This window comes from Reyranella sp. (assembly GCF_965279465.1).
Classification (GTDB): Bacteria; Pseudomonadota; Alphaproteobacteria; order Reyranellales; family Reyranellaceae; genus Reyranella.
The window spans coordinates 3,796,902-3,852,181 of record NZ_OZ257242.1 but is presented as its reverse complement, the minus strand read 5'-3'; the positions used below and the strand labels follow the sequence as shown (position 1 = coordinate 3,852,181).

Genomic DNA, 55,280 nt, shown 5'->3' with positions numbered 1-55,280 from the left:
CCGAGAAGCTGCCGCCCGACACGCTCGTGGTCTCGGTGCTGAAGGGCAGCTTCGTGTTCGCCGCCGACCTGATCCGGGCACTGAGCCATGCCGGCGCCAATTGGTCGATGGATTTCCTGACGCTGTCCAGTTACGGCACTGGCACTCAGACGACCGGCTCGGTCCGCATCGTGCGCGACATCGTCGACGACGTGCGCGGGCGCGACGTGCTGCTGGTCGATGACATCCTGGAATCGGGCTATACGCTCAGCTTCGCCAAGAACCTGCTGTCGGAGCGCGGCGCCAATCGCGTGTGGATCTGCACCCTGCTCGACAAGCCGGAAAAGCGGCGTGTCCCGCTGCAGGCCGATTTCGTCGGCTTCCGGGCCGGCGACGAGTTCCTGGTCGGCTACGGCCTCGACTGGGCCCACCGCTTCCGCGGCCTGCCCTACATCGGCGTGGTGGAGAAGCCGGCGGCGTGACCACGTCCGTCATTGACATGCCTCCCCCGATCATTAGATCATTACGTATATCATTATAATGGAGATGGCATGGCCAGCGTGGTGACCATCAATCGTCCCGACGTCGTGGCACTCATAGAAAAGGCCGCCGAAGCGATGACGGGCGGCAACAAGACCGAGCTGGTGGCCACTGCCGTACGCCGTCTGCTCGATGAGGCGGCACGTACGAAGCCTCTGTTTGGAGCACACCCGGGATCGGTGAAAATTCGAAGCGACATCGACCTCACCCAACCGGTGATCGATCCGCAGACGGACGCGGAGAGTGGGCGGGAAATTCGTCGGTGACCGATCTGCTGCTCGACACGCATATCGCCCTATGGCTCGACAGCGGCGACGAGAAGCTCGGCACGACGTCGCGGCGAACCATCGAATCGGCTTGGAATGGGGGAGGCCGCCTGTTCTTCAGTGCCGTCAGCGCATGGGAAATCGCGGTCCTCGTGGACAAGGAACTCATCGAACTCGATCTGCCGGTGGCAGCGTGGGTCGATCGGTTCGTCGGCAGACCGGGGCTTGAGGCGCTACCGCTCGATCACAGAGCCGCCACCCTCGCCTATAATCTGGGGAATCTCGACCATCGAGATCCTGCCGACCGCCTGTTGATTGCCAGCGCCATTGGCCTGGATTGCCCACTCGTCACACATGACGACCGCATCCGCCGGTTTGCGAAGGGCCACGGAAAACAATTGGGCTTCGCGGTCGCCTGATAGGTAGATTCGGCACAAGGGGGGGGGCCGAGCCACCGCCCAAGTTAGTAGTCATAAGGCGCCGGCAAAGACGGCGCAGGCGGAGCGTATGTTCGGGGGGAAGTTGGATTTCTTGCTTCGACTATATATGCACAAGAACTTTTCGAAGCTGAAGACCCAACGCGGCCGATAGGGCTCGCTCCTGCCCGGGAGTCGTATCGCCAATATTTGGGTTCATGGCTTGAAGAACAAAGCGACCGAATGCAGCCGGCCAAACATAGTGAAGATCATTCAGCGAGGTGTGCGAGCTGCAACAAGGCGTCTGAACTGCCAGGTCGCTGAACGACTCGCTGCCGGCACGTTCGATGGCATCCATCCACCAAGGCTCGGCGTCCGCTCCACAAACCGGGCATTGAACTCCCTCCCAATTCCCTGCGGGATCAAAGAACACTGTATGCTCCTTGAATTCCGCGGTGACCTCATTGGCTTCGGGAGCATAGGACTTGAACAACTGAACTGCCCTGTCCGCGGCTTCCTTTGTCGGTTGGGCCTGTGGATCGGCGGGCACGAACTGTATCCAGTTATCAGACATTCTTGTCTCCCCAATGAGTATCGCTGCTCTTTGCCACACAGTTGAATTGTTGGAGGCAATTTCTTTCGAGCGCAATAGGCCCTGAAACAACAATCTATAGTTGTATCGTCTGCATGCCGCATTGCGCCTGACGGCGCATTTGCGAGGTGTCCCCCTGACCAGCAGGGGGCCCCGCCCGCCCTCAGATCCTGAACTTGAAGACGGCGTGGGTGCCTTTGGGGACGGGCTCGTACTCGACGGTCGTCTGGAGATTGCCGGCCATCGCGGTAATGACCCGGGTGCCGAGGCCCGTGCCCTGGGCAGCACCAGTCCCTTTCCAGCCGACGCCGTCGTCCTCGACAGCGATGGTCAGCAGGCCGTCCGCCGCGCGCCGCAGCACGACCCGGATCTCGCCGCGGCTGCCTTCCGGATAGGCGTATTTGTAGGCGTTGGTCATCAGCTCGGTGACGATCACGCCGATCGACACCGCCTTGTCGGTCGGCACTTTCACGTCGGCGTCTGCCTGCAGCACCACGACGTTCTTCTTGTCGGCCCCCTTGTCGGCGACGTCGATCGCGGCACTGAGCTCGTCGACCAGGCTCATCAGGTACGAGCCGAGCTCGACCACGCGCACGTCCGAGGAGGTGTAGAGTCGGCGATGGATGCCGGCGACCGCCATGATGCGGGCCTGCATCTCCTGCAAGGCGCTGCGTGCCGAGGCATCGGTCACGGCATTCGCCTGCAGGCGCGCCAGCGAGGCGACCAGCGCCAGCGAGTTGGCGACCCGGTGGTTCACCTCGTGCAGCAGCAGTTCGGCACGGTCCCTGGCCTCGCGAATGGCGCGCTGCGCCTCCTCGGCCTCGCGCTTCAGCCGGACCTGGGCGAGCGCGGACTGGATCGCCTCACCCATAAGCTCACGGAAATGGCCCTGCACATCCTTCCAGACATAGTCGGCAGCCCCGGCCTTGAGGGCCGCAACGGCGACGCGCGCATCCTCGGAGCCGGTGACATAGATCACCGGCGTGTCGCCCGAGACGCGGCGCAGACGCGGCATCACGTCGAGGCCGGTCTCGCTCGCCAGATTATGATCGAGGGCGATGGCGTCGAAGCCTTCGCGCGCCAGCAGCGCGATACCTGTCTCGCCGTCCGGCACGTGCGTGACCGCGATTCCGCGCGGCGCCAGGGCACGCTCGACCAGCCGGCCGATGCCCGGGTCGTCATCGATATAAAGGACGCGCACGGCCGCCATGTCGGTCCATCCCGGATCAATCGCTGCCATATCAATCGGTAATGGGCACCTGCATCACCGACAGGAACAGGCCGAGCTGCTGAATGGCGTTGGCGAAGCTCTCGTAGTTGACCGGCTTGGTGATGTAGACGTTGGCACCGAGGTCGTAGCAGCGCTTGATCTCGCGCTCGTCGTCGGTGGTGGTGAGGATGATCACCGGCGAGCGCCTGGTGTGCTTGTTCGCCTTGACCTTCACGAGGATGTCGACGCCGGTCATATCGGGCAGGTTGAGATCGAGGAGGATCAGCATCGAGCGGCTGGCGCTCTCCTCGCCCGAGCCGTCGGCACCCAGCAGGTAGTTGAGCCCGTCAGTCCCGTTGCGGAACGACGTGATCGTGTTGTTGACGCCGGCGCGGCGGATGTTGCGCTCGATCAGGCGGGCGTGGCCCTCGTCGTCCTCGATCATGACGATCGAAACGGGATGTGCATTCATTTCGTCACCTCGAGACTTATGTGAGAATCGCCGACCCGCAGTCGCAGGGGAAGGTCGATCTGGAAGGTCGAGCCGCGTCCGAGCTCGGAGCGGACGGAAATGTCGCCGCCCAGCCGGCGCGCCAGCGCGCGGACATGGGCCAGGCCGATGCCCTCTCCCGGGCGGTCCTGCGCGCCGGCGCGGCGGAACAGCTCGAAGATGCGCTCGCGGTCCTGCTCGGCGATGCCGCGGCCGTTATCGCTGACGGCGATGCCGATCCGGCCGGGCGACTGGCTGACGACGATGGCGATGCGGCCCGGCCGGTCGCGCGCCAGGTACTTCACCGCATTGTCGACCACGTTACCCACCACCTGCTCGAGCGCCAGCCGGTCGGAAACTATGACCGGCGCCTTGTCGGGCACGGTGAGGGTAGCACCGGCCTCGTCGAGCTGGTGCTGCACCGAGGCCGCGGTGGCGGCGAACAGCTTGACGAGGTCGACCGGCTCGGGATTGAGCTCGCGCCGTCCCTCGCGCGACAACTTCAGGATGGCGTTGATCAGCGTGTCCATCCGGCCGGTCGAGGCGCGGATGAAGCGGATCGCCTCGGGAATGTCCTCCAGCGCAGCCGTCTTCGCCCTGTCGGCCTGCATTGCGTCACCCTCGAGATAGCGCTTCAGCGCCTCGGCGCCGACCTCGAGCTCGCTGGTAAAGCCCATGATGTTGACCAGCGGCGAGCGCAGATCGTGGCTCACGATGTAGGCGAAGCGCTGGATCTCCTCGTTGGCGCGGGTAAGCGAGGTCGTTCGCTCGGCGACCCGCTCCTCGAGCGAGGCGTTGGCAAGCTGCAGCTCGTGCCGTGCCGCGACGAGCTGGGCGGTGTACTGCACCACGACCCAGGCGGCGCCTGCGCCGAACAGCACGATCAGCAGGGCACCCACTCCGGAAACCCAGAGCAGCAGCCGGCTCGCCAGGGTGAGGTCGGCGAGCCGTTGGAACACCCGGCCCTCGGCCTCGGCGATCAGCCCGCCCAGGGTCGTGCGGATCCGGTCCATCGCGATCTTGCCGCGATCGGTCTTGACCAGCGCCAGCGCCTCGTCCCGCCGGCCGGCCTTCGTGAGGTCGACCGTCTCCGCGAGTTCCGACAGCTTGTCCTCGATCCCCGTCTTGAGCTGCACCAGCCGCTCATCCGGCCGGTCCTGCTGGAGATAGAGCCCGCTCAGGGTCGCGAGTCCTTCCCGGATGGTCGGCAACGAGGCGGTGTAGGGCTCGAGATAGCGGGTCTCGCCAGTCAGCAGGTAGCCGCGCTGCCCGGTCTCGGCATCGAGCAGCGCGGTCTGGATCACGCCGGCGACCATGCGCACGTCGCGCTCGCGAATGACCTCCTCGGTATGCGCGCCGGTGCGCGCCGTCAGCCAGCCGGCAGCGGCGACGATGACGAGCAGGGCCAGCACGCCCAGAAAGAGCAACGTGACGGTGCGCCGGGCGAAGGCTGAGCTGAAGAGCGGCATGAAAAGGAAAACGAGGGAGCGTCGCGCATCATAGCGCAGACGATACTGCTTGCAATTCAAGGGGTTATGTACGGTGCCGTACACTATTGCGCGTTGCAACCGTATTGCCCCTGTCGGCGTTTTTTCGCCATGATATTTCCCAGCCTGACCGAGGCCGAGCGTGCGGCGCTCGAAGAGATGGCGGTGCATGGACCCAGTCGCACGGTCTCCGTGCCCATTCGAGGCCGGCTCGCGCTCTACAAGCTGATCGACGAGACGCCGGAAGGCTGGAGCATCACGGAACTCGGCCGCCAGTGCCTGCAGGCGCCGACGCCGGCCGTGGAGTCCACGTCCACTCAGAAAAAGGGAGCGTCCCGTTCGGGCGAGAGCGGGCGCCACTACGGCAAGAAAATCCGCGACACGTCCTGGTTCGGCTGAGGGTGGCAGAGAAAAGCCCGCCCCGCGGGGGAGCGTCGGGGCGGGCTTCTACTCTACAAAACCACGGTTGCTCACATCCCGTGTAGACCTTCAACGCGGCAGAGCCGCCGACTGTTCCCGGTTCTTGCGTCCCAGTCCTAAATGTCGCATGTCAGCATGATGGCGCTCGGTACCCCGCGCATGACCTTCGGCGAGCTGGCCCGCGAGCAGCTCGAGATCGAGGTCACCTGCCCCAACTGCGGCCATCGCCGTCTGATCGACGGCAATACCCCGGCACTGCGCGACCGCAAGGTGGCCGGCGCGCGCTTCCGCTGCAAGCGGTGCGGCTCCGTCGGCCTGCCTTCGCTCGGCAAGCAGCGGCTGTGGGCGGCCAGACTCGCCGAGCACGCCCGCAAGCTGCGCTGAGCCCGGCTCATCGGAGCTCGACAAATCCCTCCCTGCGGCTGCGCGGGAAGGCGGTGCGACAGTCCGCGACGAAGGGTTCATGCAGAAGTGATCGCTCAGTAGGTCTTGAGCAGGCGGTCGATGTAGTCGAGTTCTTCCTTCGGACGGGCCATCTCGCCGGCGCGGCGGCGCAGCTCGTCGAGGATCTCGCGGCTCTTCTGGCGGTCGAGTTCGAGCGGGACCTTGTCGGTGCCGGTGTCGACCGAATCGCCGTAGTTGCCATCGGAGCGACCGAGCGGGTCGCGGTCCTCGCTGCGCCGCTCGCGCTCCTCGATCTCGGCAAGGTCCTGCCCGTTGCCCGGGCCGCGGTTGTTGTTGCGCATCTGCTCGGCCATGTCGCCCATGCCCTGCTGCAGGTTGTCGAGCGCGCGGCGCTGGGCGCGGCTCGCCTCGCGCGGATCGCCGCGGCGCAGCGCATCCTCGGCCTCGCGCATCGAGCGCTCGGCACGGCCGAGCGACTCGGGCATCGGCATGCCGTTCTCGTCGAGCTTCTTCATGAAGTCGCCGAGCTGGCCGCGCAGGCCGCCCTGCTGGTTGCCCTGGTTTTGGCCCCACTGCGGATCGCCCTGGCCCTGCCCCTGCTGACCCTGCTGGCCGCGTTGACCTTGCTGGCCTTGCTGGCCTTGCTGTCCCTGCTGCCCGCGCTGGCCCTGCTGCTGGCGGCCCTCGCGCTCGCTTTCGCCCAGCAACTGGTTCTGGCGCCGCGACAGCCGGTCGAGCTGGTTCATCATCTCGCGGCCCTGCTGGTTGCCCTGGCCGTTCTGGCCCTGCTGCCGCTGCTGCCCACGCTGGCCCGGCTGGGCCATCATCGGGGTGGCGTTCTCCATCATCTTGCGCAGCTCTTCGAGCATCCGCTTGGCGCCCTCGCGGTCGCCGTTCTGGGCCATCTCGCGGATCTTATCGAGCATCTTCTGCAGGTCGTCGCCGGTGATGGTGTTGTTCGGATCCATCTTCTCCGCCTGTTCCTGCATGCGGCGGCGTTCTTCCGGATCCTTCATCCGCTCGGCCATCTCCTTCTGCCAGCGGTCCATCGCCTGGTAGAGCTGCTGGATCAGCTTCTCGATCTCCTCGTCGCCGGCCTGGCGCTGCATGGCATCGCGCAGCTGCTGGCGAGCATCCTCGACAGCGCGCTCGGCGTCGGAGGTGGCGCCCTGTTCGAGCCGCATCGCGAGGTCCCAGAGCAGCTTCTGCGTATCGACGATCACCGGCTTGTCGGGGCTCGCCGCCAGCCGCGCCGCGCCGACGCGCAGGCCGAGCTGGACCACTGGATCGTCGCGATACGACTTGGGATGGTTCTGGATCATCCGCATGCCGTCGGCGACGTCTAGGCGCAGCGCCTTGGGATCGCGGGTGAGCTGCTTGCGCAAGATGATCAGCGCGCGCGCCGTCGGGTCGTTGAACACGCGCTCGGGCAGCAGGAAGGTCTCCGGCGTGCTGGCGCCCTTCTGGCCCAGCGCATCGGTGGCGAACAGGATGACGCGGACCTTGAGCCCCGCCCAGGGATGGGCGGTGAGGTCGCGCACGAAGGTGTCGGCCACCTTCTTGCTGTTGCCGGCGACCGGCATGTCGACCCGCAGCACCTCGGGCTCCTCGCCTTCATCCAGCATGTCGGCGCCCAGCACCGAGCCGTGCAGGCGGATCTGCAGCTGCACGCCGGTGATACCGAAATCGTCGCCGCCAATGTACTCGATCTTGGTCGACCATTTGTCGACGCCGATCGGCCGGGCGAACTCGATGGTCGGGGCAAGGTCGGGGATGACGTGCAGCTTCCAGGCCGCCTGCTCGTCGCCGCGCGCCTGCAGAGTAATCTTGTTGCCCTCGGTGATCACCGACTCGACCTGGTACTTGCCCTTGGAGACGGTGGTGAACTCGGTCTCCTTGCCGTCGATCACCAGCTTGGGCGCGTGGCGCCCGCGCACGTCGTCGACGAACCCGGCGAGCTTGCTGCCGACCGGCACACGCAGCACCTTGTCGTGCTCGGCCATGTCGAGATAGATCGGCGCCTTGCCGGTATAGGCCGGCGGCGCAATCCACAGGTTGGCGACGACCGGCGGGGGCGGCGGAAAGGCCGGCGTGACGGCGGCCATCATGCGGTCGGTGCGCCAACCGCCGGCCGAAGCGACCGCCACGATCAGGGCAAGGACGGGCACGAGACGCAAAGCCCAGGTGTCGAACCGAGCCAACCCCGGATGGGCGGCCTTGTTGCCGAGGCCGGCGAGGCGGGCAGCCTCGCGGCGGCGATGGGCTTCCCATAGGGCTGCGGCCATTGGATCGTTGCTACCGGCGGCGAGGCTGTCCTGAACCGCGACCAGCGGCCGGTGCGGCACGCCCGAATCCTGCTCCAGCCGGCGGATCGCCTCGGCGCGGACCGGCCAGACGAAGCCGCGGAAACGCCACCAGCCAAGGCCGACGAAGCCGGCAGCCAAGGCTGCCAGCACACCGGTATGAACCCAGGGGTCGAGGCCGCCAAACAGGTCGAGGTGCGCCGCCGCGACAAACAGCGCGAGGGCGGCGAGCAGCGGCATCAGCCGCGGCCACATGCCCTCCCACGCCAGGGCGAGCCATGCCAGGCCGATCTTGCGCTCGACGCCTGGCGCGGGGATCGGAGTGGCTTCGGTGGCGTCCATCGCGTCCTTTCGGCTTGCGCTCTAGGCTTTCTCCATCCAGGGCGGGAACCGCTCCGAAGAGAGCATCTCGTCGATCGTAGGCCTTGGACGGACGACCGCAAATCGCGTGCCATCGACCATGACCTCCGGCGCCAGCGGCCGGGTATTGTAGCTCGAGGCCATCACCGCCCCGTAGGCGCCCGCCGAGCGTACCATGACGAGGTCTCCGGCAGAAAGCGGGGGCAAGTCACGGTTCTGTGCCAGGTAGTCGCCCGATTCGCAGATCGGCCCGACAATGTCGCAACGGATCGTGGCCGCATTCGGGCGCGGGCGGCGGACCGGCAGGATATCGTGCCAGGCATCGTACAGAGTCGGCCGGATCAGGTCGTTCATTGCCGCATCGACGATCACGAAAGTCTTGGAAACACCGGGTTTGACGAGGATCACCTCACCCACCAGCACGCCCGCCTCGCCGACCAGCCGGCGGCCGGGCTCGAAGGTCAGCTCGCAGCCGAGCCCATCGGTTTCCTTGCGCACGACCTGCAGGAAATCCGTGATCGAGGGCGGATTCTCGTCGGCATAAACGATCCCCAGGCCACCGCCGATATCGAACCGGTCGATCCGGTGGCCGTCGGTCCGGAGCTGGACGATCAGCTCGCGCACCCTGGCGATCGCGTCGCGATACGGGTCCAGGGTCGTGAGCTGCGAGCCGATGTGCATCGCCACGCCCACCACCTTGAGGTTGGGCAGGCGGGCGGCCAAGGCGAAGGCCTCACGCGCCAGGTCGATGTCGATGCCGAACTTGTTCTCCTTGCGGCCCGTGGTGATCTTTTCGTGCGTGCCGGCATCGATGTCGGGATTGACCCGGATGGTGATGTCGGCCTTCACGCCGAGCTGGCCCGCGACCGCATTGAGCGTCTCCAGCTCGGCCGAGCTCTCGACGTTGATCTGGCCGATGCCGGCCTCGAGCGCGGCCATCAGCTCCGACGGCTTCTTGCCGACCCCGGAATAGACGATCCTCTTGCCAGGGATGCCTGCCGCCAGCGCTCGCCGCATCTCGCCGACCGAGACGATGTCGGCCCCGGCGCCGAGGTCGCCGAACAGCTTCACGACCGCGAGATTGGAGTTGGCCTTGAGCGCGTAGCAGACCGAGGCGTTCATGCCCTTCATGCCGTCGGCAAATTCCTGCCAGCCGGCGCGGAGCGCCGCCGCCGAGTAGCAGTAGAACGGCGTGCCGACCTGCTGCGCGATCGTCTTGAGGGCCACGCCCTCGGCCAGCATGTCGCCATCGCTGTCATAGGCAAAGACGCTCATGGCTTCCTCCCTTCGCGCCAGCGCGGGGAGGTGGCGCGGTAGTCCGCGACGGAGGGGTCATGGGCAACGCGACTGGCGCTCATGACCCCTCCGCCCTTCGGGCACCTCCCCGCGCTGCGCGCAGGGAGGAAATGAATCCGCGTCCTCATGTCCCTCTCTGCCCGCTAAGGAACCGCTTGCGCGCGTCCTTGACCGCACGCGCGACGTTGGACGGCGCGGTGCCGCCATAGCTCTTGCGCGCCGCGACCGAGGCCTCGACCGTCAACACCTTGTAGACATCCTTCGTGATGCTCGGCTCGACCGCCTGCATCTCCTCGAGCGACAGCTTGTCGAGATCGACGCCCTTGGCGGCAGCCTTGCCGACCAGCGCGCCGGTCGCGTGATGGGCCTGGCGGAACGGCAGCCCGACTTCGCGCACCAGCCAGTCGGCGAGATCGGTCGCTACCGAATAGTCGGCCGAGGCGACGGCGCGCATGCGCGCGGGGTTGGCCTCTAGGTCGCGCACCATGCCGGTCATCGCCGCAACGCAGAGCTCGATCGAGTCGGCGGCGTCGAACAGGGGCTCCTTGTCCTCCTGCATGTCCTTGCCGTAAGTCAGCGGCAGGCCCTTCAGCATCGTGCACAGCGCCACGAAGGCGCCCATGATCCGCCCGGTCTTGCCGCGCGTCAGCTCGGCGGCGTCCGGATTGCGCTTCTGCGGCATGATCGAGCTGCCGGTCGTGAAGGCATCCGACAGAGCGATGAAGCGGAACGGTGCCGAGCACCAGATCACGATCTCCTCGGCGAGCCGCGACAGGTGCACCGCGCACAGCGACGCCGCGGCGAGGAACTCGACGACGTAGTCGCGGTCCGACACCGCATCGAGCGAGTTTGCCATCGGCGCGTCGAAACCCAAGGCCTTGGCCGTGTGCTTGCGGTCGATCGGATGCGGCGTGCCGGCAAGGGCCGCGGCACCGAGCGGCGATTCGTTCATGCGCTCGCGGCAGTCGCGCAGGCGGCTGCGGTCGCGGCCGAACATCTCGACGTAGGCCAGCAGGTGATGACCGAAGGTGATCGGCTGCGCCGTCTGCAGGTGGGTGAAGCCCGGCATGATCGTCGAGGCATATTCCTCGGCACGGTCGATGAGCGCTTCCTGCAGGTCGCGCAGCATCGCCTCCAGCCGGTCGATCGTGTCGCGCGTCCACAGCCGCACATCGAGCGCCACCTGATCATTGCGCGAGCGGCCGGTGTGGAGGCGGCCGCCGGCCGGGCCGATGATGTCGGTAAGCCGCGCCTCGACGTTGAAATGGATGTCCTCGAGCTTGGTCGAGAACTTGAACTTGCCGCTCTCGATCTCGGCCTTGATCTGCGCCAGGCCCTGCCGGATCGCACGGCCGTCCTTGGCGGTCAGGATGCCCTGCGCTACGAGCATGTCGGCGTGCGCCAGGGAACCTGCGATATCCTGCGCATAGAGCTTCCGGTCGAAGCCTATCGAAGCGTTGATCTTCTCCATGATCTCGGCGGGCCCGAGCGAGTAGCGACCTCCCCACATCGTGTTGGGGTTCGCCTTTTTCCTGGTAATCTTCCGTGCCATGAATTCGTCTATGGCACATCCCCGTCACAAATTCCTCATTGGCCGCAGGCTCTTACTCGCTTCCGTGCCGGCTTTTTTTACCGCTCCGGCATTAGCCGATCTAGGCCCGGCGCTGCTCCAGGGGAGTGTGGCGAAGTTCGCCCTCGCGAAGGAACCCAAGCCACTGCCCGAATTCGCTTTCACCGATGCCGAGGACAAGCCGCTGACCCTCGCCGCCTACAAGGGCAAGACGGTGCTGCTGAATTTCTGGGCGACCTGGTGCGCGCCGTGCGTCAAGGAGATGCCCAGCCTCGACAAGCTGCAGGCCGAGATGGGCAAGGAGCGGTTCGTCGTGCTGCCGCTCTCGCTCGACGGCCCGTCCCGGCCGAAGGTCGCGCCGTTCTATGCCGACCGGAAGCTCACCCATCTCGGCATCTTCTTCGACAAAGGCAAGAAGGCGCTTGGCGCGCTCGACGTCTCGGTGCTTCCAACCTCGATCCTGATCGACGCCCAAGGCCGCGAGCTCGGCCGCCTCGAAGGCGACGCCGAGTGGGACAGGCCCGAAGCGCTAGCCTTGATGAAGGCGGCTGTGGAGAGCGCCAAGTAGCGACGATTACTCGTTACGCACTGCGTTTATGGCAGCAGCGCCGTCACCTGCACGATCTCGATACTGATGTACTTCGTCGACGCTGGGACGAGGGCAAGGCTAGTGGAAGAGCCGGCCCGCTCGACGTAAAGCGCGTGCTCGCAGAAGAGCGCGCAGCATTCAAGGGTGCCCGCCGCCGGCGTGACTGAACTCGTCGTTTCGCATCGCGCAGATGCGATTTGCGTGAGATCTGGCGCTACATCGCCGCTGATGATCCGGCCGCAGCCGATCGCTTTCTATTGCGCCTCGATGAAAGAATGCAGGTCCTTCAGAGGTTTCCGCGCATTGGTCCCGCTCGGAGCGACATCCGAAAAAGGGCTACGGATGCTTGTCGAAGGCAACTATCTGATCCTGTACGAATTTGATGTCCGCCGTGACGAGGTCGAGATCGTTGGCATCGTCGACGGCCATCGCGAATTAAGCGGCTTGTTTTGAGCAAGCTGTGCCGCGGAACAGCAAGGACGCCGATGTCATAGCAACCCTTCCTCCCTGCGCTGCGCGCAAGGAGAAGTCGATGTCTGGCTGCAGGCTCGCGACTCGACATGGCGCGATTGTTGCTACACCCTGCAGATAGCAGGGGGCGCTGAGTGATGAAGTTGGACCAGCTGGCATTGTCGACCCTCACTGAGGTCTCGGCGCTCATCAGGACGCGGGAGGTTTCGCCGGTCGAGCTGACCGAGGCGATGCTGGCAAGGATCGAAGCCGTCGATCCGAAACTGCACGCCTATGCGCTGGTCACGCCGGATGTCGCGCTCAGCCAGGCCAAGGCGGCGGAGGCCGAGATCGGCCAGGGCCGCTGGCGCGGACCGATGCACGGCATCCCTATCGGCCTCAAGGATCTCTGCTTCACAAAGGACGTGCCGACAGCCGGCGGCATGACGATCTATTCCGGCTGGAAGCCGGACGAGGACGGTACGGTCGTCGAGCGGCTGCGGATTTCGGGCGCCGTCTTGCTCGGCAAGCTACAGATGACTGAAGGCGCCTACGCCGACCATCATCCGAAGGTCCAGCGTCCGCTCAATCCGTGGAACGCCGATCATTGGGCGGGGGCGTCGTCCTCGGGATCGGGCGTCGCGACGGCCGCCGGGTTGTGCTTCGGCTCGATCGGCTCGGATACCGGCGGCTCGATCCGCTTTCCCTCGGCGATGAACGGCGTGACCGGACTGAAGCCGACCTGGGGCCGTGTCAGCCGCCACGGCTCGTTCGTGCTGTCGGCTTCGCTCGATCATCTCGGGCCGATGACGCGCTGCGCGGCCGATGCCGCCGCCATGCTGGCCGCGATCGCCGGCCTCGACGACAAGGATCCGACGACACTGCCCGCGCCGGTGCCCGACTACGTCGGCGGCCTGGAGGCGGGCGTGTTCGGCGCGCGCGGCCTGCGGATCGGAATCGATCCCCGCTTCAACACCGTCGATGTCGAGCCGCTCGTCGCCGAGCTGGTGGCCGCGGCCGGAGCCGTCTTCGCCACGCTCGGCGCGGAGCTGGTCGAGATCTCCTTCCCCGACGTGACCGCCGTTCGCACCGCCTGGGCGCCGTTCTGCGCGGCGGAGACGGCGCTGGTCCACAAGGACACCTATCCGTCGCGCAAGAGCGAATACGGCTCGACGCTGGCCGCCTTCCTCGATCTCGGCATCGGCACCAGCGCCCTCACCCTGGCCGATGCGGCGGTCGAGCGCGACAAGTTCAAGGGCCGGCTGGCCCGCCTCTTCACCGAGGTCGATCTCGTGCTGATGCCGGCCATGTTCATGGGCGGGCCGACGTTTGCGCAGATGACCTTGAGCGAGGCCAGCACGATCGACAACCTTCTGAAGTTCACCTCGCCGCTCGACATGAGCGGCAGCCCGACGATCACCATGCCGTGCGGCTTCACCGCGACCGGATTGCCGGTCGGCTTCCAGCTCGTCGGCCCGCATCTCGCCGAGGACGTGCTGCTGCGCGCCGGGCATGCCTATCAGCAGGCGACCGACTGGCACACCCGTCATCCGTCGCTCTAGCGCACTTCGAAGTTCATCGTCGCCGTCAGGGGGAGCCCGAACATGACCGTCAAGCTCAGTGCTTTGTTGAGCGGAATAGCCGCCTTCGCCATCTCCGCCGCGCAGGCGGCCGACAAGCCGCCGATCAAGATCGGGCTGCTCGAGGATCAATCCGGCGAGATCGCGCTCTTCACCCTGCCGAAAGTGCGCGGCACGCAGCTCGCGGTCGAGGAGATCAACAAGGCGGGCGGCATCGCAGGCCGGCAGCTCGAGCTGATCGCCTACGATCCGCAGTTCGACAACTCGAAGTTCCAGGAGTTCACCCGCCGCCTGCTCGACAAGGACAAGGTCGACGTGCTGTTTGCCGGCGCCACCAGCGCCTCGCGCGAAGCGGTCCGTCCGATCGTCGACAACAGCGACGTGCTCTACTTTTACACGAACCAGTACGAGGGTGGTGTCTGCGACGGCAACATGATCGGCACCGGCGGCCTGCCCGAGCAGCAGTTCTCGACGCTGATCCCGTGGATGATGGAGAAGTACGGCAAGAAGGTCTACATCATCGCCGCCGACTACAATTTCGGCCAGATCTCGGCGGAGTGGACGCGCAAGCTGGTGACCGAGAACGGCGGCACGATCGTCGGCCAGGAGCTCATCCCGCTCGGCGTCTCGCAGTTCGGCCAGACGATCCAGAACATCCAGAAGGCCAAGCCGGACTGGCTGATGACCCTGGTGGTCGGCAACTCGCAATCCTCGTTCTACGAGCAGGCGCCGGCCGCCGGGCTCAAGATCCCGATGGGCAGCTCGATCACCATCGGCCTTGCCTTCGAGCACAAGCGCTTCAAGCCGCCGGCAATGGAGAACATGCACGTCGCGATGAACTGGTTCGAGGAGCTCGACGATCCGAAGGCCAAGGAGTTCGTCGCCCGCTGGCGCGCCAAGTTCCCCAACGAGACCTACGTCAACGACATGGGCCAGAACGCCTATGCCGCGGTCTACATGTACAAGAAGCTGGTCGAGATGGCCGGCGGATCGACCAAGCTGGCTGATATCCGCAAGCAGATCGCTACCGGCAAGGCCTGCATCGATGCGCCCGAGGGCCAGATCTGCATCGATCCCAAGTCGCAGCATGCCGCCCACCGGATGTGGCAGATTTCGGTCGACGCCGCGCACAACGTGAAGACCGAGCGTTCCTGGGACCGGATCGAGCCCTACTGGCTGGGCCAGATCGGCTGCGACCTGACCAAGGACGACCCGAAGGAACAGTACACGCCGAGCAACCTGCCGAAGAAGTGATCGCGGCGAGCAGTGATGATCGAATCGCTGGGAGCGCGGCTCTCCAGAGCCGCTCATGTGACGGAGCAAACCGATGGAAGAGCGGCTCTGGAGAGCCGCGCTCCCAGCAGGCACGACACCGGGGGCCGATACCAAGCTCCGTCCTAGCGTAGCGTTGTCGAGGAGACGAGATGCAGCCGAGCGAGATCGTCGCGTTTGCCTATCAGATCTCCGATGTGTTCGCCTTTCTCGTGCTGGCCGCGGCGGGGCTGGCGATCATCTTCGGGATGATGGGCATCATCAACATGGCCCACGGCGAGTTCATCGCCATGGGTGGCTATGTGACGACGTATTCGTACCATGCGGGCGCGCCGCTGGCGCTCGCCATGCTGATCGGCGCGCTGGTCTGCGGCCTGTTCGGCATGTTCCTCGAGCGCACCATCGTGCGCCGCTTCTATCACCGGCCGATCGATTCGCTGGTCGCGACCTGGGGCATCAGCCTGATCATGACGCAGGGTGCGCTGCTGCTGCTGGGCTCCGGCGCACCCGGTGTCGGCACGCCGTTCGGCAGCGTGTCGTTCGGCGGCGCCTCGTTCTCCATCTACCGGCTCGTGCTTGTCGCCGTCGCGGTCGCGGTGCTGGTCGGCCTCTACCTGCTGTTCATGAAGACGCGCTTCGGCCGCCATGCGCGCGCCACGATGCAGAATGCCGCGATGGCCCGCGCGCTGGGCGTGCCGGTGAACGGCATCTACTCCATCACCTTCGGCCTCGGCGCCGCCCTCGCCGGCCTCGCAGGCGGCCTCTATGCGCCGACCATGACGCTCAGCCCGATGATGGGCGGCAGCTTCGTCATCGAGGCATTCGTCACCGTCGTGGCCGGCGGCGCGGACATCCTGATCGGCACGCCACCGGCCGCTATCGCGCTCGCCGTGATCAAGGCGACGGCGACCGCCTTCTATGGGCAAGTCTACGGCGTCATGAGCCTTCTCGTCGCGGTCTGCCTCGTGGTCCGGCTGATGCCGGACGGGTTCACGGGATGGCTCACCCGGCGCCGTTCGTGAGGTGACCGGCATGCGCGCCTTCCTCTCCCTGCTCAACGGGCCGCAGACCTTCGGCAACGGCCGCGGCTTCTGGACCGCCGCGCTCGTCGTGCTCGTCGCCGCGCTGCTCTTCCCCATGGTCGGCGACGGCTACAGCGTGGGCAACTTTGCCTATTTCGGCGTCTGGGTCTTCATGGCGCTCGGCCTGTCGCTGATCTGGGGCTACGGCGGCATGCTGAGCTTCGGCCAGACCGCCTTCTTCGGGCTGGCCGGCTACAGCTACGGCGTGATGGCGATCAATTGGGGAGCCAATTACGGCTTTCCGATCCTCGCCCTGTTCTGCGCCCTGGTGATCGCGGCGCTGCTCGCACTCGTGCTCGGCTACTTCATGATCTACGGGCGCATCACCGGCGTGTTCGTCGGCATCGTCACGCTCTCGGTGACGCTGACCTTCGCCACGTTCGTCAACCAGACCGCCGGGCCGGAATGGCGGATCGGGCGCGCCCGGCTCAACGGCTATAACGGCATGGTGCGCATCCCCAGCCTGTCGATCCCGTGGTTCGACGGCGACAAGATCACGTTCAAGGGCCCGGCGCTTTACTACCTCGTTCTCGGGCTGCTGGTGCTCTGCTATCTCGGCCTGCGCATGCTGGTGAACTCGCGGTTCGGCAATGTGCTGGTGGCGATCCGCGAGAATCCGGAGCGCGCAGAGCTGCTGGGCTACGACATCCGCCGCTACCAGCTGGTCGCGTTCATCGTCGGCAGCACCCTCGCGGGGCTGAGCGGCGTGCTCTACACCGCCTGGGGCCAGTTCATCTCGCCCGCGGCGATGGCGCTGCCTGCGGCCGCCATGCCGATCATCTGGGTCGCGGTCGGCGGGCGGAAGGATCTCACCGCCACGCTGATCGGCACCCTGTTCGTGCTCTGGCTGTTCCAGACGCTGATCGTCATCAGCCAGCAATATGCCCTCATCGTCATCGGCGCCCTGTTGCTGGTCACGATTCTCTTCATGCCCGGCGGCTATATCGTCTGGGTCGTCGAGAATCGCGATGCCATCTTCAACTGGCGCCGACGGCGGGCGGAGCGCAGCGCACAACTGAGAGCCACGGCAAGCGACGGAGCGGCGGAATGACCGCCCTGCTCGAGGCGACGAACCTCAGCAAGCGCTTCGGCGGCCTCAAGGCGGTCGACGATCTGTCGCTCGCGGTGCAGGAGGGCGAGCTGCACTGCCTGATCGGACCGAACGGGGCGGGCAAGAGCACGTTCTTCCGGCTCATCCTCGGCCGCTATCCGCCAACTGCCGGCACCGTGCGCTTCTGCGGCGAGGACATCACGCACCTGCAGGCCGCCGCGCGCGTGCGCCGGGGAATGAGCGTGAAGATGCAGGTCCCCGGGGTCTTCGCCGAGCTGCCGGTGCGCCAGAACCTGGTCATTGCCCTGCAGCACAAGTTCTCGGGCCCGGAGCTGGCGCGCGAGGTCGACCGGCTGCTGGCGCTGGTCGATCTTTCCGCCGAGGCGACCAAGCAGGCCGGCCAGCTCGCGCACGGCCAGAAACAATGGCTCGAGATCGCCATGGCGATCGGCGTGCGGCCGCGCCTGCTGCTGCTCGACGAGCCGACCGCGGGCATGTCGCCCGAGGAGACCTACAAGACGGGCGAGATGATCCTCGAGCTGAACCGCAAGGCGATGACAGTGCTCGTCGTCGAGCACGACATGGCCTTCGTCCGCCAGATCGCGCGGCAGGTGAGCGTGCTGCATCTCGGGCGGCTGTTCGCGCAGGGCAGCATCGAGGAGATCACCGACAACGAGGCGGTCCAGGAGATCTATCTCGGCAAGGGACATCACCATGGCCACTGAGCCGCTGCTCGACGTCCGCAGCGTCACCACCGGCTACGGCTCGACGCCAATCCTGCGCGGCATCGACCTCGCCATCCAGCCGGGAGAGATCGTTGCCGTCATCGGCCGCAACGGCGTCGGCAAGACCACAATGATGCGCAGCCTGATCGGCCAGCTCCGTGTCTGGCAGGGCTCGATCAGGCTCAAGGGCCAGGAGATCGCGCCGCTGCCGCCGGAGCGCCGGGCGCAGACCGGTATCGGCTACATCCCGCAGGGCCGCGAGGTGTTCCCGCGCATGACCGTCGAGGAGAATTTGTTCATCGGCGAGATGGTCAACCGCGCGGGCAGCCGCAAGCTGTACGACATGGTCTATCGGTATTTTCCCATCCTCGCAGAACGCAAGCGTCAGGCCGCGGGCACCATGAGCGGCGGCCAGCAGCAGCAGCTCGCGATCGGCCGGGCGCTGATCGGCAATCCCGACCTGCTTCTGCTCGACGAGCCGTCGGAGGGCATCCAGCCCTCGATCGTCGAGGACATCGCGCGGGTCATGCTGACGATCAACAAGGAGCTCGGCACTACCATCCTGTTCGTCGAGCAGAACCTCGACATGATCATGGCGATGACCCAGCGCTGCTACGTGATGGACAAGGGCCGCATCGTCACCGAGCTGCCGTCGCACGCGCTTGCCGACCGCGACGTCGTCAAGCGTCACCTGCAAATCTGACCAAGAGGCAAACGATGTATCACATGGCGTCGGGCGACACCGACTGGCTGCGATCCTCGCTGATGGCGACGCGCGGCGTCGGCCGCGATCGCACGCCCGAGACCCACGATCTCACCGAAGAGAAGCAAGGCCGGTTCCACTACACGATGGGCCCCTATTCGGAGCCGGTGCTGCACATCAAGCCGGGCGACCGGGTCGTGGTTCAGACGCGCGACGCCTTCGAGGGAAAGATCACGAAGGAAACCGACAAGCCCTCGCAGCTCCTCGAGGTGCCGTTCCTCAATCCGCAGAACGGCCCGATCATGGTCGAGGGCGCGCAGAAGGGCGACGCGCTCGCCGTCCACATCGAGTCCATGATACCTCGCGGCGAGAACCCGCGCGGGACGTGCTGCATGATCCCCGAGTTCGGCGCGCTCACCGGCACGTACTACACGGCGACGCTCAACGATCCGCTGCCCGAGGTGGTGCGCAAGATCGATCTCGACGAGGAATGGGTTTACTGGAGCCCGCGGGTCAAGCTGCCCTACCGGCCCCATATCGGAACCCTGAGCTGCTCGCCCGAGATCGATTCGATCAATTCTCTGACGCCCGACAATCACGGCGGCAACATGGACCTGCCCGACATGGGGCCGGGCAGCGTCACCTACCTGCCGGTGCGGTCGGAGGGCGCGCGCCTGTTCATCGGCGATGCGCATGCCTGCCAGGGTGACGGCGAGGTCTGCGGCGTCGCCGTCGAATATCCGACCACGACGACCATCCGCGTCGACCTGATCAAGGGTTGGACCATCGAATGGCCGCGCCTCGAACGCGCCGACTTCATCATGGCGATCGGCAGCACGCGCCCGCTCGAGGATGCCACTCGCATCGCCTATCGCGAGCTGATCCGCTGGATGGTCGCCGACTACGGTTTCGACAAGTGGGACGCCTACATGATGCTCAGCCAGTGCGGCATGGTCCGGCTGGGCAACTTCGTCGATCCGAAATACACGGTCGGCGCGGCGATCCGGAAGACCTACCTCACGCGATAGCAGGGGCGCTCGCTCCCGGAGTCGACGGCGATCGTAACCGGATCGTCACGCAGGCAGTCTAGCTCGAGGGAGAAGCCGCGCCGGATCGAGGATGCCGTCGCGAGGGGAGAGACGGCAATGCGTTACGACATGATCGTGATCGGCAGCGGGCCATCGGGACGGCGCGCCGCGATCCAGGCGGCCAAGCTCGGCCGCTCGGTGCTGGTGGTCGAGAACCGCCTGCGGGTCGGCGGAGTCTCGGTCCATACCGGCACGATCCCGTCGAAGACACTGCGCGAGACGGTGCTCAACCTCTCGGGCTGGCGCGAGCGCGGTTTCTACGGCCTCGCCTATCGCGTGAAGAAGGATATCGATGGCAAGGACCTCGGCGCGCGCCTCGCCAAGACGCTCGACTACGAGATCGACGTGCTGGAGCACCAGTTTGCGCGCAATGGTGTGCAGACCGTCGCGGGGAACGCCCGCTTTCTCCATCCGAATCGCCTCGCCGTCGCGCAGCGGGATGGCGAGGCGCCCGAGTTCGAGGCTGACCGGATCGTCGTCGCGGTCGGCACCAAGCCTTACAGGCCAGCACACATTCCGTTCGACGATCGTTCGATCGTGGACTCCGACTCGCTGGTCGCCGAGATGCGTGTGCCGCGCAGCCTCGCGGTGGTGGGCGCCGGCGTGATCGGGCTCGAATATGCGACGATCTTCTCGGCACTCGACGTACCGGTGACGATCATCGAGCCGCGCACCAACTTCCTCGAATTCATCGATCGCGAGATCATCGATGAGTTCGTCCACGACCTGCGCAAGCGAGGCGTCAGCTTCCGCCTCGGCTGCAAGCTGGAGAGCGTCGAAATCGACGGGCAGGGCTGGCCAGTCGCGATCCTCGACGACCGGCGCCGCATCCGCTCCGAGATGCTGCTCTACGCCGCGGGCCGCGTCGGCGCCACGACCGGCATCGGGCTCGAGACCACCGGGCTCACGACCGACGCGCGCGGCCGGCTGTCCGTCGACGCCTCGACCTTCCAGACCGGCGTGCCGCACATCTATGCGGTGGGCGACGTGATCGGCTTTCCGAGCCTCGCCTCGACCTCGATGGAGCAGGGCCGCATCGCCGCCTGCCACGCCTTCGGCGCGCCGTTGATGCCGGCCCCGCAATTCTTCCCTTACGGCATCTATGCGGTGCCCGAGATCTCGACCGTCGGCCTCACCGAGGAGCAGGTCCGCGCGCAGCGCATCCCCTACGAGGTCGGCGTGGCACGCTTCCGCGAGACCTCGCGCGGCCACATCATGGGGCTGCAGTCGGGCATGATGAAGATGATCTTCGCGCTCGACGACCAGCGCCTGCTCGGCGTCCATATCGTCGGCGAGGGCGCAACCGAGCTGATTCACATCGGCCAGGCGGTCCTCAACCTGCGCGGCACGCTCGAGTATTTCGTGCAGAACACCTTCAACTATCCGACTCTCGCCGAAGCCTACAAGATCGCCGCCCTCGACGCCTTCAACCGCATGCCCCCGCCGGCCGAGAATTCGGGCGTCCTGGCATCGTGCCGAGCGGTTACCTGATCGCTATTTGCCGCAGGCTGCCCAGCCCCTACTCCATGCGGATCAGCATGGTCGGCTTGGGTCGGCGACGGAGCGGCGCGAGCGCCGGTGTCGTGGCAACCCAGACGATCGCGCACAGGACCAGAAGCAGGCCCACGATCGGATCGCCCAGGAAGGCGAACGCCACTGCTGCGACACAGAAGGCGGCGCCGATAAGCTGATACATCTCGCACCCTCCTCTTTCGGGGAGGTGCCTTGTAGGGCCGCCTTGGTTTCCCGCAGATGGTGCGCAACCGAAATTGCGTTTCGTATGTTTCGGATCGGGGGTTTCCGAAGGGACCAGAGGCGCTAGGCTGCCGCCATGAGGACTCCACGCGACGCCCTGCGCCAGATCCTGCCGGCGATCGGATGGACTTCCGATGCCGCGGACAATGTCACCTTCACCGGGGGCAACGATCCCGTGCTGCCCACGCCGTTCCGCGTCGGTATCGCCGGCGCCGCGACAATGGCCGCCGCTGGCCTCGCCGCCGCACGCCTGTGGGAGCAGCGCACCGGGCGGCGCCAGCAGGTCGCCGTCGACCTTCGCCAGGCCACGGCGTCGCTGCGCAGCGGCACCTATATGAAGCTCGGCGACGGCGCTCTGCCGCACACCCGCAACCGGATCATGGGCTTCTATCCCGCCAAGGACGGCCGCTGGAGCTATCTCCATTGCAACTTCCCCAACCATCGCGCCGTGGCGCTCAAGGTGCTGGGCGTGCCGGAGGATCGCACGGCGGTGGCCAAGGCCGTGACGCAGTGGAATGCCCAGGACCTCGAGGAAGCGATCATCGCCAGCAAGGGCGCCGGCGGCATGGTGCGCAGCGCCGCCGAGTGGGCGGACCATCCCCAGGCGCACGCCATCGCCGCCCTGCCGGTGATCGAGATCGTGAAGATCGGCGACAGCCCGCCCGAGCCGCTGCCCGCCGGCGACCGGCCGCTGCACGGCATCCGCGTCGTCGACATCACGCGCGTGCTGGCGGGACCGACCTGCGCCCGCACCTTGGCGGAGCACGGCGCCGAGGTGATGAAGATCACCGCGAGCCACCTGCCCAATCTCGGCTACCAGGAATGGGACACCGGCCACGGCAAGCTCTCGGCCCAGCTCGACCTGCGCGAGCCGGCGGCGCTCGACACGCTTCCTGGGCTGATCCGGCAGGCCGACGTGTTCTCTCAGGGCTATCGGCCGGGCAGTCTCGGCGCGCGCGGCCTCTCGCCCGAGGAGCTTGCCGCGCTGCGGCCCGGCCTCGTCTATGTGTCGCTGTCGGCGTTCGGCCACGCCGGGCCGTGGGCCTTGCGGCGCGGCTTCGACACCGTCGTGCAGACGGTGAGCGGCATCACGGCGCGCCAGGGCGAGCTCTTCCCAAACAAGGAAGAGCCCGGCCCGCAGTTCTATCCGCTGTCGGCTATCGACTATTGCGCCGGCTACCTGATGGCGGCGGGCGCGATGGAAGCGCTGGCCCGTCGCGCGCGCGAGGGCGGCAGCTGGCTGGTGCGCACGTCCCTCGCCCAGGTCGGCAAGTACCTGGTCGACCTCGGCGAGGTGCCCGAAGCGTCGTTGAACGGCGTGGCGCCGGAGTTCACGCCGGCCGAGCTCGACCGCTGGTCGATGGTGAGCCAGACGCCCTCGGGCCCGCTGCGGCACCTGAGGCCCGTCGCGCAACTTTCCGAAACGCCCGGCCATTGGGCGCGACCCTCGGTTCCGCTAGGCTATCATCGTCCCGTCTGGCCGACCTGACAGGAGGCAACCATGACCACTGCGAGCGAAGGCGCCGAGCTCACCCGCGTCGGACCCGGCACGCCGATGGGCGGGCTGATGCGGGAATACTGGATGCCGGCGCTGAAGTCGTCGGAGATCGAGCGCGACGGCCCGCCGGTGCGGTTCATGCTGCTGGGAGAGAAGCTGATCGCCTTCCGCGACAGCGACGGCCGGATCGGCGTCATGGATCATCGTTGCCCGCACCGCTGCGCGTCGTTGTTCCTCGGCCGCAACGAGGAAGGCGGCATCCGCTGCCTCTATCACGGCTGGAAGTTCGACACCTCGGGCCAGTGCATCGACATGCCGAGCGTGCCGCCGCAGCAGGATTTCAAGCACAAGGTGAAAGCAAAGGCCTACCGCTCCATCGAACGCGCCGGCCTCGTCTGGGTCTATATGGGTGCGCGCGCCGAGGCGCCGCCCCTGCCCGCGCTGCAGATTCTCGACGCGCCCGATGCCGAGATCAACGTCGGCATGATCCAGCGCGATTGCAATTACCTGCAGGCGATCGAAGGCGAGATCGACACCGCGCATTTCGGCTACCTGCACGGCGGCCACGCCGATCCGGCCCGGCTCGACGAGAGCGAGCCGTTCTATTTCACGGTGACCAACCGGGCACCCGAGTTCCATGTCGCCGACGCGCCGTGGGGCACGCAATATGCCGGCTACCGCTCGGCTGGCGCCGGACGGACCTACTGGCGCTTCGCCAACTTCCTCTTTCCGTTCTGGACGCAAGCACCGAACGGCGAGTTCGACAGCCACGCGCACGGCCGCGCCTGGGTGCCGCTCGACGATAACCACACGATGTACGTCTTCATTTGGTGGAAGCGCGCGCGGGCCGCGAACAGCCTGCCGCAGCCGGCCTACAAGGACGGCACGCCGGTGGGTGGCACGGGCCGCGGCAACAAGCTGCTGCCCAACACGACCGACTGGCTGGGGCGCTGGCGCATGGCCGACAGCGAGGCCAACGACTGGGGCATGGACCGCGAGGCGCAGCGCACCAACCAGATCTACAGCGGCATCGATGGCATCCACCTGCAGGACCAGGCGATCACCGAGAGCATGGGGCCGATCGTCGATCACACGTTCGAGCATCTCGGCCCGTCCGACCAGATGATCACCCGCACGCGGCGTCGGCTGTTGATGGCGGCACGCGCCCTGCGCGACCAAGGCACCCTACCGCCCGGCGTCGAGGACGGCGCCGTCTATCATGGTGCCCGCAGCGGCTATTTCGTCAGCGACGACCAGCGCGCCTGGCGCGAGGTCTACGACACCAGGCTCGCCGCGGCGCTGCACCCGGGTCCGGCACCGGCGCGCGCCGCCGAGTAGATTTGCTGGGAGCGCGGGTCTCCAGACCCGCTCATGATTCTAAAATAGAGGTTGCAATTCTTAAGCAGCTACTCTCTAATCGTGCATAGCAAAGAACGCTTCGGGGGGATAATGCCATGAAACAGGCATCAAAGTTCCTCAATATGCTCATTGCAGCCGTGACAATTCTTTGCGCAAATTGTCTATCAACCGTCGCGTTTGCCGACGGTCCTTCCGATATTCAACGGATGTTGTTGCTGCCACAGAATTTCACGATTGGACCCGGTGGCACGCATACTATCAACGCTAGGTGTGTGGATTCGTTTCTTCATACTCCGAAGACCATAGACTTTTACTCGTCCGCTCCAACCGACTATGGGTCAATTCAGGTAAGCTTCGGCGGCGCCACTTCGATGTCCCTCCAACAAGCACTTGATGATCGGAAACTTTCAATACAGGGAACGGGAAGCTTTTTGTCTCTAAGATTGAATAATCTCTCTGGTGAACAGCTTACCTTTTCCGTTAGTACGCCTAGCCTTGTCGCGCCAAGCAAAGATGATCCTATTGATGATCTCCACCCATTCTATTCCAAAGTGCCAGAGTTCCTGGCACAGGACCCCAACGTTAAAGCTGAGTCGTTAGCCGCCCTGGTCCAACAATATGGTATTTGGGATCTCCGGAGGGATCTTCCTCAACCTGCTTATGACGTTGGCAAGTTGAACGACGACAAACAACTGGTTGATTCGCTCCCCATTGACGGTGGCGTAGCGAAAGCTACCTACGACTACGAACCTCAGGCCATTACCTATCTTGACCACTTCCGCATCAAGCATTCGGCCAGAGGCCCCCCGGAATCACCACTTGTCATCGTTTATAGAATCCCCGGCTTCTTCAGTTGGAATGATCGTCTGGCGGCGCCTGCAAAATACGTCGTGATACTAGCAGGGAAACAGCCGAAGACGTTTACCGGGAATGACAAGCTGAACGAATTGGTGGCCTATGTGGCTTCCACTCTGCAAATCACAGATAATAACAAGTGGCAAATGGTGCTATTCGGCGAGGATGTACTCCCCGCTCAACTCACAATCGACACTCTTACCCTGGACAAGAATGGGCAGCGGCGCGTTTCGTTCTTGAAGCCCCCCGGTGGTGGCGGAGGGAAAGTGCTAGGGGGGACCAGCGGCGGCGGCGGAGGTCGTGGTCCGATCCCAGTCGCTGCTGAGCGAGACGACAGAAAGAAGATAAGGGAGGAAATTCCCAATCGCGGCTCGGTCACCAGCCTAAGCTATTCTGAAGCGGTTGTTTCTGAGCTTGCTTCAGAAGTGCATACTTTTTTGCTTCAACCCGATGCGCTTGAAGGCTCGCCCGACACCATTCTCAACCGAATGGTCGCGGCCGTAACTCCTAACATTCGTGCGTTTCGGCGATCTCACCCTGGCGTCGTTCAGATCGAGCGCCGTTTGACTGAATTGCTGTTGGATATCGATCGCAAACGCCAAAGTCGCTTCATTGTTAAACTGCAATTCCACAAAGATAAGATCACGATCGAACCGGTCACATACACACCCTAACTCAAGGCATCTCCCGGTAATGGTACAGTCGCTTTTCACCATACTCGAAGGTAAAGACTGCGCTTTGGTTACAGGCTTGCCAGTAAATTTCATTCACTTCGTATCGTCCCGTCTATGGGGCGATTTTGCTTCCGGTATAAGCTATCTGCGGTACAGATCTCGTTGGGTCGGACCGTTTCAGCGCGCATTTCGGCCATTCGCATCACAGTATGGACTGTCGATCTTTGAATGCACGTCCAAGCAGGGACTTCAAGCCGTGATTCTCCGCCGCTATAGCTTCTTACTACTGATAACGCATCATCTTGAGGGCAGATTGGAACTCAGAGGCGGCCTGATAAGGGATGCAGATTTGCTTGGCATGGTACCAAAGGACTATTGTGGAATCATAGAGTTGGCTGGGTGCGATACCGACGGCTTGGCCAACGATCTCAAAGGGCATGCTCCAAATTGCAGCCTTTTAGGCTCCACAATTGAAACGCCGACTGACGTCTGCATTGTCTACTACCGGACACTACTCTCAAGCTTGCTAAAATTTAAGCTACCTTATTATGACGCCGTAGTAGCGGCGAACGCATCCCTTCTGCGACTGACGTCTCGACTGGGCGACGGAAGAAACTTGGAGGCCACTCGTGATTGATCGCAATGTTCAGCCAAAGAGAACGAAACAGAGTGAGACACGATCCGGCTTCAAGTTAGGTAGCAAGACAAGCGAAGCATCTGGTGGTGGCGATGGTGGGGACAAGTGGTATCAAAAGCTGATCAAGTATTTTCCAGCAGAAAGTCTTAGTCTCTATTTGGCACTCGAAGGAGTTCTAAAATCTGCGACAAACGCCGGTTCGGAGCGCGTATTTTGGATGCTGTTTGCTTTGATCGCGTGCATGATTTTTAACTGGCTATTTCTTAAGCGTGTTTGGTCTATATCGAGCAACACGCAGGTGTTCGTATCTACGGCTGCTCTGATCGTTTACGTCTACGCACTGGGCGGTGTTTTTGAAAGCCTTGAGTTCTATAAGAGCTGGCAGGGAACGATTGCCGTCATTACCGCCTCTGCGTTTCTGTCGTTCGTGGAGCCACCCAGAGGCGCTTAGACCCGCAGCGCCAGATAGTTTTAAGACTGTTAACGACCACCGGCCGCGGCAACAAGCCCTTGCCCAACACGACCGATTGGCTGGGCCGCTGGCGCATGGCCGACAGCGAGGCCAACGACTGGGGCATGGACCGCGAGGCGCAGCGCACCAACCAGATCTACAGCGGCATCGACGGCATCCACCTGCAGGACCAAGCGATCACCGAGAGCATGGGGCCGATCGTCGATCACACGTTCGAGCATCTCGGCCCGTCCGACCAGATGATCACCCGCACGCGGCGGCGGCTCCTGATGGCCGCCCGCGCGCTGCGCGACCAAGGCACCCTACCGCCCGGCGTCGAGGACGGCGGCGTCTATCATGGTGCCCGCAGCGGCTATTTCGTCAGCGACGACCAGCGCGCCTGGCGCGAGGTCTACGACACCAGGCTCGCCGCAGCGCTGCACCCGGGTCCGGCACCGGCGCGCGCCGCGGAGTAGATTGCTGGGAGCGCGGGTCTCCAGACCCGCTCTTCTTCGGACTGCAGCATCTCATGAGCGGCTCTGGAGAGCCGCGCTCCCAGCTCAGCTGTAGACGAACGCCTTGTCGTCGAGGTCGATCGCCGGCAGCTCGTTCTTCTCGCGCCAGTAATCCTGCGTATGCGACCACTCGCGCTTGTCGCCGCGCTTGGGAAGCAGGTGCATGCCGCGCAGCATGTATCCCGGATTGAAGTTCTCGGTGTCGATCCACGGCAGCAACGGCATGTCCTTGTCCTCGGGCCGCAGTGCCACCTCGACATGGCGCGCCTGCCGCGCCTTCATGTGGTTCAGCAGGCGGCAGACGAAGTCCGCGACCAGGTCGGACCGCAAGGTCCAGCTCGCGCGGAAATAGCCGAACACCCAAGCCATGTTGGGCACGCCGGTGAACATCATGCCGCGATAGGTGACGGTGTCGCCGAAGTCGAGCGGCTTGCCGTCGATCTCGAAGGCGATGTCGCCCAGTGCATTGAGATGGAACCCCGTGGCCGTGACCACGATATCTGCTTCCAGCTCCTGGCCGGACTTGAGGTGAATGCCCGTCGCCGTGAAGCGCTCGATCTCGTCGGTCACCACCGAGGCCTTGCCCGAACGGATACCCTTGAACAGGTCGCCATCCGGCACGAAGGCGATGCGCTGGCGCCACGGCCGGTAGCTCGGCGTGAAGTGCGTCGCCATGTCGAAGTCCGGGCCGAGATGGGCGCGCACGCCGGCCAGCAGCTCGTTCTTCACCTTCTCCGGCTCCTCGAACGAACGCCGGGTGAAGACATCCTGATCGTGCAGGATCTTGCGGCGCACGATCTCGTGGATCCAGCTGTCGTCGACCTCGAGCCGGCGCAGGGTATCGGCCAGGTCGTCGGCGTTGCGCGCGGCGCGGAAGAAGGTCGGCGACCGCTGCAGCATGGTGACATGCGCGACGTCCTCGGCGATGGCCGGCACCAGCGTTGCCGCTGTCGCACCCGAGCCGATCACGACGACCTTCTTGCCCTTGTAGTCGAGATCCTCCGGCCAGCGCTGCGGATGGACGATGCGACCCTCGAAGCCGGCCATGCCCGGCCATTCCGGCGTGTAGCCCTCCGAATGACGGTAGTAGCCCTGGCACATCCACAGGAAGTTGGCGGTCATCCGGAAGGCCTCGCCCGTATCGGCGCGCGTGCCCTCGATGGTCCAACGATTGTCCACGCCCGACCAGCGGGCCGACGAGATGCCGTGGCGATAGCGGATGTGGCGCGCGAGGTCGTTCTCCTCGATCACCTCGCCCATGTAGCGCAGGATCTCCTCGGCGGTGGCGATCGGCGCACCGGTCCACGGCTTGAAGCGGTAGCCGAAGGTGAAGAGATCGCTGTCCGAGCGGATACCGGGATATTTGTGCGTCAGCCAGGTACCGCCGAAGCTCTCCTGCGTCTCGAGCACGACGAAGCTCGTGCCGGGACACTGCCTGGTCAGATGATAGGCACCGCCCACGCCGGAAATGCCGGCGCCGACGATCAGCACGTCGAAATGCTCAACCTTCTGCGCCGCTGTCGGCTGGGTCACGGTAACGCTGTCGGGCATTGTCTCGTCCTTCGTCTGATCGCGGTCACGGCAGTGTCGAGGCCGCCTCCGCGGCGGCCTTGATCCAGATCAAGCCGCGCGGTTGGCGGCGCGGCAGCGGCATTTGTCGAACTGGTGCAGCTCGACCATATTGCCGCAAGGATCGTTCATGAACACCTGCGTCGAGTCCGGGCTCGTGAGCCCCTCGATCACCCAGTAGTGCACGCCCATCCGCTCGAGTTCCTTGCGGGTCGCCACGATGTCCCTCACCGCGAAGGCGACGTGCGGGCGGGTCGGGTCCTCGCCCGGTCCCTTGGCGACCGGCGAGGGCTGGTCGCCGCCGATCAGGTGGATCTGCCCGACCTCGCCGACATTGATCCAGGCGCCCGGAATGCCGGGGATGGTCGGCCGCTTCTGGTCACGCTCGAGCCCGAGCACGTCCTTGTAGAACAGCTCCATGTCGGACAGCTTCTTCGCGCCGGTGTCGATGCGCACGCCGGTGTGGTGGATCTCCAGGATTTCGATCGCCATGGCTGTTTCCTTGGATGTCTTGATGTTGTAGCGATTCTAGCCGCATGCTGCCGTCATGGCGAGACGGCAGCTCAACGGCGACGGACGACGGGCACGATTGGGCATCGTGGTGCCCAGCGTCAATACGGTGATGGAACCCTGGGCGCAAAAGGTCGTGCCCCAGGGCGTGAGCATTTTCGCATCGCGCATGTTCATCCCGCCAGCCATGACGCCCGACGCCTTCATCGAAATGGACCGCAACGAGGGAAAGGCGGCGATCCGGCAACTCTCCAGCATCTTCCCCGACGCCATCGCCTACGGCTGCACCGCCTCGTCGATCGTGCAGGGGCTTGCCTACGACGCCCATCTGCGCACCGAGATGGAGGAGACGTACAAGGTGCCGTCGACCACTGCCGCGCACGCCATCCTGACGGCCGCGAAGACGCTGGGCATTGCGACCGTCAGCATCGTCTCGCCCTACACCAGGGAGGTCGACGAGGCCGAGCATCGCTACTTTGCCGGCGCCGGCCTGACGGTCGTGGGCGGGGCCTGCCTCGGCATTGCCGACGGCTTCGCTCTCGCCGAGCCAGAGCCCGACACGCTGTTCGAGCTGGGCATGCGCGGCTTCGACGAGCGGGCGGACGGCCTCATCATGACCTGCCTCAACACGCGCTCGCACACCGTGATCGACCGCCTCGAACAGGCGCTCGGCAAGCCGGTGATCACCTCGACACAGGCGACGCTGTGGCACGCGTTACGGCTCGCGGGGATCGACGACCAAATCCCAGGCTGTGGCAGGCTCTTCGAACGGCATTGAACGCTGACATTCCGTCGTGGACGACCTGATCGCCTATGGCGGACTCTTCCTGTTTTCCCTGGGTGCCGCGACCATCCTGCCTGTGCCTTCCGAGACGGTGCTGGTCAGCCTGCTGCTCGCGGACTACTCGCCATGGCTGCTTCTCGCAGCGGCGAGCACGGGCAACGTTCTTGGCTCGACGATCAACTGGCTGCTGGGCCGTGCGATCGAGCGATACGGCAGCAATCACCGGTGGTTTCCTGAAGGCACGTTGGCCCGGGCGCGGGGCTGGTACCATCGCTATGGACGATGGTCGCTCTTGCTGAGCTGGATGCCGCTGGTCGGCGATCCGCTCACGATCGTCGCTGGCGTGCTGCGCGAACGTCTGGCGGTCTTCCTGCTCTTCGTAACCGTCGCAAAGGTCGGACGCTACCTCGCAGTGATCGGCGTCGCGCGGTGGTTTTCGTAGTCTTTTCGTCGATTCGTTCGGCAGGGCTCTACGGAAATCTCACGTCGCCGTAGGGATAGAAATTCTTCACGTCGACATTCCGGTAGGGCAGCGCGTCGAGGCGGACGGTGCCGAGGAACGGCTCGATCGGCTCGACCAGCAGGATGGTCTTGGCGAAGCCCGAATCGTCGAAGCCGCGGCGGAAGTGCACGCGCGACTTGATGGCAAAGACCTTGAACTGGTCGATCGGAAAATTGAGCTCCGCCGGGTCCATGATCTGGGTCAGATACTCGCTCAACAGGACGACGTTTCCGTGCCCGAATGCGACGCCGACCCAGAGCTTGCCCCAAGCCTCGACCACGCCCGTGATCGTGCCCGTCACGCGGACCGGCGCGCCGGCAGATTCGTCGGCGCGGCCGCCAACCTCCATGTCGAACCGATCGCCCGCTTTCAGACTCTCGGCCTTCACCCTCTCGATCGCGTCGCGGTCGGCGATGGTCGCGATCAGCGTGTCCGACAGGTCCTGCTCGATCACCTGCTGCAAGATCCACGTCGCCGAGCCCGAACGGTCACTGTGATCGGCGAGCACGACCGGCCACGCGCCGCGCGCGACCGCCTCCTTGGCGAGCGTCACGCCCTGTGGGACCGGATAGACCTTGGCCGTGTCGAGCAGCGCCTGGCGACGGCGCCACGCCCACCGGGCGATGTCGTCGGCGGCCTTGCGCGCCAGCTCGGGCTTGCCGTTGCTCATCGCCTCGACGGTCAGGCCGACATCCGGCACGTCGGCGAAGGGAAAGCCGAAGAAGACATTGATGTAGAGGTCCGGCTCGCGCGCCTCCCAGGTGAGCGCACGCTGAACCAGGTCCATCCACGGCGACGCGCCGGTCCATTGCAGCACCGTGGCGGTGAGGATCGGCACCTTCACCGTGACGGTCGCGGGCGCATAATCGCCGCGGATGGCGCGGATCAGCATGCGTGCCGCGCGCTCGCCCTGCAGGTAGGCATCGTAGTGCGGGAAGTACTTTACGCAGAAGGCCATGTCCGCGGCGGCCAGGAACGCCTCGTCCTCGTTGCCGTGCGGATCGAACGTGCCGACGATGAACGCCCCGCTTCCCACGACCTCGCGCACCCGGCGCGCGATGTCGGCCTCGGGCCGGGGCACGCCGCGCACGCCCATCGCGCCATGAAGGGCGAGATAGACGCCGTCCCATTTCCCACCGGCCTTCAGCTCGGCGACCATGCGGCCGAGGAACGTTTCGTAAGCCTCGGTCGTGATCCAGCCCGAGCCGGTACCTGTCTTGGGCCAGAGCGGCGATTCGATGCCGACCAGCTCTACGCCCTCGTGCTCGCGCGCGACCTTCACGAAGCCGCCCATGTAGGAGCGCGGCTCCCACGCGAGCAGCGCTTCACCGCGGGCCGGCGAGCCCTGGTAGATGAAATCCTCGTACGTGGTGTCGTTCGGCAGGAAGGTCACTGTCTCGTGGGCGAAGTTCAGGACGGCGATGCGGATCGGCTGGCGGGTCATGGCCCGCAGTTTGAGGCATACTGGCCGACGAATGAAGTCGCCGGCCACCAGCCCTGTCGTCATCGAGCTCAACGCCGTCCTGGTCGCGCTGACCGCCAACCAGCCGCTGGTCCTGACCCTCGAGGACGGCGCGCTGCTGCCCTCCGGTCCCTTCGAATCGGAACATCCCACCCTGCAGGCCGGCGTGCGCGCCTGGGTCGAACGCCAGACACATCACCCGTTGGGCTACGTCGAGCAGCTCTACACATTCGCCGATCGCAACCGCGTCGGTGCGGAGGCGCGCGTCGTATCGATCAGCTATCTCGGGCTGACCCGTGAACGGCTGTCGGCGGGTGCGCGAGATCCCGAATGGCGCAACTGGTACCGCTATTTCCCCTGGGAGGACTGGCGGACCGGAGCCCCTTCCCTGCTCCGTCAATCAATCGTGCCACAACTCGCGAAATGGGCCGACACGCGCGAACGGCGGGATAGGGTCGAGGCTAATTTCGGCGACGGCAAGGGGCCCTGGAACGAAGAGCTCGTGCTGCAGCGCTACGAGCTGCTGTACGAAGCGGGACTCATCGCCGAAGCCGGCAAGCCCACGGCGGATCCGATGACCGGCATGCCGATGCGCCACGATCACCGGCGCATTCTCGCCACCGGCATCGCCCGGCTCCGCGCCAAGATCAAATACCGGCCGGTGGTGTTCGAGCTGATGCCGCCGCAATTCACCCTGCTGCAGCTGCAGCGCGCGGTCGAGGCGCTCGCCGGACAGAACCTGCACAAGCAGAATTTCCGGCGCCTGATCGACCAACAGGGCCTGGTCGAGGAGACCGGCGCGATCTCATCGGAAACCGGCGGCCGGCCGGCCAAGCTCTTCCGCTTTCAGCAATCCGTGCTGCTCGAGCGCGCCGTCGGCGGCAGCAAGCTCCCCCTGTCGCGTCCGACCTGACACCACACCAGGCGTGAGGCCGGGAGCAGTACGGCGCCCCAAATCGCCCGGACTGTGCCTTCGTATCGACGGAAAAAATGGCTAGAATTGGCGAGCCGGCCGAACGATGTGCCAGTATGGCAGCCGGCAAGAACCGTTTCTTTCCTTCCGTTGGGGAATGTCGATGCTGAAAAAGCTAGCTGTAGCGACCCTGGCCGCCGCCCTTCTTGCCGGACCGGCGCTGGCCGCGCCCGCGATCTATACGTGGACGGGTTATGGCCTGAATGTGCCCGGAAGCGGCAAGTGCCCGACCTACAAGATGACCATCGAAGTCACTGTCGACGGAACGGATGTGAAGGGACGCTTCCTGCAGGAAGGCCGCACGGAGCGCAACTTCAAGGCAACGCTGGGCGCCGACATGAAGTTCAAGACAACGGCCATTGTCGGTGGCGGCAACAAGATGGATGTCGTCGGCTCCGTGAAGCCGGGCGCCTCGACGATCATGCTCGACGGCTACTGCCTTTTCGAGGGTAAGCTCACTCCGAGCAGTGTGCCCGTATTTCCCACAAACTGAGACCCATATTCCTTTCCGAGTGACCACCGGACAATGCGCACCAGCTAGGTGCGCACCCCGGTGGTCACCCTATCGGCTGACCCAGAACGTATCGGGCTGGTAGAGCCCGATATATCCGCCCGGATCCCAGGCGTGATACCCTTCCTTTGGAACGTTGCGGATCTTCGGTCCAACGACGATGGGCTGGCGAATCCCGTTCACCGTGCCGATGCTGAACACCTCGTCGGCATTGGTGGTGAGGATCTCGTCCCAGGCCTTGCGGCGCACCGCGGGGTTGGTCGAGGTTTCCCACTCCTTCAGGTAGTCCATCAGCTTGCAGGCCGAGGGCAGGTCGCATTGCTCGCCCTGCTTACCTTTGGATTCCACATACATGCCCCAGCGGGGCCACTGCAGGCCGCCCTGCATGGTGGGCGCAAACTCCCGGGGGCTGGTATCGACCGTCGGCACGGCCGTCACGAACCCGGCATAGGCCGTCATGATCGCCTCACCCGAGAAGGCCCTCATCCGGAAATTCTCCAGCGTCTGCGGCTTGATCAGCATCTTGATGCCGACCTTCTTCCAGCACTCGCCGATCAGCGTCAGGGCATCCGTGTCCTCGGTTTCCTCGCTCTGATGCTCGACCACGATGGTTGCCGGTCTCCCGTCGGGCAGCAGGCGGATGCCGTCGGAGCCGCGCTTGCTCAGGCCAGCCTCGTCGAGAAGCTGGTTCGCGAGCTTCGGATCGTATGTCGCCCACTTGGTCGCGTACTCGGGCTTGAACAGCTCCGAGCGCCGCATGACCGTGTTGTTGGAGGGCTTGGCCAGGCCGAGATAGACGGACTCGTTGAGTTCCTCACGGTCGATCGCCAGGGACAGCGCCCGGCGGAACCGGACGTCGCGCATCAGCTTGCGCCATTGCTCATCGCTCGCGTTCAGGTTGGGGTAGAGCGCGAGTTGCGAGCCGGAGCCGGACTCCCAGAGATAGACTTTGACTCCCGACTGCTTGGCGCTCTTCTGCAGGAAGGTGTAGTCGCGCATGTTGAGATAGCGCGACTGCAGGTCCGCCTCGCCGAGGCCCGCCTTGGCGGGGACCAGGTTGGCCGCCACCACGGTCATGATCACGTCGTCGATGTAGGGCAGCTGCTGTCCCTTCTGGTCGATACGGTGATAGTAGGGATTGCGCGCGAAGACGAAGCGCTGGGCCGGCGGGACCGTGGTGAGGACCCACGGGTTGAGCGTCGGCAGGTCGACGTTGCTGTTGCCGTACATTGCATCCTGGCGCCGGAAGACGTTGGCCCAGCGGCTGCCCTTGTGAACCTTCAGGATCTCTTCCTCGGGCGTGTACTTGCCGTGAAGCGTCTTGAGGTAGTGCGCCGGCCGGAACAGGAAGAGGGGCGCGGCGCGTGCCTGGCTTTCGATGAAATGGGGATTGGGCTTGGCCCAGCTGTAGCGGATCGTCCGCTCGTCGATGATCTCGACCTTGGGCGGCTGGCCGTCGACGAGAAGCTCGACCGATGGACCGACAGGCGAAAGCTCGCTGTTGTTGGCGATATCCTCCCAGAAGAATCGGAAGTCCTCGGTGGTGAAGGGGTGGCCATCCGACCATTTGTGGCCGGCGCGCAGCTTCAGAGTGAATTCGCGACTCTCCTTGGCCTCGAAGCTCTCGAGGATGTCGGGGTGCAACTCGAACTTGTCATTGTAGACGATCAATCTGGTGTAGCTGTAGATTGTCATCAGACGGGTGTCGCGGGAACCCGAGATCAACATGTTGAGCTGGCCGCCGGGCTTGCCCGGACCGTCGCCGCCCGCGAACCGCTCGACGACCAGGGGCTGCTGGGGAATGCGCTTGTCGACCGGCGGCAATGCGCCCGACTTCACTCGATCCACCAGGCTCGGCGTCTCCTGCATCTTCGGCAGCGGATCTGCGGCAAGGGCCCGCGGCCCCACCAAGCCCATTAACAGCACCTGCGTCAGGACACGTCTTTTCATCGCCAGCCTCACCGTTTGATCCTACCGGCAGTCGTTGCTGCCGGCTTAGCCGGACGATCGCCCCTGCAAGGGATCAGCCGACATCCCAGATGTCCCCTCTGAATCCACGCGGATGCTGGCCTTCCATTACGCATCCGCTGAAGACCGGTGAAGACTACACCCGACGCGTACTTCGTACACCCCGAGCGTGACATTATGAGGGCCACAACGCGATGGTGCGGAATACTGACGCGGGGAACGATCGTCCGGCCCGGCAGATCCATCCCAACCTCCTCGTCGATTACCGCTTGACGCCTAATATGCTCGTAAATAGCATAACCAAAATGCTCATCATGAGTATATGAGGCGACAATGTCCCTATCGCAGTTTTCCCCGGACCTGATGGCCCGTACCGCACCGCTCTACGAGCGTGTCAGAAGCGTGATCCCGTCGATCGAATGGCCGGCCTTCGCCGGCGACATCGATGCCATCCTGGCACTGAAGCGGGAGCGCGACGCCGTGATCCTCGCGCACAACTACCAGACGCCGGAGATCTTCCACTGCGTCGCCGACATCGTGGGCGACAGCCTCGCGCTCGCCCGCGAGGCGATGAAGACGGACGCGGCGGTGATCGTGCTTGCAGGCGTGCACTTCATGGCTGAGACGGCCAAGCTGCTCAATCCATCCAAGCGCGTCCTGATCCCCGACCTGCGCGCCGGCTGCTCGCTGGCCGAATCGATCACCGCCGCCGACGTCCGCGCGCTGCGGCGGCGCCATCCCGGCGTTCCGATCGTGACCTACGTGAACACCTCAGCGGCGGTGAAGGCCGAGAGCGACATCTGCTGCACCTCGGGCAATGCAAAGAAGATCGTCGAGAGCCTCGGCGTGCCCAAGGTGATCATGCTCCCGGACGAGTATCTGGCCCAGAACGTGGCGCGCGAGACCGGCGTCGAGATCATCACCTGGGCCGGCCACTGCGAGGTGCACGAGCGGTTCAGCGCGCGGGACGTCCAGCAGCTCCGCTCAGGGCATCCCGGCCTGGTCGTGCTCGCCCATCCCGAATGTCCGCCCGAGGTCGTGGACGAAGCCGACTTCGCGGGCTCGACGGCGGCGATGATCGACTACGTGGGCCGTGAGCGGCCCCGTAGGGTGGCGCTGATGACCGAATGCTCGATGAGCGACAATGTCGCCGTCCAGCATCCGGAGATCGAATTCATTCGCCCGTGCAATCTCTGCCCGCACATGAAGCGGATCACTCTGCCCAGGATCCGCCGGGCGCTGGAGACGATGCAGCACGAGGTGACGATCGATCCTGCGGTGGCGGGTCCGGCGCGCCGGGCTGTCGAGCGCATGCTGGAGGCATGAGATGACCGTCCCTCCCCTTCCCGCCCTGATGATCGAACCGCTCGTCCGCGCCGCGCTGCTCGAGGATCTCGGTCGCGCCGGCGACGTGACGACGGATGCGATCGTGCCGGCATCGGCACGGGCCGAGACCGCCCTGGTGGCCCGCCAGCCGGGCATCGTGGCGGGGCTCGGTCTCGCTGCGATGGCCTTTCGGCTGATCGAGCCCGCCCTCTCGATCACGGTCGATCGGCCGGACGGCACGCGAGTCGCGCCGGGCGACCGCATCGCGACGCTGTCCGGTCCGACCCGCGGCATGCTGACGGCCGAGCGCGTGGCGCTCAATTTCCTCGGCCATCTCAGCGGCGTGGCGAGCGCGACCGGGACCTTGGTCGAGGCAGTGAAGGGCCACAAGGCGCGCATCTGCTGCACGCGCAAGACGATGCCCGGCTTGCGCGCCGTGCAGAAATACGCCGTGCGCGTCGGCGGCGGCGTCAACCATCGCTTCGGTCTCGACGATGCCGTGCTGATCAAGGACAACCACGTCGCCGCGGCGGGCGGCGTGCGCGAAGCGATCGAGGCGGCGCGAGCCGGCGTCGGCCACCTGGTCAAGATCGAGGTCGAGGTCGATTCGCTCGACCAGCTCGAGAAGGCGATGGCGACCGGTGTCGACGCCGTGCTGCTCGACAACATGGGCCCGAACCTGCTGGCCGAGGCGGTGCGGATGATCGACGGCCGCGCCGTCGCCGAGGCGTCGGGCCGCATCACCCCGGCCACCGCGCCGGCCATCGCCGCTGCGGGCGTCGATCTCATCTCCGCCGGCTGGCTGACGCACAGCGCGTCGGTGCTCGACATCGGGCTCGACTGGCGGCACTAGACGGACGGTCCTATCCTTCGTTCAGAAGAACGATGGAGGGAATGCGTGGCAAACAGGGTCATCGACGCCGATGGTCATATCTGCGAGCCGCCGGCGGTGTGGAACGACTACATCGAAAAGCGCCACCGCGCCGATGCGATCCGCGTCGAGCGCGACGCCGACGGGCGCGACTGGATCTCGATCAATGGCCGCATCCGCCGCAACCTCCGGCCCGCGGCGGCCTGCGTGCCGTGGGGCATGGACGATCCGAACAGTGTGCCGAGCTGGGACGATATTCTTCCCGGCTCCTACGACGGCGGCGCGCGCGCGAAGGTGCTGGACGAGGAAGGCATCGAGAGTTCCCTGCTCTATCCCTCGCTCTACCTGATCGCCGGCGATATCGAGGATCCCACGGTCGCTGCCGCCTGCTGCCACGGCTACAACGAGTGGATCGCGGACATGTGCCGCGACGGACGCGGCAAGCTCGCCGCGGTCGGCATCGTGCCGTTGCAGGATGTCGAGGCGGCGGCACGCGAGGTCGAGCATATCGCGAAGCTCGGGCTGAAAGGCGCGTGCTTCCGCCCGGAGCGCTACAACGGGCTCGCGCTGTACGACGACTCGCTGAAGCCGTTCTGGGAGAGGGTGTCGGGCAACGGCCTGTTCGCCGCGGTCCATGGCAGCTTCGGCGCGCTGATGCCGAGCTTTGCCACCGGCCGCTATGACAATCTCTTCTTCAGCCACATGATCTGCCATCCGTTCGAGCAGATGGCGGCGATGCTCGACATCGTAGGCGGTGGCGTGCTCGAGCGCCACCCGACCCTGCGCGTCGCCTTCCTCGAATCGGGGCTGGGCTGGCTGGAATACTGGCTCGACCGGCTCGACGGGCATTTCGAGTCCATGCACCAGCACGTGCCGTGGATGAAGCGCAAGCCGACCGAGCTGTTCCGCGAGCAGTGCTTCATCTCGATCGAATCGGACGAGGCCCACCGCCTGCCGCGACTCAAGGAACTCGGCGTCGACCGCTGCGTGTTCTGGGGCGCCGACTACCCCCACTACGACTGCACCTATCCCGGCGCCGTTACCGACCTCGAGGCACATCTCGCAGCGCTCGATCCGGCACTGGCCGACGGCGTGCGCTGGCGGACGGCGAAACGGTTTCTCGGCAACTGAAACTTCCCTCAACCGTCTTCGGGGGAAGTGGCGCCGTCATATGGCGACGGAGGGGGCGTGACGCACCGTCCTTGCCGCCTTCCCCCTCCGTCAGCGCAAGACGCTGAACCTCCCCCTATTACGGGGGAGGGATTCCAAGTGGGATCGCGAGCGGCGCTCAGCGCGTCGGGACCGGGCGCTCGCCCGAATAGTCGTAGAAGCCGCGCTTCACTTTCTTGCCGACCCAGCCGGCCTCGACATACTTCACCAGCAGCGGGCACGGCCGGTACTTGGAATCGGCCAGTCCCTCGTGCAGCACCTGCATCACCGACAGGCAGGTATCGAGGCCGATGAAGTCGGCCAGCTCGAGCGGGCCCATCGGATGGTTGGCGCCGAGCTTCATGCCGGTGTCGATCGCCTCGACGTTGCCGACGCCCTCGTACAGCGCGTAGACCGCCTCGTTGATCATCGGCAGCAGGATGCGGTTGACGATAAAGGCGGGGAAGTCCTCGGCATTGACCGGCTTCTTGTCGAGCTTGATGACGACCTCGCGCACCGTGCGGAAGGTCTCCTCCTCGGTGGCAATGCCGCGGATCAGCTCGACCAGGCCCATCAGCGGCACCGGGTTCATGAAGTGCATGCCCATGAACTTGCCGGGCCGGTCGGTCACCGACGCGAGCCGGGTGACCGAGATCGACGAGGTGTTGGTGGCCAGCAGCACGTTGGGCGGCAGGCCGTCGCACAGCTTCTTGAAGATTTCGCGCTTCACCGACTCGTTCTCGGTCGCCGCCTCGACCACCAGGTCGCAATCGGCGAACTGCTTGTAGTCGGTGCCGGTCTCGATGCGCCGCAGCGCGGCGTCCTTGTCCTCCGGCCGGATCATGCCGCGACCGATCTGGCGATCCATGTTGCGGCCGATATTCTCGACGCCCGAGTTGATGCGCGGCTGGTCGACATCCATCAGGCGGATGCCGAAGCCCTTGAGCGCGCAGACGTGCGCGATGCCGCTGCCCATCTGGCCGGCGCCGATGACGCCGATGCGCTTAATCATGATTGGACCTCCGGTCCTACTTCTTTTCCACCGCGGCCGTCAGTTCGGGCACGATCTGGAACAGGTCGCCCACGATACCGTAGTCGGCCACCTGGAAGATCGGCGCCTCCTCGTCCTTGTTGATCGCCACGATGGTCTTGCTGTCCTTCATCCCGGCGAGATGCTGGATCGCGCCGGAGATGCCGACCGCAATGTAAAGGTCCGGCGCCACGACCTTGCCGGTCTGCCCGACCTGGTAGTCGTTTGGCACGTAGCCGGCATCGACCGCGGCGCGGCTGGCGCCCAGGCCGGCGCCGAGCTTGTCGGCCAGCGTCTCGAGGATCTTGAAGTTCTCGCCGCTGGCGAGGCCGCGGCCACCGGACACGACAATCTTGGCGCTGGTAAGCTCGGGCCGTTCGCTCTTGGAGAGCTCGGCGCCGACATAGGAAGAGAGGCCCTTGGCGCCCTCGCCGCCGATCTGCTCGATCGCCGCCGATCCGCCGCCGCCGACCGCCTTGAAGTTGGTCGGACGGATGGTGACGACCTTGATCTTGTCGGCCGTCTGGACGGTGGCCATCGCATTGCCCGCATAGATCGGGCGCACGAAGGTGTCGGGCGAGACGATCTTGATGGCCTCGGAGACCTGGCCGACATCCAGCAGCGCGGCGGCGCGCGGGGCAATGTTCTTGCCTACCGAGTCGGCGGCCATGACGATGTGGCTGTAGCCCGGCGCCAGCTTGACGACCAACGGGGCGACGTCCTCAGCCAGCCAATTGGCGTAGGCCGCATCCTCGGCCTGCAGCACCTTGGTCACGCCTTGCAGCGCGGCGGCCGACTTGGCGGCATCGCCGGCGTTCTGGCCGGCGACCAGCACGTGCACATCGGGGTCGATCTGCGTCGCGGCGGCGACGGCATTGGCGACATTGGCGCGGACGGTCTTGCCGTCATGTGCGGCGACAACGAGAACCGGCATGGTCAGATCACTCCCGCTTCGTTCTTCAGCTTGTCGACCAACTCGGCGACGGTCTTCACCTTGACGCCCCCCTTGCGCTTGGGCGGCTCCTCGACCTTGAGGGTCTTCAGCCGCGGCGCGACGTCGACGCTCAGCGCGTCGGGTGTCAGCGTCTCGATCGGCTTCTTCTTCGCCTTCATGATGTTGGGCAGCGAGGCGTAGCGCGGCTCGTTGAGGCGCAGGTCGGTGGTGATCACCGCCGGCATCTTGAGCTTGATGTTCTCGAGGCCGCCGTCGACCTCGCGCTTCACCTCGATCGAGCCGTCGGCGACGTTCAGCTTGTTGGCGAAGGTGCCCTGCGACCAGCCGAGCAACGCGGCCAGCATCTGGCCGGTGGCGTTCGAATCATCGTCGATCGCCTGCTTGCCGACGATCACCAGACCCGGCTGCTCCTTGTCGACCACCGCCTTCATCAGCTTGGCGACGGCCAGCGGCTGGAGCTCGGCGTCGGTCTGCACCAGCACGCCGCGGTCGGCGCCCATGGCGAGGGCGGTGCGGATCGTCTCCTGGCACTGGGCCGGGCCGGCGGAAAAGACGATGACTTCGGTCGCGGCGCCCTTCTCCCGCATGCGGATCGCCTCTTCCACGGCGATCTCATCGAAGGGGTTCATGGACATCTTGACGTTCGCCGTCTCGACGCCCGTGTTATCGGCCTTGACGCGGATTTTGACGTTGTAGTCGATGACCCGCTTGACCGCGACCAGCACTTTCATCGCGTTGCGCCTATAGGTGAGTTGCGGCCGGACCTCCCGTCCGGCGAAGGGAAATTCGTGTAGGGTCGTTCAGCCGACCATGTCAAGGCTATGGCGCACTGCACAAAATTGCAGGGCGGAAGCGATTTAGCAGTTGTTTCAAGGGATTAGATGGCGCAGCCCTTGCGAATCAACGACTCCCGCCTGGAACCCACAAAACGTCCGACCCGCCATTGTCGTTGAGCTTGCGGGCCAGAACGAACAGATGGTCGGACAGGCGGTTGATGTATTTGATCGCTTCGGGACTGACGGGTTGTTGGGTGGCGAGGGCGGTCATATCGCGCTCGGCGCGGCGCGCGACGGTGCGCCCGAGATGCAGCCAGGCCGCCGCCTCGCTGCCGCCGGGCAGGATGAACGACGTGAGCGGCGAGAGCTCGCCGTTCATGGCGTCGATTTCCCGCTCCAGCCGCTCGGTCTGAGACGGCACGATACGCAGCGCCTGCTCGCCCGCCTTGCCCTCGATGGTGCAGAGGTCGGCGCCGAGGTCGAACAAGTCGTTCTGGATGCGCTTCAGCATGTCGTCGACATGACCGCGCAATGCGTCGTTCTTCACCGTACGCTCGATCGCGGCGCGGGCGAGGCCGAGCACCGAGTTGGCCTCGTCGACGGTGCCGTAGGCCTCGACCCGGGGATCGTGCTTGGCCACCCTTTCGCCGCGTCCGAGCGAGGTTTCGCCCTTGTCGCCGCCCCGGGTGTAAATGCGAGTCAATGTGACCATGGATCAGCCTTTCGTCATCCACCACAGCAGGATGAAGACGAGCGTCAGCAACTGCAGGCGCACCCTCCACCACATCAGCTTGTTGCTGCCGCGCGCCCGTTCGAGGCTGTTGGTCGGCCCTCGGGCCATGCTGACCAGACCGGCGAACAGCACGCCGAGCGTCGACAGGCCCGACACGATCACCAGCACGAAGAAGATCTTGTTGGCGAGGATCATCTCTTCACCCTGACAGCTGGGAGCGCGGCTCTCCAGAGCCGCTCATGAGATATGGTCCGATAGGTGGAATGGGCCAATAGAAAGAAGAGCGGCTCTGGAGAGCCGCGCTCCCAGCGGCCGATCAACCATTATGGCGGCCGGCGCCCAGCCGGGCCTTGGCCCAGGGTCGCATGTCGCGCGAGGGCTGCACGCCGGTAGCCGCCCGGAACAGCGCTTCCGCCGTCTGCTCGCCCGACCACAGGGCGGCATGGACGGTCCCGTACTCGACCGGCTCGGTCGCCTCACCGGCGAAGAAGACGCGATTGCCGAGTGGCCGGGCATAGGCCTCGCGATCTTCCGACGTGCTGCCGAGGCCGGGATAGGAATAGCCGCCCTGCGACCAGGGGTCGGACAACCAGCGCGGATAGAGCATGCCTTCGGGCTCGGGAATGCCGTTGCCAAACATCTTGCGCAGCGACGACATGGCGACGTCCTTCACCTCCTCGTCGCTCGCCGAGCGGTCGAGCCGCGCAGCGGTGGCGCCGTTGGCGAAGCTCAGCAGGATCGGTAACCCCGTCTCGCCGACATGGCTCACCCAGGTGTTGAAGGTGCCGCGCCGGTCGGGACTGTCGGGCAGGCGGCCGAACCACTTCGGCTGTTCCGGCCAGAAGCGATGCGGGAAACGCAGGTAGATCTTGCCCAGGATGCCGGCGCCGTAGCCGATGCGGCCGAGCGCCTTCTGCTGCTCCTCGGGCGGCAACGGATCGAGCGTCGGCAGGCCTGCGCGCAGCAGGCCGAGCGGCACGGCGATCACGGCCCGGTCGGCCTCGATCGTCGCGCCGCCCTTCAGGATCGCGGTGACGCCACGATCGTTCCAGGCAACGCGCTCGACGGGCGCGCTGCGCCAGATGGAGAGCTGGCGCGCGGCATCGTCGACGAGCGAGGCGTAGCCGCCCTTAGGCTGGGCGTTGCGCTCGAGCCCTTCCGTCGGCCACCACTCCTCCGCCGAAACGGCGTCGTAAGGCGCACCCTGCACGCCTTCGCTGCCTTCGACGAAGGTCGCGATCACCAGCCTGTCGATTTCCGGCAGCCATGACGCATGCAGCAGGGGATCGACCGCTTCCTTGACCGAGATGGAGCGCGGCCCCTTCGACAGGGTCAGCGCCTTGCTCTTCCAGCTCGCCCACGCCATCGCGGTGTTGAACGCGGCGCGGCCGAGGATCGCGCGCTTGCGCTGGCCCTCGCGTGTCTTGACCTTCGCGCGCTCGTCGATCAGCAGGCGGTCGCCCTGCGATTCGACCAGCTGGACGCCGAGCTTGTCGCACCACAGCGCGAGCGGATTGCCGTCGACCCCATGGATCCACGAGCCGCCGAGATCGAGCGGCGCGCCGAGCGAACCGTCGGTCCAGGTGCGGCCCCCGATGCGAGGCCGCGCCTCGAGCACGGTGACCCTGAAGCCCGAATCGTGCAGCAGCCGCGCGGCGACGAGCCCCGCCATGCCGGCGCCCACGACGACGACATGCTCGGCTTTGCTCGCGCCCATCGACCAGGACCCGGTGGCGGTCATTCCCGCACCAGTTCGGGCAACTGCTTCATGTCGCTGAACAGGAAACCGCCGGCAGCCCCCAACGCATCGCGATTAGCATAAGGCGCCCCGGCATAGGCGAGGGCGCGCATGCCCGCCAGCCGTGCCGCCCGGATGCCGGGCACCGAATCCTCGACGACGACGCAGTCGAACGGCTGCACGTCCATCGAGATCGCGGCATGCAGGAACAGGTCGGGGAACGGCTTGCCGCGCGGCACCTGGCTCGAGCTGAAGATCCGGCCGTCGAACAGGTCCCACAGGCCGGTCAGGCCGAGCGTGAAGCGCATCTTCTCCGGCGAGCCCGAGCTCGCCACGCAGGTCGCCAGCCCGTCTGCCTGCAACGCAAGAACCGCCTCCTTCACGCCAAGTACCGGCTGCAACGGCGCGTCGCGGAAGCTCTGGTAGGTGACCGCCTGCATCTTCTCGAGGAAGTCGTCCGGCAGCTTGCGGCCGAGCTCCTCCTCGACAATCTCGAAAGACGATTTCAGCGACAGCCCCATCAGGCGCCGCATCGTCTCCTCGACCGACCAGTCGAGGCCTTGCGCCTTCAAGGCGCGGGAGAAGCTCGCGTTGGCCAACGGCTCACTGTCGACCAGGACGCCGTCGCAATCGAAGATAACCAGCAACGTCGACTCTGTCTTTCTGGGGCTTTCCCCCTCTGCCCCTCGGGCACCCCCCCCCCGTACGACGGGGGAGGCAGTCCCTCTTACACCTCCCCCGTCGTACGGGGGAGGCCGGGAGGGGGAAAGCCTCAGAACGGCCGGTCGCCCGCGACCGTCACCCTGTTTCCGCTGCGCGTATGCGGCCAGTAGTCCCACATGGCGCGATGCTGGACGCAGCGGTTGTCCCAGAAAGCGATCGAGTTTTCCTGCCAGCGGAAGCGGCACTGGAAGAGCGGGTTCTCCATGTGCTGGTAGAGATAATTCAGGATGCCGTCGCTCTCGTCGCGCGGCACCCCGACCAGGCCGCGGGTGAAGCCGCGGTTGACATAGAGGGCCTTCTTGCGGGTCACGGGATGGGTGCGCACCACCGGATGCTCGGCACGCGGATACGTCTCCTTGTCCACCACGCCGTAGTTCTTGTAGAGGCCGCGATAGACCGATTCGCCATCGTGGATGGCGGTGAGGCCCTCCAGGTACGTCTTCATGCGGTCCGACAGGGCGTCGTAGGCGGCATACATCGAGGCGAACAGCGTGTCGCCGCCCTTGGGCGGGCACTTCTTGATGTAGAGGATGCTGCCCATCGGCGGCTCGATGTCGCAGCTCACGTCGGAGTGCCAGCCCTCGCCGTTGGCGCGCGGCGAATCCTTGTCGGCATGGATGATCATCATCTCCGGCCGGCCCGGCTCGTGCGGCGCAGCGGGATGGACATGCAGGTCGCCGAACAGCCGGCCGAAGGCGGCGTGCTGGTCGAGCGTGATGTGCTGGTCGCGGAAGAAGATCACGCTGTTCTCGGCAAGCGCGCGATGGACCTCGTCCTGCTGGCGGTTCGACAGCGGCTGGCTGAGATCGATGCCGGCGATCTCGGCGCCGATGATCGGCGTCATCTTGTCGACGCTGATGGTCTCGAAGGGCGCGCTCTCGTCGGCGACGGGACGGATACGGGGGCCGGCGTTGCCTCTCAACGATCCTTGCATGGCGGTCTCCTATTCGACCTTGATGTTGGCGCGGTGGATGATCTTGCCCCAGCGTTCCTTCTCGGAGCGCGTGAAGGCAGCGAACTCGTCGGGACTCATCAGCTTGGGTACCGTGCCCATCGTCTCGAGCCGGGCGAGGACGTCAGGTTTCGCGGCCACGGCGCGGACATCGGTATTGATCTTCTCGACGACCTCGCGCGGCGTGCCCTTGGGCGCGTAGAGGCCCGTCCAGGTCGTCAACAGGACATCGGGAAGACCAGCCTCCGCCGCCGTAGGCACATCCTGCAGCGGCGGGTAACGCGTGGTGTCGGTCACGAACAGGCCCTTGAGCGCGCCGCGCTCGATCCCGAGCTTGGCGTTCACCGTGTCGATCATCATGAAGGTGAGCAGGCCGCTCTGCACGTCGGGGATCGCCTGTGGATTGCTCTTGTAGCCGACATAGACCGCCTCGACACCGGCCGCCGCCTTGTAGAGTTCCGACGCGACTCGCGCGGGCAAGGCGCCGGCGCCGTAGTTGTGCCGGCCCGGCTCGGCCTTGAGCTTTGCCGTCAGCTCGGCAGCGGAATTGATCGGGCTGCTCCTGTCGACCAGCAGCACGAAGGGCGAGGTGCCAAGCCGCGTGATCGCCTCGAAGCTCTCGATTGGATCGTATGGCAGCTTGTCGTAGATCGCCGGATTGACGATCTGGGTCATCGCCGATGTCGCGAAGATCGTCAGGCCGTCCGGCTTTGAACGCGCCACGGCCTCGGCGGCCGGGATACCGTTGCCGCCGCCCTTGTTGTCGACCACGACCGGCTGGCCCCACAGTGCCGACAGCGCCTCGGCATAGACACGCGCTCCGATATCCGTCGCGGCGCCGGCCGGAAACGGGACGACGAGGGTGACGCGACCGGAGGGGAATTTCTGGGCATGCGAGATCGCGGGGGCCGCGACGATCGCGGCCGCTGCGGTCCTCACGAACTGGCGCCGGGCGAACATGTTTCCTCGAATATCCTTGCTTGCCGTGACCATAGCCCTCGAGCCGGCGGATTGCGCGGTCGACATCGACAAAATCCGTATTACGGAATAGCTTTTCCGGCCATGATCGAACCCGTCAGCCGCAGCTTCGCCGTCATGGAGGCTCTGAGCCGCCGGCCGCAGGGGACGATCGCGGCCCTAGCGGCGGAGACCAGCCTGCCCCGCCCCACCGTCGTGCGCCTGCTCCAGACCCTGGTCGAGCTGGGCTACGCGACCCGCGTGTCGCGAGACATCGGCTACCGCCTCACCGACAAGGTGCTGGGCCTCGCCCAGGGCATCCGTTTCGTCGACCACCTGATCGACGCTGCCGCGCCGCACATGAGCCGGTTCACGCGCGAATACGGCTGGCCGCTCTATCTCGGCACGATCAGCAACCGCGCCATGACGATCCGCCATTCGACGGCGGCGGAAAGCCCGATGTCGTTCGAACGCGCGGCGTTGCAGCGCCGCAGCCCGGTCCTCTCGAGCGCCCTCGGCCGCGCCTGGCTCGCCTTCTGCTCGGCCGAGGAGCGTCGCGCGGTGCTGCGCGATCTCGGTGTGCGCCAGGATGCAAAGCTCACGGCGGCCTTCGCCCGCATCAGGCGAGACGGCTACGCCTTCACCGTCCTGCCACGCTCCGGCCGGCTACAGGGAATCGGCGTCGCCATCCGCAAGGGCGAGCGGGTCATGGGCTGCCTGTCGATGCGCTTCATCCGCTCGGCGCTGACAGAAGAAGAAGCCGGCAGGCGATATGGAGCACCGTTGAGTGCGCTCGCTGCAGCCATTGCTATCGACGCCGACCGCTAGGCACAATCGATGCCAAGAGCAAAAGCAATGGAGGAAAGCCGATGAAGCCACAGGATGTATTGAAACATCCGGCGACTGTGCTGACCGAAGCGCAACGCCACGCGTTCTTCGCCAACGGTTTCGTAGCGCTGCCCAACTACGTTCCGGAGCACTGGCTCGTCCAGTTGCGCGCGGCGATGGCCGAGCTGCTCGATCGCAGCCGCAGCAAGACGGAAACCGACAGCATCTACGTGCTCGAGGAGGGTCACTCCGCCGACTCGCCGAGGCTCCATCGCGTGGCCAGCCCGCAGGACCAGCATCCGATCTTCTGGAGATTCATGGCCGAACCGGTCATGACCGATCTCGCCGCCGACGTGGTCGGGCCGGACGTGATGTTCCATCACGCCAAGCTCAACGTGAAGTCCGGCAAGGGCAGCCGGGGCTTCAGCTGGCACCAGGACATCCCCGCATGGCCACACACCGATTTCAGCCCCGTCACCATCGGCATCTACATCGACGGATGCACGGACGATCAGGGTCCGCTCACCATCGCAGCGGGCAGCCACGAGGGACCGCTCTTCTCGATGTATGACGACGCCGGCAACTACGTGGTGAAGATCCCCGACCGCGATCTGGGATGGCTCACCGAGGATCGGATCCGGCGCATCACGGGCGGGCCGGGCACGACCCTGCTGCTGAACTGCCGGACCGTCCACGGATCGGCGCCCAACAAGGCCGAAGCCGCGCGTCCCCTGCTGCTGCCCGTCTATTCCTCCGCCGATTCCTTCCCCTACACGCCAAGCCCGATCCCGAGCCCGCATCAGGGTGACATCGTGCGGGGACGGCCGGCGCGGTTCGCCAGCTTCGACACCCGCCCGGTCGAGATGCCGCCCGATTGGCGCGGCGGCTACAAGCCGGTGTGGGCCCATAAGAACAACGACGCGACGCCGTATTGAGAAGCCTCATCCTCCTCCCTGCGCGCAGCGCGGGGAGGAACGTGGGGAGCACTTCATCGTCCCGCGCGTGTCGCCTTCAGCAGGAACACGAGGAACGAGCGGCCGGTGACCTGGTAGGTGGCGCCGATCGCGAAGTGCTCATGCTCGACCTGATCCGCCAGGTTGGTATCGGCCAGCAGGATCCAACCCTCGCCGTCGGGCGCCTCGGGCAGGGTGAACTCGACCATGTCGTGATAGCCGTTGATCACCAGCAGCAGCGTCGCATTCTGGCCGCGCTTGCGGATGCCGGTCACCTGGGCACGGCCGTCCATCAGCATGCCGAAGCACTTCATGTGGCCGTCGTCCCATTCCTCCGCCTGCATCTCGCCGCCTGCGGCGTTTATCCAGGTCAGGTCCCTGACGCCGAGCTCCTCGTTGAATTCGCCGGTGAAGAAGCGGGTGCGGCGCAGGATCAGATACTTGTGACGCAGCGAGATCAGGGTGCGGGTGAAGGCCAGCGTCACAGCGTTCTTTTCCGCGAGGCTCCAGTCGACCCAGCTGATCGCGTTGTCCTGGCAGTAGGCATTGTTGTTGCCGTTCTGGGTGCGGCGGAACTCGTCGCCCGCCACCAGCATCGGCGTGCCCTGCGACAGCAGTAGCGTGGAGAGAAAATTCAGGACCTGGCGTCCACGCAACGCCTCGATCTCCGCGTCCTTCGTCGGACCTTCGGCACCGCAGTTCCACGACCGGTTGTCGGAGCTGCCGTCCTTGCCGTCCTCGCCGTTCGCGTCGTTGTGCTTGTCGTTGTAGGTGACGGTGTCGTTGAGCGTCAAGCCGTCGTGCGCCGTGACGAAATTTACGCACGCCCAGGCGCGCCGCCCGTCGCGATTGAAGGTCTCGCCCGAGGCGCAGAGCCGCGGTGCCAGCGCCTTGGCATCCGCCTCGCCGCGCCAGAAGTCGCGCACCGTGTCGCGGAACTTGTCGTTCCATTCCGCCCAGCCGGGCGGAAATCCGCCGACCTGGTAACCGCCCGGACCGCAGTCCCACGGCTCGGCAATCAGCTTCACGCTGTCGAGCACCGGATCCTGACCGACCGCCTTCAGGAAGCCGCTCTGCTCGTCGAAGCCGTTCGGCTCGCGCGCCAGGATCGTGCCGAGATCGAAGCGGAAGCCGTCGATATGCATCTCCTGCGCCCAGTAGCGCAGGCTGTCGGTCACCATCTGGATGACCCGGGGATGGCTGAGGTTGACGGTGTTGCCGGTGCCGGTGTCGTTGATGTAGTGGCGCTTCTGGTCCGGAACGAGCCGGTAGTAGCTCGCATTGTCGATGCCCTTGAAGGACAGCGTCGGCCCGCGTTCGTTGCCCTCGGCGGTGTGGTTGTAGACCACGTCGAGGATGACCTCGAGCCCGGCATCGTGGTACCGCGCGACCATCTCCTTGAACTCGCGCAGGCTGTTGGGCACATCGGAGGCGTAGCGCGGATCGGGTGCGAAGAAGCCGATCGTGTTGTAGCCCCAGTAGTTACGCAGCTTCTTGTCGAGCAGGTAGCTGTCGTCGACGAAGGAGTGGATAGGCAGCAGCTCGACGGAAGTCACGCCGAGCGATTTCACATAGGCCACGACGTCCTTATTGCCGAGCCCCGCATAGGTCCCGCGCAACCGCTTGGGCACCTTGGGATGGAGCTGGGTGAAGCCTTTCACGTGCATCTCGTAGAGGATGGTGTGATCCCACGGCACGAACTGGCGGCCGGGCTCGCCACGCCAGTCGAAGCCGGGATCGACCACGACGCATTTCGGCACGAAGGGCGCGCTGTCGCGCTCGTCGAATGTCGTGTCGTCTCCCGATTCGAGCTGGTAGCCGAATACCGCCGGAGTCCATGTCAGCTTGCCCGCATGCGCGCGCGCATACGGATCGAGCAGCAGCTTGTTCGGATTGAACCGGTGGCCCGCCTCAGGCTCATAAGGCCCGTGCACCCGGTATCCGTAGAAGGTCGCCGGCCCGACTCCGGGCAGATAGCCATGAAAGACCTGGTCGGTATATTCGGGCAGCTCGATGCGATCGGTTTCCTCGCCGGTCTTCGGGTCGAACAGGCAGACCTCGACCTTGGTCGCGTTCGCCGAGAAGAGGGCAAAGTTCGTGCCCTCGCCGTCCCAAGTCGCACCGAGCGGGTGCGGCAACCCCTCCTTGAGACGGGCCAGGTCGAATTTTCCCATGTATCGCGATCCCCACTGCAGTTCGGCACAGCCACAACGCAGCAGCGCGGGAATGGTGTCATGCAGCATTCAGCCGGTCGAGGTAGGCGCAGAACATGTCGGCCGTCACCGCAGCGATCCGGTCTACGTCGGCGGGCGGGCGCCCGTCCTCCGACACGGATTTCCCGACCGCCTCCATGGTGATCATCATCACCTCCGCCGCACGCGCCCGCTCGGCAGGCCGGGTCTGCGGCAGCGCCTCACGCATGAAAGCCAGCACCTGCCGAACTCCGGCCGTGCGGTGCTCCCGGGTCTCCGGGGCGTCGCGATAGAGCGGCGCGGCGTCACCCAGCGCCAGCCGCAGGGCCGCCTCCTCGCATTCCGACCGGAAGAAGGCGCGCACCAGCGTCCGCAGGCGCCCGGTCGGCGGCAGGCCGCGGTCGGCCAGGATGTCCTGCAGCAGCGCGCCGGTCTGGCGCCATTCGGCTGCTTGCAGGCGGAAGAGAATGGCCTCCTTGTTCGGAAAATACTGGTAGAGCGAGCCGACACTGATGCCGGCCCGCTCGGCGACGCGCGCCGTGGTGAACCGGCGCGCGCCCTCGCGGCTCAGGACCTGGACGGCCGCCTCGAGGATGTCCGCGACCAGACGCGACGAACGTGCCTGCTGCGGCTGCTTGCGCGACGAAAGATGCGGTGTTTTCGGGCTCTTCATGGGCCTCCCGGAACGCGAATGGCGAATGCGACGAACTATTCGTATTTTCCGGTCATGACAACACTCACCAACGCTCCCCTCGCCCCGGTGCTCGACAGGCTGTTCGCCGAAGCCGCCGCCTCGGCCGTCCTCCTGCGCCAGGAGATGGCGAATATCTCCGCCGACGACCGGCAGAGAATGATGACCAGCACGACGGAATACCGCGCCTTCTACGAACGCGCGAAGGACTTGCCGCTCGCGGTCTCGCGCCAGACCGGCACGCTGCTCTACATGCTGGCGCGCAGCAGCGGCGCGCGGACCATCGTTGAATTCGGCACGTCGTTCGGCATCTCGACCCTGCATCTCGCGGCTGCGCTGCGCGACAACGGCGGTGGCCGGCTGATCGGCAGCGAGTTCGAGCCGTCCAAGGTGGCCCGTGCCCGCGCGAACCTCTCGGCCGGCGGCCTCGCCGACCTGGTCGAGATCCGCGAAGGCGATGCGCTGCAAACGCTGGCGCGCGACCTGCCCGACACCATCGATCTCATCCTGCTCGACGGAGCGAAGGGACTGTATCCGGCAATCCTCGCCCTGCTCGAGACCCGCCTGCGCCCCGGCGCGCTGATCGTCGCCGACAACGCCGACTGGAGCCCGGACTATCTCGCCCGCGTCCGCTCGCCGTCACACGGCTATCTCTCGCTCCCGTTCGGCGAGGATGTCGAGTTGTCGATGAGAAGCCATTCCGTCGTCCCGACCGGAGCCCAGCCCCTCGGATGACCTCGGGGTAAACTCAGCGAGGCGTAGCGCAGTGACCTCCTCATGCAACGTCGGCCGCAATGAACAGATCGCCTCGATTACGCTTCGCCGCCGCAGCGCGGGGGTCATGAGCAACACGACTGGTGCCCACGACCCCTCCGTCGCGGATAGGACTCTTTTGTGCGAAGCGCGAGAGAGTCGACGCGCCACCTCTTGGCTTCGCCAGGAAGGAATATCAAAATCAGACGTCGAGCGCGTCTTCCAGAGTACGCAGGCCCGGCCGCTTGGCCGAGACCAGCACCGCCATGTTGCCGGGCTTGTGCTGGTTCTTCCACATCTTGGTGTGTGCCTTGGGGATGTCGGCCCAGTCGAAGACCTCGCTCATGCACGGGTCGATGCGCCGCTCGATCACCAGCTGGTTGGCCTGGCTGGCCTGCAGCAGGTTGGCGAAGTGGCTGCCCTGGATGCGCTTCTGGCGCATCCACACGAAGCGCGCGTCCATCGTCAGGTTGAAGCCGGTGGTGCCGGCGCAGAACACCACCATGCCGCCGCGCTTCACGATGTTGCACGACACCGGGAAGGTCTGCTCGCCGGGGTGCTCGAACACGAAGTCGACGTCGTTGCCGCGGCCTGTGATCTCCCAGATGGCGGCGCCGAACTTGCGCACCTTCTTCATGTACTCGGCGTAGCCCTTCTGGTCGTCGACGTCGGGCAGCTGGCCCCAGCAGTCGAAGTCGTTGCGGTTGATGACGCCCTTGGCGCCGAGGCTCATCACGAAGTCCTTCTTGGAGGAATCGGAGATCACGCCGATCGCATTGGCGCCCGCCGTGGCGATGAGCTGGATCGCCATCGAGCCGATGCCGCCCGCCGCGCCCCACACCAGCACGTTGTGGCCCGGCCGCAGGATGTGCGGGCGGTGGCCGAACAGCATGCGGTAGGCGGTGGCGAGCGTGAGCGTGTAGGAGGCGCTCTCCTCCCAGGTCAGGTGCTGCGCGCGTTTCATCAGCTGGCGCGCCTGCACCTTGCAGAACTGGGCGAAGGAGCCGTCCGGCGTCTCGTAACCCCAGATGCGCTGGCTGGTCGAGAACATCGGATCGCCGCCGTTGCACTCCTCGTCGTCGCCGTCGTCCTGGTTGCAGTGGATGACGACCTCGTCGCCGACCTTCCAGCGCTTCACCTTGGCGCCGACCGCCCAGACGATGCCCGAGGCATCGGAGCCGGCGATGTGGAACGGCTGCTTGTGCACGTCGAACGGGCTGATCGGCAGGCCAAGGCCGGCCCACACGCCGTTGTAGTTGACCCCCGCGGCCATCACGAGAACCAGCACCTCGTCCTCGCCGATCGCGTGGGTCGGCACGACCTCGAGCTGCATCGACTGCTCGGGCGGTCCGTGCCGGTCGCGACGGATGGCCCAGGCATACATTTTTGCCGGCACATGGCCGAGCGGCGGAATCTCGCCGACTTCATAAAGATCCTTCACCGGCTGGTTGGCCGTGGGGTGATTGCGCGCCGTCATTGCGACAACGGACATGGCGAAGCCTCCTATTGCACTGCGGCAAGTTATTGCTGCAGAAGCGAAGTTGCAACGCACGAATACGAATCGCAATGGGAAAGGTTCCAGAAAAACAACTTTGTTGCGTGAACCAAGAACGCACATTGACAGGATTTGGCGAGTAAACGAACGTTCATGCACTACGGTCCGAGTCGCAGGGAGGACGTGCCATGAAGCTCATGTGGTTCCATCTGATGCCGTACACGGAGCTTCCGGATGACTTCAACAAGAAGCATCCGTCGGTGTGGGTCGACATTCACTCGTCGTTGTTCGACCCACGCCGCGCGCACCACATGTACAACGACTTCATGGACGAGCTCGAATATGCCGCCGAATGCGGCTTCGACGCCGTCTGCGTGAACGAGCATCACTCCAACGGCTATGGGCTGATGCCGTCGCCCAACCTGATCGCCTCGTCGCTGGCGCGGCGCACGACCGACACCGCGATCTGCGTGATGGGCAATTCGCTCGCGCTCTACAATCCGCCGACTCGCGTGGCCGAAGAGTTCGCGATGATCGACTGCATCTCCGGCGGCCGGCTGATCGCCGGCTTCCCGGTCGGCTCGCCGATGGACACCTGCTACGCCTACGGCCAGAACCCCAGCCTGCTACGCGACCGCTATTACGAAGCGCACGACCTTGTGAAGCGCGCCTGGACCGAAAAGGACACCTTCGCCTTCTCCGGCCGCTTCAACCAGCAGCGCTACGTCAACATCTGGCCGCGGCCGATCCAGAACGACCCGCATCCGCCGATCTGGATCCCGGGCGGCGGCTCGATCGAGACGTGGCGGTGGTGCGCGGAGATGGACTACGTCTACTGCTACCTCTCCTACTACGGCTACAAGGCCGGCCTGACCACGATGCAGGGCTTCTGGAACGAGATGGAAAAGCTCGGCAAGGACCGCAATCCGTACCGCGCGGGATTTCTGCAGTTCGTCGGTGTCGCGGAGAGCCGCCAGCAGGCGCTCGACCTCTACTCCGAGCCGGCCGAGTACTTCTACGGCCGCTGCCTGCACGTCGATCCGCGCTTCGCCCTGCCGCCGGGCTACACGACCGAAGGCACGCAGCGCGCCGGCATCGAGGGCATGATGAGCAAGGCCGCCAACATCGCCAATCCGGCGACCAAGGCCGCACTCAAGGCAACGAACATGAAGGACATCGTCGACGGCGGCTATGTGCTGATCGGCTCGCCCGACGAGGTGATCGAGCAGATCCGCCATGTCGGCACCAGCCTCAATGTCGG

General features: G+C 65.4%; 55 protein-coding genes (2 of these 55 cut by a window edge). 31 read left to right on the top strand and 24 right to left on the bottom strand.

Going from position 1 to position 55,280, the window contains the following annotated elements; all coding sequences use genetic code 11:
• The 3 genes from hpt to ACQY8M_RS18860 all read left to right on the top strand — a co-directional run.
• A protein-coding gene (gene hpt, locus ACQY8M_RS18870) for a hypoxanthine phosphoribosyltransferase (protein WP_428675006.1) crosses the window boundary here: on the top strand, positions 1-461 show its 3' portion. It extends 82 nt beyond the left edge of the window; only the last 461 of its 543 coding nucleotides appear in the window; the start codon falls outside the window, past its left edge; it ends in the stop codon at positions 459-461.
• A gap of 69 nt (positions 462-530) precedes the next feature.
• Positions 531-785 (top strand): hypothetical protein, encoded by a 255-nt coding sequence (locus ACQY8M_RS18865; protein WP_428675004.1) that lies wholly within the window; start codon positions 531-533, stop codon positions 783-785.
• Positions 782-1,204 carry a type II toxin-antitoxin system VapC family toxin gene (locus tag ACQY8M_RS18860; RefSeq protein ID WP_428675002.1) on the top strand — a complete coding sequence of 141 codons (423 nt, stop codon included), beginning with the start codon at positions 782-784 and terminating at the stop codon, positions 1,202-1,204. The genes ACQY8M_RS18865 and ACQY8M_RS18860 overlap by 4 nt, the downstream gene beginning before the upstream one ends.
• A 121-nt stretch (positions 1,205-1,325) precedes the next feature.
• On the opposite strand, the gene ACQY8M_RS18855 is transcribed toward ACQY8M_RS18860, so the two are convergent.
• The 4 genes from ACQY8M_RS18855 to ACQY8M_RS18840 all read right to left on the bottom strand — a co-directional run bounded on the left by ACQY8M_RS18855 (position 1,326) and on the right by ACQY8M_RS18840 (position 4,962).
• Positions 1,326-1,775 carry a hypothetical protein gene (locus ACQY8M_RS18855; protein WP_428675000.1) on the bottom strand — a complete coding sequence of 150 codons (450 nt, stop codon included), beginning with the start codon at positions 1,773-1,775 and terminating at the stop codon, positions 1,326-1,328.
• Between the two features lie 181 nt (positions 1,776-1,956).
• Positions 1,957-3,003 carry a sensor histidine kinase gene (locus tag ACQY8M_RS18850; RefSeq protein WP_428674998.1) on the bottom strand — a complete coding sequence of 349 codons (1,047 nt, stop codon included), beginning with the start codon at positions 3,001-3,003 and terminating at the stop codon, positions 1,957-1,959.
• Positions 3,004-3,034: 31 nt separating this feature from the next.
• Entirely contained in the window at positions 3,035-3,475 is a 441-nt protein-coding gene (locus ACQY8M_RS18845) for a response regulator (RefSeq protein ID WP_428674996.1), read from the bottom strand.
• Positions 3,472-4,962: a sensor histidine kinase gene (locus ACQY8M_RS18840; RefSeq protein WP_428674994.1), complete on the bottom strand. Its 1,491-nt coding sequence runs from the start codon at positions 4,960-4,962 to the stop codon at positions 3,472-3,474. The genes ACQY8M_RS18845 and ACQY8M_RS18840 overlap by 4 nt, the downstream gene beginning before the upstream one ends.
• A 129-nt stretch (positions 4,963-5,091) precedes the next feature.
• Between ACQY8M_RS18840 and ACQY8M_RS18835 the strand changes: the two genes are divergently transcribed.
• Both ACQY8M_RS18835 and ACQY8M_RS18830 read left to right on the top strand, forming a co-directional pair.
• On the top strand, positions 5,092-5,379 hold the full coding sequence (locus ACQY8M_RS18835) for a hypothetical protein (RefSeq protein WP_428674992.1): 288 nt from the start codon (positions 5,092-5,094) through the stop codon (positions 5,377-5,379).
• Between the two features lie 141 nt (positions 5,380-5,520).
• Positions 5,521-5,784 (top strand): hypothetical protein, encoded by a 264-nt coding sequence (locus ACQY8M_RS18830; protein WP_428674990.1) that lies wholly within the window; start codon positions 5,521-5,523, stop codon positions 5,782-5,784.
• Between the two features lie 95 nt (positions 5,785-5,879).
• Here ACQY8M_RS18830 and ACQY8M_RS18825 read toward each other — a convergent pair whose 3' ends face one another.
• The 3 genes from ACQY8M_RS18825 to argH all read right to left on the bottom strand — a co-directional run bounded on the left by ACQY8M_RS18825 (position 5,880) and on the right by argH (position 11,316).
• Complete coding sequence (locus ACQY8M_RS18825; RefSeq protein ID WP_428674988.1) at positions 5,880-8,450, bottom strand: TIGR02302 family protein; 2,571 nt, start codon at positions 8,448-8,450, stop codon at positions 5,880-5,882.
• A 21-nt stretch (positions 8,451-8,471) separates the two neighbouring features.
• Entirely contained in the window at positions 8,472-9,743 is a 1,272-nt protein-coding gene (lysA, locus tag ACQY8M_RS18820; protein ID WP_428674986.1) for a diaminopimelate decarboxylase, read from the bottom strand.
• Between the two features lie 145 nt (positions 9,744-9,888).
• Positions 9,889-11,316, bottom strand: coding sequence for an argininosuccinate lyase (argH, locus tag ACQY8M_RS18815; RefSeq protein WP_428674984.1), 1,428 nt, complete (start codon positions 11,314-11,316; stop codon positions 9,889-9,891).
• Between the two features lie 127 nt (positions 11,317-11,443).
• Here argH and ACQY8M_RS18810 point away from each other — a divergent pair, with 127 nt between their 5' ends.
• From ACQY8M_RS18810 to sthA, 10 genes are all read left to right on the top strand, one after another.
• Positions 11,444-11,902 (top strand): TlpA disulfide reductase family protein, encoded by a 459-nt coding sequence (locus tag ACQY8M_RS18810; RefSeq protein WP_428674982.1) that lies wholly within the window; start codon positions 11,444-11,446, stop codon positions 11,900-11,902.
• Between the two features lie 165 nt (positions 11,903-12,067).
• Positions 12,068-12,376 carry a hypothetical protein gene (locus ACQY8M_RS18805; RefSeq protein WP_428674980.1) on the top strand — a complete coding sequence of 103 codons (309 nt, stop codon included), beginning with the start codon at positions 12,068-12,070 and terminating at the stop codon, positions 12,374-12,376.
• Between the two features lie 155 nt (positions 12,377-12,531).
• The gene (locus ACQY8M_RS18800) at positions 12,532-13,935 is read left to right on the top strand and encodes an amidase (RefSeq protein ID WP_428674978.1); all 1,404 of its coding nucleotides are present in this window, start codon (positions 12,532-12,534) and stop codon (positions 13,933-13,935) included.
• A 42-nt stretch (positions 13,936-13,977) separates the two neighbouring features.
• Positions 13,978-15,207, top strand: coding sequence for an urea ABC transporter substrate-binding protein (locus ACQY8M_RS18795; RefSeq protein WP_428674976.1), 1,230 nt, complete (start codon positions 13,978-13,980; stop codon positions 15,205-15,207).
• 170 nt (positions 15,208-15,377) lie between these two features.
• A complete protein-coding gene (locus ACQY8M_RS18790) occupies positions 15,378-16,247 on the top strand; it encodes an ABC transporter permease subunit (RefSeq protein WP_428674974.1) in 870 nt (289 codons plus the stop codon).
• A 1-nt stretch (position 16,248) separates the two neighbouring features.
• Positions 16,249-17,358, top strand: coding sequence for a branched-chain amino acid ABC transporter permease (locus tag ACQY8M_RS18785; RefSeq protein ID WP_428674972.1), 1,110 nt, complete (start codon positions 16,249-16,251; stop codon positions 17,356-17,358).
• Positions 17,355-18,083 (top strand): ATP-binding cassette domain-containing protein, encoded by a 729-nt coding sequence (locus ACQY8M_RS18780; RefSeq protein ID WP_428674970.1) that lies wholly within the window; start codon positions 17,355-17,357, stop codon positions 18,081-18,083. The genes ACQY8M_RS18785 and ACQY8M_RS18780 overlap by 4 nt, the downstream gene beginning before the upstream one ends.
• Entirely contained in the window at positions 18,073-18,786 is a 714-nt protein-coding gene (locus tag ACQY8M_RS18775; protein ID WP_428674968.1) for an ABC transporter ATP-binding protein, read from the top strand. Before ACQY8M_RS18780 ends, ACQY8M_RS18775 begins: the two co-directional genes overlap by 11 nt.
• 14 nt (positions 18,787-18,800) lie before the next feature.
• A complete protein-coding gene (locus ACQY8M_RS18770; protein ID WP_428674966.1) occupies positions 18,801-19,814 on the top strand; it encodes an acetamidase/formamidase family protein in 1,014 nt (337 codons plus the stop codon).
• Positions 19,815-19,931: 117 nt separating this feature from the next.
• Positions 19,932-21,365, top strand: coding sequence for a Si-specific NAD(P)(+) transhydrogenase (gene sthA, locus ACQY8M_RS18765; RefSeq protein WP_428674964.1), 1,434 nt, complete (start codon positions 19,932-19,934; stop codon positions 21,363-21,365).
• Positions 21,366-21,393: 28 nt separating this feature from the next.
• On the opposite strand, the gene ACQY8M_RS18760 is transcribed toward sthA, so the two are convergent.
• Positions 21,394-21,570: a hypothetical protein gene (locus ACQY8M_RS18760; RefSeq protein ID WP_428674962.1), complete on the bottom strand. Its 177-nt coding sequence runs from the start codon at positions 21,568-21,570 to the stop codon at positions 21,394-21,396.
• 135 nt (positions 21,571-21,705) lie between these two features.
• Between ACQY8M_RS18760 and ACQY8M_RS18755 the strand changes: the two genes are divergently transcribed.
• The 5 genes from ACQY8M_RS18755 (at position 21,706) to ACQY8M_RS18735 (ending at position 27,579) form a co-directional block, all read left to right on the top strand.
• Positions 21,706-23,118: a CoA transferase gene (locus ACQY8M_RS18755; protein WP_428674960.1), complete on the top strand. Its 1,413-nt coding sequence runs from the start codon at positions 21,706-21,708 to the stop codon at positions 23,116-23,118.
• A gap of 12 nt (positions 23,119-23,130) precedes the next feature.
• Entirely contained in the window at positions 23,131-24,465 is a 1,335-nt protein-coding gene (locus ACQY8M_RS18750) for a Rieske 2Fe-2S domain-containing protein (RefSeq protein WP_428674958.1), read from the top strand.
• A gap of 116 nt (positions 24,466-24,581) precedes the next feature.
• On the top strand, positions 24,582-26,015 hold the full coding sequence (locus tag ACQY8M_RS18745) for a hypothetical protein (RefSeq protein ID WP_428674956.1): 1,434 nt from the start codon (positions 24,582-24,584) through the stop codon (positions 26,013-26,015).
• A 629-nt stretch (positions 26,016-26,644) separates the two neighbouring features.
• Complete coding sequence (locus tag ACQY8M_RS18740; RefSeq protein WP_428674954.1) at positions 26,645-27,103, top strand: hypothetical protein; 459 nt, start codon at positions 26,645-26,647, stop codon at positions 27,101-27,103.
• 59 nt (positions 27,104-27,162) lie between these two features.
• The gene (locus ACQY8M_RS18735; protein WP_428674952.1) at positions 27,163-27,579 is read left to right on the top strand and encodes a hypothetical protein; all 417 of its coding nucleotides are present in this window, start codon (positions 27,163-27,165) and stop codon (positions 27,577-27,579) included.
• A gap of 84 nt (positions 27,580-27,663) precedes the next feature.
• On the opposite strand, the gene ACQY8M_RS18730 is transcribed toward ACQY8M_RS18735, so the two are convergent.
• Positions 27,664-29,169 (bottom strand): flavin-containing monooxygenase, encoded by a 1,506-nt coding sequence (locus tag ACQY8M_RS18730; RefSeq protein WP_428674950.1) that lies wholly within the window; start codon positions 29,167-29,169, stop codon positions 27,664-27,666.
• 69 nt (positions 29,170-29,238) lie between these two features.
• Positions 29,239-29,679 (bottom strand): VOC family protein, encoded by a 441-nt coding sequence (locus ACQY8M_RS18725; RefSeq protein ID WP_428674948.1) that lies wholly within the window; start codon positions 29,677-29,679, stop codon positions 29,239-29,241.
• Positions 29,680-29,734: 55 nt separating this feature from the next.
• On the opposite strand from ACQY8M_RS18725, the gene ACQY8M_RS18720 reads away from it, so the two are divergent.
• Both ACQY8M_RS18720 and ACQY8M_RS18715 read left to right on the top strand, forming a co-directional pair.
• The gene (locus tag ACQY8M_RS18720) at positions 29,735-30,475 is read left to right on the top strand and encodes a maleate cis-trans isomerase family protein (RefSeq protein ID WP_428674946.1); all 741 of its coding nucleotides are present in this window, start codon (positions 29,735-29,737) and stop codon (positions 30,473-30,475) included.
• Between the two features lie 16 nt (positions 30,476-30,491).
• Entirely contained in the window at positions 30,492-30,923 is a 432-nt protein-coding gene (locus ACQY8M_RS18715; protein WP_428674944.1) for a YqaA family protein, read from the top strand.
• Between the two features lie 28 nt (positions 30,924-30,951).
• Here ACQY8M_RS18715 and ACQY8M_RS18710 read toward each other — a convergent pair whose 3' ends face one another.
• Positions 30,952-32,427, bottom strand: coding sequence for a M81 family metallopeptidase (locus tag ACQY8M_RS18710; RefSeq protein ID WP_428674942.1), 1,476 nt, complete (start codon positions 32,425-32,427; stop codon positions 30,952-30,954).
• 31 nt (positions 32,428-32,458) lie between these two features.
• Here ACQY8M_RS18710 and ACQY8M_RS18705 point away from each other — a divergent pair, with 31 nt between their 5' ends.
• Both ACQY8M_RS18705 and ACQY8M_RS18700 read left to right on the top strand, forming a co-directional pair.
• Positions 32,459-33,358: an NUDIX hydrolase gene (locus ACQY8M_RS18705; protein ID WP_428674940.1), complete on the top strand. Its 900-nt coding sequence runs from the start codon at positions 32,459-32,461 to the stop codon at positions 33,356-33,358.
• A 163-nt stretch (positions 33,359-33,521) separates the two neighbouring features.
• A complete protein-coding gene (locus ACQY8M_RS18700) occupies positions 33,522-33,911 on the top strand; it encodes a hypothetical protein (protein WP_428674938.1) in 390 nt (129 codons plus the stop codon).
• 69 nt (positions 33,912-33,980) lie between these two features.
• On the opposite strand, the gene ACQY8M_RS18695 is transcribed toward ACQY8M_RS18700, so the two are convergent.
• On the bottom strand, positions 33,981-35,879 hold the full coding sequence (locus tag ACQY8M_RS18695) for an ABC transporter substrate-binding protein (protein WP_428674936.1): 1,899 nt from the start codon (positions 35,877-35,879) through the stop codon (positions 33,981-33,983).
• Between the two features lie 351 nt (positions 35,880-36,230).
• Here ACQY8M_RS18695 and nadA point away from each other — a divergent pair, with 351 nt between their 5' ends.
• From nadA to ACQY8M_RS18680, 3 genes are read left to right on the top strand one after another with little or no spacing between them, the layout of a single operon-like run.
• The gene (gene nadA, locus ACQY8M_RS18690; protein ID WP_428674934.1) at positions 36,231-37,223 is read left to right on the top strand and encodes a quinolinate synthase NadA; all 993 of its coding nucleotides are present in this window, start codon (positions 36,231-36,233) and stop codon (positions 37,221-37,223) included.
• Position 37,224: 1 nt separating this feature from the next.
• Positions 37,225-38,076 (top strand): carboxylating nicotinate-nucleotide diphosphorylase, encoded by an 852-nt coding sequence (gene nadC, locus ACQY8M_RS18685; RefSeq protein WP_428674932.1) that lies wholly within the window; start codon positions 37,225-37,227, stop codon positions 38,074-38,076.
• A gap of 45 nt (positions 38,077-38,121) precedes the next feature.
• The gene (locus ACQY8M_RS18680) at positions 38,122-39,225 is read left to right on the top strand and encodes an amidohydrolase family protein (protein ID WP_428674930.1); all 1,104 of its coding nucleotides are present in this window, start codon (positions 38,122-38,124) and stop codon (positions 39,223-39,225) included.
• Between the two features lie 157 nt (positions 39,226-39,382).
• On the opposite strand, the gene ACQY8M_RS18675 is transcribed toward ACQY8M_RS18680, so the two are convergent.
• The 9 genes from ACQY8M_RS18675 to ACQY8M_RS18635 all read right to left on the bottom strand — a co-directional run bounded on the left by ACQY8M_RS18675 (position 39,383) and on the right by ACQY8M_RS18635 (position 47,110).
• Positions 39,383-40,255: a 3-hydroxybutyryl-CoA dehydrogenase gene (locus ACQY8M_RS18675; protein ID WP_428674928.1), complete on the bottom strand. Its 873-nt coding sequence runs from the start codon at positions 40,253-40,255 to the stop codon at positions 39,383-39,385.
• A gap of 16 nt (positions 40,256-40,271) precedes the next feature.
• Positions 40,272-41,207: an electron transfer flavoprotein subunit alpha/FixB family protein gene (locus tag ACQY8M_RS18670; protein WP_428674926.1), complete on the bottom strand. Its 936-nt coding sequence runs from the start codon at positions 41,205-41,207 to the stop codon at positions 40,272-40,274.
• A 2-nt stretch (positions 41,208-41,209) separates the two neighbouring features.
• Positions 41,210-41,959, bottom strand: coding sequence for an electron transfer flavoprotein subunit beta/FixA family protein (locus ACQY8M_RS18665; protein WP_428674924.1), 750 nt, complete (start codon positions 41,957-41,959; stop codon positions 41,210-41,212).
• A 169-nt stretch (positions 41,960-42,128) separates the two neighbouring features.
• Positions 42,129-42,716, bottom strand: a complete 588-nt coding sequence (locus ACQY8M_RS18660) for a cob(I)yrinic acid a,c-diamide adenosyltransferase (RefSeq protein WP_428674922.1) — start codon at positions 42,714-42,716, stop codon at positions 42,129-42,131.
• A gap of 3 nt (positions 42,717-42,719) precedes the next feature.
• Positions 42,720-42,932 carry an HIG1 domain-containing protein gene (locus ACQY8M_RS18655; RefSeq protein WP_428674920.1) on the bottom strand — a complete coding sequence of 71 codons (213 nt, stop codon included), beginning with the start codon at positions 42,930-42,932 and terminating at the stop codon, positions 42,720-42,722.
• 121 nt (positions 42,933-43,053) lie between these two features.
• The gene (locus ACQY8M_RS18650; RefSeq protein ID WP_428674918.1) at positions 43,054-44,478 is read right to left on the bottom strand and encodes a flavin monoamine oxidase family protein; all 1,425 of its coding nucleotides are present in this window, start codon (positions 44,476-44,478) and stop codon (positions 43,054-43,056) included.
• A complete protein-coding gene (locus ACQY8M_RS18645; protein ID WP_428674916.1) occupies positions 44,475-45,122 on the bottom strand; it encodes an HAD family hydrolase in 648 nt (215 codons plus the stop codon). Before ACQY8M_RS18645 ends, ACQY8M_RS18650 begins: the two co-directional genes overlap by 4 nt.
• Positions 45,123-45,247: 125 nt before the next feature.
• On the bottom strand, positions 45,248-46,132 hold the full coding sequence (locus tag ACQY8M_RS18640; protein WP_428674914.1) for a TauD/TfdA dioxygenase family protein: 885 nt from the start codon (positions 46,130-46,132) through the stop codon (positions 45,248-45,250).
• Positions 46,133-46,141: 9 nt separating this feature from the next.
• A complete protein-coding gene (locus ACQY8M_RS18635; protein WP_428674912.1) occupies positions 46,142-47,110 on the bottom strand; it encodes a Bug family tripartite tricarboxylate transporter substrate binding protein in 969 nt (322 codons plus the stop codon).
• Positions 47,111-47,212: 102 nt separating this feature from the next.
• On the opposite strand from ACQY8M_RS18635, the gene ACQY8M_RS18630 reads away from it, so the two are divergent.
• Positions 47,213-47,935 (top strand): helix-turn-helix domain-containing protein, encoded by a 723-nt coding sequence (locus ACQY8M_RS18630; protein ID WP_428674910.1) that lies wholly within the window; start codon positions 47,213-47,215, stop codon positions 47,933-47,935.
• A 41-nt stretch (positions 47,936-47,976) separates the two neighbouring features.
• Complete coding sequence (locus ACQY8M_RS18625; RefSeq protein WP_428674908.1) at positions 47,977-48,870, top strand: phytanoyl-CoA dioxygenase family protein; 894 nt, start codon at positions 47,977-47,979, stop codon at positions 48,868-48,870.
• 53 nt (positions 48,871-48,923) lie between these two features.
• Here ACQY8M_RS18625 and glgX read toward each other — a convergent pair whose 3' ends face one another.
• Positions 48,924-51,062, bottom strand: coding sequence for a glycogen debranching protein GlgX (gene glgX / locus ACQY8M_RS18620; protein ID WP_428674906.1), 2,139 nt, complete (start codon positions 51,060-51,062; stop codon positions 48,924-48,926).
• Between the two features lie 58 nt (positions 51,063-51,120).
• Positions 51,121-51,753, bottom strand: coding sequence for a TetR family transcriptional regulator (locus ACQY8M_RS18615; RefSeq protein ID WP_428674904.1), 633 nt, complete (start codon positions 51,751-51,753; stop codon positions 51,121-51,123).
• A 54-nt stretch (positions 51,754-51,807) separates the two neighbouring features.
• Between ACQY8M_RS18615 and ACQY8M_RS18610 the strand changes: the two genes are divergently transcribed.
• Positions 51,808-52,506: an O-methyltransferase gene (locus ACQY8M_RS18610; protein ID WP_428674902.1), complete on the top strand. Its 699-nt coding sequence runs from the start codon at positions 51,808-51,810 to the stop codon at positions 52,504-52,506.
• A 220-nt stretch (positions 52,507-52,726) separates the two neighbouring features.
• Here ACQY8M_RS18610 and ccrA read toward each other — a convergent pair whose 3' ends face one another.
• Positions 52,727-54,016 (bottom strand): crotonyl-CoA carboxylase/reductase, encoded by a 1,290-nt coding sequence (gene ccrA, locus ACQY8M_RS18605; RefSeq protein WP_428674900.1) that lies wholly within the window; start codon positions 54,014-54,016, stop codon positions 52,727-52,729.
• A gap of 191 nt (positions 54,017-54,207) precedes the next feature.
• Here ccrA and ACQY8M_RS18600 point away from each other — a divergent pair, with 191 nt between their 5' ends.
• Positions 54,208-55,280 carry the 5' portion of an LLM class flavin-dependent oxidoreductase gene (locus tag ACQY8M_RS18600; RefSeq protein ID WP_428674898.1) on the top strand. 202 nt of this gene lie beyond the right edge of the window, so only the first 1,073 of its 1,275 coding nucleotides appear in the window; the start codon lies at positions 54,208-54,210; the stop codon falls past the right edge of the window.

Excerpts from the sequence above, each read along its gene's own strand:
- ACQY8M_RS18865 (WP_428675004.1), top strand. The coding sequence starts at position 531 with ATGGCCAGCGTGGTGACCATCAATCGTCCCGACGTCGTGGCACTCATA.
- ACQY8M_RS18855 (WP_428675000.1), bottom strand. The coding sequence starts at position 1,775 with ATGTCTGATAACTGGATACAGTTCGTGCCCGCCGATCCACAGGCCCAA.
- ACQY8M_RS18850 (WP_428674998.1), bottom strand. The coding sequence starts at position 3,003 with ATGGCGGCCGTGCGCGTCCTTTATATCGATGACGACCCGGGCATCGGC.
- ACQY8M_RS18845 (WP_428674996.1), bottom strand. The coding sequence starts at position 3,475 with ATGAATGCACATCCCGTTTCGATCGTCATGATCGAGGACGACGAGGGC.
- ACQY8M_RS18840 (WP_428674994.1), bottom strand. The coding sequence starts at position 4,962 with ATGCCGCTCTTCAGCTCAGCCTTCGCCCGGCGCACCGTCACGTTGCTC.
- ACQY8M_RS18835 (WP_428674992.1), top strand. The coding sequence starts at position 5,092 with ATGATATTTCCCAGCCTGACCGAGGCCGAGCGTGCGGCGCTCGAAGAG.
- ACQY8M_RS18830 (WP_428674990.1), top strand. The coding sequence starts at position 5,521 with ATGTCGCATGTCAGCATGATGGCGCTCGGTACCCCGCGCATGACCTTC.
- ACQY8M_RS18825 (WP_428674988.1), bottom strand. The coding sequence starts at position 8,450 with ATGGACGCCACCGAAGCCACTCCGATCCCCGCGCCAGGCGTCGAGCGC.
- lysA (WP_428674986.1), bottom strand. The coding sequence starts at position 9,743 with ATGAGCGTCTTTGCCTATGACAGCGATGGCGACATGCTGGCCGAGGGC.
- argH (WP_428674984.1), bottom strand. The coding sequence starts at position 11,316 with ATGGCACGGAAGATTACCAGGAAAAAGGCGAACCCCAACACGATGTGG.
- ACQY8M_RS18800 (WP_428674978.1), top strand. The coding sequence starts at position 12,532 with ATGAAGTTGGACCAGCTGGCATTGTCGACCCTCACTGAGGTCTCGGCG.
- ACQY8M_RS18795 (WP_428674976.1), top strand. The coding sequence starts at position 13,978 with ATGACCGTCAAGCTCAGTGCTTTGTTGAGCGGAATAGCCGCCTTCGCC.
- ACQY8M_RS18790 (WP_428674974.1), top strand. The coding sequence starts at position 15,378 with ATGCAGCCGAGCGAGATCGTCGCGTTTGCCTATCAGATCTCCGATGTG.
- ACQY8M_RS18780 (WP_428674970.1), top strand. The coding sequence starts at position 17,355 with ATGACCGCCCTGCTCGAGGCGACGAACCTCAGCAAGCGCTTCGGCGGC.
- ACQY8M_RS18775 (WP_428674968.1), top strand. The coding sequence starts at position 18,073 with ATGGCCACTGAGCCGCTGCTCGACGTCCGCAGCGTCACCACCGGCTAC.
- ACQY8M_RS18770 (WP_428674966.1), top strand. The coding sequence starts at position 18,801 with ATGTATCACATGGCGTCGGGCGACACCGACTGGCTGCGATCCTCGCTG.
- sthA (WP_428674964.1), top strand. The coding sequence starts at position 19,932 with ATGCGTTACGACATGATCGTGATCGGCAGCGGGCCATCGGGACGGCGC.
- ACQY8M_RS18760 (WP_428674962.1), bottom strand. The coding sequence starts at position 21,570 with ATGTATCAGCTTATCGGCGCCGCCTTCTGTGTCGCAGCAGTGGCGTTC.
- ACQY8M_RS18755 (WP_428674960.1), top strand. The coding sequence starts at position 21,706 with ATGAGGACTCCACGCGACGCCCTGCGCCAGATCCTGCCGGCGATCGGA.
- ACQY8M_RS18750 (WP_428674958.1), top strand. The coding sequence starts at position 23,131 with ATGACCACTGCGAGCGAAGGCGCCGAGCTCACCCGCGTCGGACCCGGC.
- ACQY8M_RS18745 (WP_428674956.1), top strand. The coding sequence starts at position 24,582 with ATGAAACAGGCATCAAAGTTCCTCAATATGCTCATTGCAGCCGTGACA.
- ACQY8M_RS18730 (WP_428674950.1), bottom strand. The coding sequence starts at position 29,169 with ATGCCCGACAGCGTTACCGTGACCCAGCCGACAGCGGCGCAGAAGGTT.
- ACQY8M_RS18725 (WP_428674948.1), bottom strand. The coding sequence starts at position 29,679 with ATGGCGATCGAAATCCTGGAGATCCACCACACCGGCGTGCGCATCGAC.
- ACQY8M_RS18720 (WP_428674946.1), top strand. The coding sequence starts at position 29,735 with ATGGCGAGACGGCAGCTCAACGGCGACGGACGACGGGCACGATTGGGC.
- ACQY8M_RS18710 (WP_428674942.1), bottom strand. The coding sequence starts at position 32,427 with ATGACCCGCCAGCCGATCCGCATCGCCGTCCTGAACTTCGCCCACGAG.
- ACQY8M_RS18705 (WP_428674940.1), top strand. The coding sequence starts at position 32,459 with ATGAAGTCGCCGGCCACCAGCCCTGTCGTCATCGAGCTCAACGCCGTC.
- ACQY8M_RS18700 (WP_428674938.1), top strand. The coding sequence starts at position 33,522 with ATGCTGAAAAAGCTAGCTGTAGCGACCCTGGCCGCCGCCCTTCTTGCC.
- ACQY8M_RS18695 (WP_428674936.1), bottom strand. The coding sequence starts at position 35,879 with ATGAAAAGACGTGTCCTGACGCAGGTGCTGTTAATGGGCTTGGTGGGG.
- nadA (WP_428674934.1), top strand. The coding sequence starts at position 36,231 with ATGTCCCTATCGCAGTTTTCCCCGGACCTGATGGCCCGTACCGCACCG.
- nadC (WP_428674932.1), top strand. The coding sequence starts at position 37,225 with ATGACCGTCCCTCCCCTTCCCGCCCTGATGATCGAACCGCTCGTCCGC.
- ACQY8M_RS18675 (WP_428674928.1), bottom strand. The coding sequence starts at position 40,255 with ATGATTAAGCGCATCGGCGTCATCGGCGCCGGCCAGATGGGCAGCGGC.
- ACQY8M_RS18670 (WP_428674926.1), bottom strand. The coding sequence starts at position 41,207 with ATGCCGGTTCTCGTTGTCGCCGCACATGACGGCAAGACCGTCCGCGCC.
- ACQY8M_RS18665 (WP_428674924.1), bottom strand. The coding sequence starts at position 41,959 with ATGAAAGTGCTGGTCGCGGTCAAGCGGGTCATCGACTACAACGTCAAA.
- ACQY8M_RS18660 (WP_428674922.1), bottom strand. The coding sequence starts at position 42,716 with ATGGTCACATTGACTCGCATTTACACCCGGGGCGGCGACAAGGGCGAA.
- ACQY8M_RS18655 (WP_428674920.1), bottom strand. The coding sequence starts at position 42,932 with ATGATCCTCGCCAACAAGATCTTCTTCGTGCTGGTGATCGTGTCGGGC.
- ACQY8M_RS18650 (WP_428674918.1), bottom strand. The coding sequence starts at position 44,478 with ATGACCGCCACCGGGTCCTGGTCGATGGGCGCGAGCAAAGCCGAGCAT.
- ACQY8M_RS18640 (WP_428674914.1), bottom strand. The coding sequence starts at position 46,132 with ATGCAAGGATCGTTGAGAGGCAACGCCGGCCCCCGTATCCGTCCCGTC.
- ACQY8M_RS18635 (WP_428674912.1), bottom strand. The coding sequence starts at position 47,110 with ATGTTCGCCCGGCGCCAGTTCGTGAGGACCGCAGCGGCCGCGATCGTC.
- ACQY8M_RS18630 (WP_428674910.1), top strand. The coding sequence starts at position 47,213 with ATGATCGAACCCGTCAGCCGCAGCTTCGCCGTCATGGAGGCTCTGAGC.
- ACQY8M_RS18625 (WP_428674908.1), top strand. The coding sequence starts at position 47,977 with ATGAAGCCACAGGATGTATTGAAACATCCGGCGACTGTGCTGACCGAA.
- glgX (WP_428674906.1), bottom strand. The coding sequence starts at position 51,062 with ATGGGAAAATTCGACCTGGCCCGTCTCAAGGAGGGGTTGCCGCACCCG.
- ACQY8M_RS18615 (WP_428674904.1), bottom strand. The coding sequence starts at position 51,753 with ATGAAGAGCCCGAAAACACCGCATCTTTCGTCGCGCAAGCAGCCGCAG.
- ACQY8M_RS18610 (WP_428674902.1), top strand. The coding sequence starts at position 51,808 with ATGACAACACTCACCAACGCTCCCCTCGCCCCGGTGCTCGACAGGCTG.
- ccrA (WP_428674900.1), bottom strand. The coding sequence starts at position 54,016 with ATGTCCGTTGTCGCAATGACGGCGCGCAATCACCCCACGGCCAACCAG.